The sequence below is a fragment of the Stenotrophomonas sp. TD3 genome (assembly GCF_001939825.1).
In the GTDB taxonomy this organism is placed as follows: Bacteria; Pseudomonadota; Gammaproteobacteria; order Xanthomonadales; family Xanthomonadaceae; genus Stenotrophomonas.
Genome location: NZ_MOYM01000001.1, coordinates 2452501 through 2510171 on the forward strand (window position 1 = coordinate 2452501; position 57671 = coordinate 2510171).

General features: G+C 67.2%; 41 protein-coding genes, 2 rRNA genes and 1 riboswitch (1 of these 44 running past the window's edge). Of the genes, 25 read left to right on the forward strand and 18 right to left on the reverse strand.

The window, feature by feature from the left end; all coding sequences use genetic code 11:
• A 23S ribosomal RNA gene (locus BKE09_RS11425) occupies positions 1-2413 on the forward strand (it extends 465 nt beyond the left edge of the window).
• Between the two features lie 125 nt (positions 2414-2538).
• Positions 2539-2653 (forward strand): 5S ribosomal RNA (gene rrf / locus BKE09_RS11430).
• A 468-nt stretch (positions 2654-3121) separates the two neighbouring features.
• On the opposite strand, the gene BKE09_RS11435 is transcribed toward rrf, so the two are convergent.
• From BKE09_RS11435 to hemH, 4 genes are all read right to left on the reverse strand, one after another.
• Positions 3122-5227 carry a methyl-accepting chemotaxis protein gene (locus BKE09_RS11435; protein ID WP_075675812.1) on the reverse strand — a complete coding sequence of 702 codons (2106 nt, stop codon included), beginning with the start codon at positions 5225-5227 and terminating at the stop codon, positions 3122-3124.
• Between the two features lie 14 nt (positions 5228-5241).
• Complete coding sequence (locus BKE09_RS23500) at positions 5242-5391, reverse strand: hypothetical protein (RefSeq protein ID WP_170871742.1); 150 nt, start codon at positions 5389-5391, stop codon at positions 5242-5244.
• A 126-nt stretch (positions 5392-5517) separates the two neighbouring features.
• Positions 5518-6372 (reverse strand): alpha/beta hydrolase, encoded by an 855-nt coding sequence (locus tag BKE09_RS11440; protein WP_075675813.1) that lies wholly within the window; start codon positions 6370-6372, stop codon positions 5518-5520.
• Positions 6369-7331: a ferrochelatase gene (gene hemH, locus BKE09_RS11445; protein WP_075676703.1), complete on the reverse strand. Its 963-nt coding sequence runs from the start codon at positions 7329-7331 to the stop codon at positions 6369-6371. The genes BKE09_RS11440 and hemH overlap by 4 nt, the downstream gene beginning before the upstream one ends.
• A 165-nt stretch (positions 7332-7496) precedes the next feature.
• On the opposite strand from hemH, the gene BKE09_RS11450 reads away from it, so the two are divergent.
• The 4 genes from BKE09_RS11450 (at position 7497) to tatC (ending at position 9919) form a co-directional block, all read left to right on the forward strand.
• Positions 7497-8396: a YSC84-related protein gene (locus BKE09_RS11450; RefSeq protein ID WP_075675814.1), complete on the forward strand. Its 900-nt coding sequence runs from the start codon at positions 7497-7499 to the stop codon at positions 8394-8396.
• A gap of 75 nt (positions 8397-8471) precedes the next feature.
• Complete coding sequence (gene tatA / locus BKE09_RS11455; RefSeq protein ID WP_014648907.1) at positions 8472-8699, forward strand: Sec-independent protein translocase subunit TatA; 228 nt, start codon at positions 8472-8474, stop codon at positions 8697-8699.
• A gap of 15 nt (positions 8700-8714) precedes the next feature.
• Entirely contained in the window at positions 8715-9173 is a 459-nt protein-coding gene (tatB, locus tag BKE09_RS11460; protein ID WP_075675815.1) for a Sec-independent protein translocase protein TatB, read from the forward strand.
• Positions 9170-9919, forward strand: coding sequence for a twin-arginine translocase subunit TatC (gene tatC / locus BKE09_RS11465; protein ID WP_014038991.1), 750 nt, complete (start codon positions 9170-9172; stop codon positions 9917-9919). Before tatB ends, tatC begins: the two co-directional genes overlap by 4 nt.
• A gap of 86 nt (positions 9920-10005) precedes the next feature.
• On the opposite strand, the gene BKE09_RS11470 is transcribed toward tatC, so the two are convergent.
• From BKE09_RS11470 to BKE09_RS11480, 3 genes are read right to left on the reverse strand one after another with little or no spacing between them, the layout of a single operon-like run.
• Entirely contained in the window at positions 10006-10917 is a 912-nt protein-coding gene (locus BKE09_RS11470) for a BPSS1780 family membrane protein (protein ID WP_075675816.1), read from the reverse strand.
• A 50-nt stretch (positions 10918-10967) separates the two neighbouring features.
• A complete protein-coding gene (locus tag BKE09_RS11475; RefSeq protein ID WP_014038989.1) occupies positions 10968-11714 on the reverse strand; it encodes a glutamine amidotransferase in 747 nt (248 codons plus the stop codon).
• Positions 11686-13521, reverse strand: a complete 1836-nt coding sequence (locus BKE09_RS11480; RefSeq protein ID WP_075675817.1) for a GspE/PulE family protein — start codon at positions 13519-13521, stop codon at positions 11686-11688. The genes BKE09_RS11475 and BKE09_RS11480 overlap by 29 nt, the downstream gene beginning before the upstream one ends.
• Positions 13522-13604: 83 nt before the next feature.
• Here BKE09_RS11480 and glyQ point away from each other — a divergent pair, with 83 nt between their 5' ends.
• The 4 genes from glyQ to BKE09_RS11500 all read left to right on the forward strand — a co-directional run bounded on the left by glyQ (position 13605) and on the right by BKE09_RS11500 (position 22586).
• A complete protein-coding gene (gene glyQ, locus BKE09_RS11485; RefSeq protein ID WP_075675818.1) occupies positions 13605-14516 on the forward strand; it encodes a glycine--tRNA ligase subunit alpha in 912 nt (303 codons plus the stop codon).
• A gap of 87 nt (positions 14517-14603) precedes the next feature.
• Positions 14604-16679 carry a glycine--tRNA ligase subunit beta gene (gene glyS / locus BKE09_RS11490; protein ID WP_075675819.1) on the forward strand — a complete coding sequence of 692 codons (2076 nt, stop codon included), beginning with the start codon at positions 14604-14606 and terminating at the stop codon, positions 16677-16679.
• Positions 16680-16935: 256 nt separating this feature from the next.
• On the forward strand, positions 16936-18732 hold the full coding sequence (locus BKE09_RS11495; protein WP_083663084.1) for an autotransporter assembly complex family protein: 1797 nt from the start codon (positions 16936-16938) through the stop codon (positions 18730-18732).
• Positions 18729-22586: a translocation/assembly module TamB domain-containing protein gene (locus BKE09_RS11500; protein WP_075675820.1), complete on the forward strand. Its 3858-nt coding sequence runs from the start codon at positions 18729-18731 to the stop codon at positions 22584-22586. Before BKE09_RS11495 ends, BKE09_RS11500 begins: the two co-directional genes overlap by 4 nt.
• Positions 22587-22597: 11 nt before the next feature.
• Here the strand turns inward: BKE09_RS11500 and BKE09_RS11505 are convergent, their stop codons facing one another.
• The 3 genes from BKE09_RS11505 to BKE09_RS11515 all read right to left on the reverse strand — a co-directional run bounded on the left by BKE09_RS11505 (position 22598) and on the right by BKE09_RS11515 (position 26984).
• Positions 22598-23845 carry a heat-shock protein gene (locus tag BKE09_RS11505; protein WP_075675821.1) on the reverse strand — a complete coding sequence of 416 codons (1248 nt, stop codon included), beginning with the start codon at positions 23843-23845 and terminating at the stop codon, positions 22598-22600.
• The gene (locus tag BKE09_RS11510; protein ID WP_240502901.1) at positions 23842-25215 is read right to left on the reverse strand and encodes a heat-shock protein; all 1374 of its coding nucleotides are present in this window, start codon (positions 25213-25215) and stop codon (positions 23842-23844) included. The genes BKE09_RS11505 and BKE09_RS11510 overlap by 4 nt, the downstream gene beginning before the upstream one ends.
• An 80-nt stretch (positions 25216-25295) precedes the next feature.
• Entirely contained in the window at positions 25296-26984 is a 1689-nt protein-coding gene (locus tag BKE09_RS11515; protein WP_075675823.1) for a molecular chaperone HscC, read from the reverse strand.
• 126 nt (positions 26985-27110) lie between these two features.
• Between BKE09_RS11515 and BKE09_RS11520 the strand changes: the two genes are divergently transcribed.
• Both BKE09_RS11520 and BKE09_RS11525 read left to right on the forward strand, forming a co-directional pair.
• The gene (locus BKE09_RS11520) at positions 27111-29258 is read left to right on the forward strand and encodes a S46 family peptidase (protein WP_014038981.1); all 2148 of its coding nucleotides are present in this window, start codon (positions 27111-27113) and stop codon (positions 29256-29258) included.
• 163 nt (positions 29259-29421) lie between these two features.
• On the forward strand, positions 29422-32868 hold the full coding sequence (locus BKE09_RS11525) for a PAS domain-containing hybrid sensor histidine kinase/response regulator (protein ID WP_075675824.1): 3447 nt from the start codon (positions 29422-29424) through the stop codon (positions 32866-32868).
• Positions 32869-32960: 92 nt separating this feature from the next.
• On the opposite strand, the gene BKE09_RS11530 is transcribed toward BKE09_RS11525, so the two are convergent.
• From BKE09_RS11530 to acs, 3 genes are all read right to left on the reverse strand, one after another.
• Positions 32961-33536, reverse strand: coding sequence for a manganese efflux pump MntP family protein (locus tag BKE09_RS11530; RefSeq protein ID WP_010482394.1), 576 nt, complete (start codon positions 33534-33536; stop codon positions 32961-32963).
• An 88-nt stretch (positions 33537-33624) separates the two neighbouring features.
• Positions 33625-33714, reverse strand: a riboswitch (yybP-ykoY riboswitch).
• Positions 33715-33947: 233 nt separating this feature from the next.
• Positions 33948-34613 (reverse strand): response regulator transcription factor, encoded by a 666-nt coding sequence (locus BKE09_RS11535; RefSeq protein WP_006477308.1) that lies wholly within the window; start codon positions 34611-34613, stop codon positions 33948-33950.
• A gap of 81 nt (positions 34614-34694) precedes the next feature.
• Positions 34695-36638: an acetate--CoA ligase gene (gene acs, locus BKE09_RS11540; protein ID WP_075675825.1), complete on the reverse strand. Its 1944-nt coding sequence runs from the start codon at positions 36636-36638 to the stop codon at positions 34695-34697.
• Positions 36639-36883: 245 nt separating this feature from the next.
• On the opposite strand from acs, the gene BKE09_RS11545 reads away from it, so the two are divergent.
• The 4 genes from BKE09_RS11545 (at position 36884) to xth (ending at position 42661) form a co-directional block, all read left to right on the forward strand.
• The gene (locus tag BKE09_RS11545) at positions 36884-38311 is read left to right on the forward strand and encodes a DcaP family trimeric outer membrane transporter (RefSeq protein WP_075675826.1); all 1428 of its coding nucleotides are present in this window, start codon (positions 36884-36886) and stop codon (positions 38309-38311) included.
• A 131-nt stretch (positions 38312-38442) separates the two neighbouring features.
• Positions 38443-40107, forward strand: a complete 1665-nt coding sequence (locus BKE09_RS11550; RefSeq protein WP_049446920.1) for an MFS transporter — start codon at positions 38443-38445, stop codon at positions 40105-40107.
• Between the two features lie 213 nt (positions 40108-40320).
• Positions 40321-41730 carry a coniferyl aldehyde dehydrogenase gene (locus tag BKE09_RS11555; RefSeq protein ID WP_075675827.1) on the forward strand — a complete coding sequence of 470 codons (1410 nt, stop codon included), beginning with the start codon at positions 40321-40323 and terminating at the stop codon, positions 41728-41730.
• A 163-nt stretch (positions 41731-41893) separates the two neighbouring features.
• Positions 41894-42661, forward strand: a complete 768-nt coding sequence (xth, locus tag BKE09_RS11560) for an exodeoxyribonuclease III (protein ID WP_014038975.1) — start codon at positions 41894-41896, stop codon at positions 42659-42661.
• A gap of 73 nt (positions 42662-42734) precedes the next feature.
• On the opposite strand, the gene BKE09_RS11565 is transcribed toward xth, so the two are convergent.
• Positions 42735-42986, reverse strand: coding sequence for a GlsB/YeaQ/YmgE family stress response membrane protein (locus BKE09_RS11565; protein WP_005411656.1), 252 nt, complete (start codon positions 42984-42986; stop codon positions 42735-42737).
• Positions 42987-43070: 84 nt separating this feature from the next.
• Between BKE09_RS11565 and BKE09_RS11570 the strand changes: the two genes are divergently transcribed.
• From BKE09_RS11570 to BKE09_RS11610, 9 genes are all read left to right on the forward strand, one after another.
• Positions 43071-43670 carry a 4'-phosphopantetheinyl transferase superfamily protein gene (locus tag BKE09_RS11570; RefSeq protein WP_014038974.1) on the forward strand — a complete coding sequence of 200 codons (600 nt, stop codon included), beginning with the start codon at positions 43071-43073 and terminating at the stop codon, positions 43668-43670.
• 39 nt (positions 43671-43709) lie between these two features.
• Positions 43710-44348, forward strand: coding sequence for a 16S rRNA (guanine(527)-N(7))-methyltransferase RsmG (rsmG, locus tag BKE09_RS11575; protein ID WP_049442096.1), 639 nt, complete (start codon positions 43710-43712; stop codon positions 44346-44348).
• A 112-nt stretch (positions 44349-44460) separates the two neighbouring features.
• Positions 44461-45258, forward strand: a complete 798-nt coding sequence (locus BKE09_RS11580) for a ParA family protein (RefSeq protein WP_005411653.1) — start codon at positions 44461-44463, stop codon at positions 45256-45258.
• Positions 45258-46181 (forward strand): ParB/RepB/Spo0J family partition protein, encoded by a 924-nt coding sequence (locus BKE09_RS11585; protein WP_008267278.1) that lies wholly within the window; start codon positions 45258-45260, stop codon positions 46179-46181. Before BKE09_RS11580 ends, BKE09_RS11585 begins: the two co-directional genes overlap by 1 nt.
• 126 nt (positions 46182-46307) lie before the next feature.
• Positions 46308-47039: a suppressor of fused domain protein gene (locus BKE09_RS11590; protein ID WP_075675828.1), complete on the forward strand. Its 732-nt coding sequence runs from the start codon at positions 46308-46310 to the stop codon at positions 47037-47039.
• A gap of 51 nt (positions 47040-47090) precedes the next feature.
• On the forward strand, positions 47091-48056 hold the full coding sequence (locus BKE09_RS11595) for an NAD-dependent epimerase/dehydratase family protein (RefSeq protein ID WP_075675829.1): 966 nt from the start codon (positions 47091-47093) through the stop codon (positions 48054-48056).
• 88 nt (positions 48057-48144) lie between these two features.
• Entirely contained in the window at positions 48145-48867 is a 723-nt protein-coding gene (locus tag BKE09_RS11600; RefSeq protein ID WP_075675830.1) for a glycosyltransferase family 2 protein, read from the forward strand.
• Positions 48867-49214 (forward strand): lipid-A-disaccharide synthase N-terminal domain-containing protein, encoded by a 348-nt coding sequence (locus BKE09_RS11605; RefSeq protein WP_014038968.1) that lies wholly within the window; start codon positions 48867-48869, stop codon positions 49212-49214. The genes BKE09_RS11600 and BKE09_RS11605 overlap by 1 nt, the downstream gene beginning before the upstream one ends.
• Before the next feature lie 337 nt (positions 49215-49551).
• Positions 49552-51327, forward strand: a complete 1776-nt coding sequence (locus BKE09_RS11610) for a DUF885 family protein (protein ID WP_075676707.1) — start codon at positions 49552-49554, stop codon at positions 51325-51327.
• Between the two features lie 133 nt (positions 51328-51460).
• Here the strand turns inward: BKE09_RS11610 and BKE09_RS11615 are convergent, their stop codons facing one another.
• Genes BKE09_RS11615 through BKE09_RS11630 form a run of 4 tightly spaced genes read right to left on the reverse strand, consistent with a single transcriptional unit; the run spans position 51461 to position 57525 of the window.
• Positions 51461-54670 (reverse strand): CusA/CzcA family heavy metal efflux RND transporter, encoded by a 3210-nt coding sequence (locus BKE09_RS11615; protein ID WP_075675831.1) that lies wholly within the window; start codon positions 54668-54670, stop codon positions 51461-51463.
• A gap of 10 nt (positions 54671-54680) precedes the next feature.
• Entirely contained in the window at positions 54681-55886 is a 1206-nt protein-coding gene (locus tag BKE09_RS11620) for an efflux RND transporter periplasmic adaptor subunit (RefSeq protein WP_075675832.1), read from the reverse strand.
• The gene (locus tag BKE09_RS11625; RefSeq protein WP_075675833.1) at positions 55883-57136 is read right to left on the reverse strand and encodes a TolC family protein; all 1254 of its coding nucleotides are present in this window, start codon (positions 57134-57136) and stop codon (positions 55883-55885) included. The genes BKE09_RS11620 and BKE09_RS11625 overlap by 4 nt, the downstream gene beginning before the upstream one ends.
• A gap of 56 nt (positions 57137-57192) precedes the next feature.
• The gene (locus BKE09_RS11630; RefSeq protein ID WP_049446947.1) at positions 57193-57525 is read right to left on the reverse strand and encodes a hypothetical protein; all 333 of its coding nucleotides are present in this window, start codon (positions 57523-57525) and stop codon (positions 57193-57195) included.
• Positions 57526-57671: the final 146 nt, after the last annotated feature.

Below are 57671 nucleotides of genomic sequence, written 5' to 3' on the forward strand. Positions count from 1 at the left end.
AGAACCCCGGAGAGGGGAGTGAAATAGAACCTGAAACCGTGTGCGTACAAGCAGTAGGAGCTCCGCAAGGAGTGACTGCGTACCTTTTGTATAATGGGTCAGCGACTTACTGTTCGTGGCAAGCTTAACCGTATAGGGGAGGCGAAGGGAAACCGAGTCTGATAAGGGCGCATAGTCGCGGGCAGTAGACCCGAAACCGGGTGATCTAGTCATGCCCAGGGTGAAGGTGCGGTAACACGCACTGGAGGCCCGAACCCACTCCCGTTGCAAAGGTAGGGGATGAGGTGTGATTAGGAGTGAAAAGCTAATCGAACCCGGAGATAGCTGGTTCTCCTCGAAAGCTATTTAGGTAGCGCCTCATATGTATCCTCTCGGGGGTAGAGCACTGTTATGGCTAGGGGGTCATCGCGACTTACCAAACCATTGCAAACTCCGAATACCGAGACGGACTGTATGGGAGACACACGGCGGGTGCTAACGTCCGTCGTGAAAAGGGAAACAACCCAGACCCACAGCTAAGGTCCCAAATTCACTGCTAAGTGGAAAACCATGTGGAAAGGCACAGACAGCCAGGAGGTTGGCTTAGAAGCAGCCACCCTTTAAAGAAAGCGTAATAGCTCACTGGTCGAGTCGGTCTGCGGGGAAGATTTAACGGGGCTAAGCAGTGAACCGAAGCTTGGGGTGCATACTTTGTATGCGCGGTAGAGGAGCGTTCCGTAAGCCGTTGAAGGTGGATTGAGAAGTCTGCTGGAGGTATCGGAAGTGCGAATGCTGACATGAGTAACGATAATGCGGGTGAAAAACCCGCACGCCGAAAGCCCAAGGTTTCCTTGCGCAACGTTAATCGGCGCAGGGTGAGTCGGCCCCTAAGGCGAGGACGAAAGTCGTAGTCGATGGGAAGCAGGTTAATATTCCTGCACCTCGCGTAAGTGCGATGGAGGGACGGAGAAGGTTAGGTGTACCAGGCGTTGGTTGTCCTGGGGAAAGGCGGTAGGTTTGGATCTTTGGCAAATCCGGGATCCTTTAAGACCGAGCACCGAGACGAGCCTTTATGGCGAAGTCACTGATACCACGCTTCCAGGAAAAGCTCCTAAGCTTCAGCTTACGCAGACCGTACCGTAAACCGACACAGGTGGGTAGGATGAGAATTCTCAGGCGCTTGAGAGAACTCGGGTGAAGGAACTAGGCAACATGGCACCGTAACTTCGGGAGAAGGTGCACCCTTTTTGGTGGCTCGTGCGAGCTATAGCTGAAGAGGGTCGCAGTAACCAGGCCGCTGCGACTGTTTATCAAAAACACAGCACTCTGCAAACACGAAAGTGGACGTATAGGGTGTGACGCCTGCCCGGTGCTGGAAGGTTAATTGATGGGGTCAGCCGCAAGGCGAAGCTCTTGATCGAAGCCCCAGTAAACGGCGGCCGTAACTATAACGGTCCTAAGGTAGCGAAATTCCTTGTCGGGTAAGTTCCGACCTGCACGAATGGCGTAACGACAGCGGCGCTGTCTCCACCCGAGACTCAGTGAAATTGAAATCGCTGTGAAGATGCAGCGTTCCCGTGGCAAGACGGAAAGACCCCGTGAACCTTTACTATAGCTTTACACTGAACGTTGAGTTCGTCTGTGTAGGATAGGTGGGAGGCTATGAAACTGTGGCGCTAGCTGCAGCGGAGCCATCCTTGAAATACCACCCTGTCGTGCTTGACGTTCTAACCTGGGCCCATTATCTGGGTCGGGGACCGTGTATGGTGGGTAGTTTGACTGGGGCGGTCTCCTCCTAAAGAGTAACGGAGGAGCTCGAAGGTACGCTCAGCGCGGTCGGACATCGCGCACTGTGTGCAAAGGCATAAGCGTGCTTGACTGCAAGATCGACGGATCAAGCAGGTAGGAAACTAGGACTTAGTGATCCGGTGGTTCTGTATGGAAGGGCCATCGCTCAACGGATAAAAGGTACTCCGGGGATAACAGGCTGATACCGCCCAAGAGTTCATATCGACGGCGGTGTTTGGCACCTCGATGTCGGCTCATCACATCCTGGGGCTGTAGTCGGTCCCAAGGGTATGGCTGTTCGCCATTTAAAGTGGTACGCGAGCTGGGTTCAGAACGTCGTGAGACAGTTCGGTCCCTATCTGCCATGGGCGTTGGAGATTTGAGAGGGGCTGCTCCTAGTACGAGAGGACCGGAGTGGACGAACCTCTGGTGTTCCGGTTGTCACGCCAGTGGCATTGCCGGGTAGCTATGTTCGGAAGCGATAACCGCTGAAAGCATCTAAGCGGGAAGCGCGCCTCAAGATGAGATCTCCCGGGGCACAAGCCCCCTGAAGGAACCATGTAGACTACGTGGTTGATAGGTCAGGTGTGTAAGTACAGCAATGTATTGAGCTAACTGATACTAATGATCCGTGCGGCTTGACCATATAACCTCAAGTTGCCTTGGCTTTACGACAACGTCGTAAGAGCATCCAAGTGCACGCTACGTCACAAGAACTATGCGAGGCTGGCGCCTTGTCCCCCGGGACGAGTGCGACTCTCCAAAAGCCTCTCTGGTGAAATTAGCGCTGTGGAACCACCCGATCCCATCCCGAACTCGGAAGTGAAACGCAGCTGCGCCGATGGTAGTGTGGCTCAAGCCATGCGAGAGTAGGTCATCGCCAGGGTTTACACCCAAAACCCCGCTGCTCACGCAGCGGGGTTTTTCTTTGTGCGCAGAAAATGCGGGTAGTGCCGGCCGCTGGCCGGCACCTCCGTGGCTGCACACCGGCCGGTAGATCCACGCCATGCGTGGATATTCTCCGCGGGCAGCCACAGCGCCAACCAAGGTTGGCGTCTACCGAGGGCATGCGGACCCACAGTAGATCCACGCTGTGCGTGGATGTGCTGTCCCTGCGAAGAGAGCGGTGCCAACCCCGGCAGCGGGTCAGACAGTGCGCGTCGCTGTGATTGCCGGCCAGCGTCCGGCACTACCGGTAGATCCACGCGGTGCGTGGATGTGGCGCCAACCAGGGTTGGCCGCTACTCATGGCAGGTCCGGAAGCGGCTTTTTCCTGACCCATCACGCAAAAGCAGGCAAAAAAAACGGCGCCCTGCGGGCGCCGTCATGATCACGATCGAATTGCAGGCCCGGATCAGGCAGCCCGCGAGACCTCGTGCGGTTCCTGCTGGCGGAACACCGACACCGCTTCGGTAAGCGTACCCGCCTGCGATTGCAGCTCGCGGGCGGCCGCGGTGGCTTCCTCCACCAGCGCGGCATTCTGCTGTGTCGCCTGGTCCATCTGCACCACGGTCTGGTTGATCTGCTCGATGCCGACCGACTGCTCCTGCGAGGCCGCCGAGATCTCGTGCATCAGGTGGCTGACATTCTCCACGCCCCCGACAATTCCCTGCATCCGCTGGCCCGCGTCGGCCACCAGCTGGGCGCCTTCACCTACCTGGCGTCCGGCTTCGTCGATCAGCTTCTTGATCTCCTGCGCGGCGGCGGCCGAACGCTGCGCCAGCACGCGCACCTCGCTGGCCACCACGGCGAAGCCACGGCCCTGCTCGCCGGCACGCGCGGCTTCCACCGCTGCGTTCAACGCCAGGATATTGGTCTGGAAGGCGATGCCGTCGATCACGCCGGTGATATCGCCGATGCGCTTCGAGGCCCCTTCGATCGCCTGCATGGTGTCGACCACGCGCTGCATGGCGATGTTGCCGTCACTGGCGGCGGTCTGCGTGGTGACCGCCAGCTGGCTGGCCTCGCGTGCATGGGCAGCGTTCTGGCGTACGGTGGCGGTCAGCTCTTCCATCGAGGCGGCGGTTTCCTGCAGGTGCGCCGCCTGGCGTTCGCTGCGCTCGGACAGCGCGCCATTGCCCGCAGCGATTTCGCTCGCAGCGGTGCTGATCGAGGATGCGCACTGCTGGATGCGGCCGACCATGCGCGCCAGCTGGCCGGCGGTGGCGTTGGCATCGCGCTGGATTGCAGCGAAGGCGCCGTGATACTCGCCGTGCATGCGTCGATCGAGATCGCCGCTGGCCAGCGCCGAGAGCATCTGCCGCACTTCGTCGACGGTACTGCCCAACGTATCCAGCAGCTGGTTGATGCCACCGGTCAGCCCATCAAGGAAGCTGGCGCCTTCGGTTGCCTGCAGGCGCTGGTCGAGGTCGCCGGCGGCGGCGGCCGCGACGATACCGGCGACGGCGTTCTCCAGCGCGAGCTCATGGGTTCGGTCATGCCACTCCACGGCGAAGCCCAGGCGCAGGCCCTGTGCGTCGAAGACCGGAGTAACCACCTGGGCGAAGTGCACCGGGCCGATCTGGACCTTGCCGTTGTGGGTAACCTGCAGGCCATTGAGGATGGCGCGGATGCGGTCCGGGTTGGCGTGGAAGCGATGGATGCTGCTGCCCACCAGGCGCTCGGCATCGAAATCGGGGAAGGCCTGGCGCAGCGTCGCCTGCTGGTTGCGCAGCAGGGCGACCACCGAGCGGTTCACGTAGCGGATCACGTGGTCGTTGTCGGCAATCATCATCGCGGTGCGCGAGGCATCGAGGGCCTGGCGGATCTGCGCGTTCTCGGCGTGTGCCTCCGCTTCGCGTCCACGCTGGGCCTGCACATGGCGTGCAGTGTCGGCCAGCGCATGGGCCAGCGAACCCGGTGCGTAGGCGCTGGTGTCGGCGTGTGCACCAAGATCGGCACCGGTGGCGATATCGCGCGCCAGTGCGGCCAGCCGGCGGGGGCCGTGGCCGAGTGCTTCGGTCTGCTGGCGGAGCCGCAGTGCGACCTGGCCAAGGAACAGGGTCAGGCCGGCGAGCATCGCGGCCGGCAACAGTGTCGGCCCCACCGCGGCACCCGCCTGCAGCGGCGCCAGCAGTGCGAGCGTGCCGATGCTGCCGGCCAGCCACACCGGCAGGCGATCGCGATGGCCCAGCAGCACGCCCAGCAGCAGGGCGATCGGCAACGCCGGCGACAGGCCGGCGATCGCGCACAACAGGGCCAGCTGCAGTGACAACAGGATCGCCAGGCCGTTGCGGGCGATGCCGCGGCCTGCCAGCGGACCAGCCAGCCACAAGGCGGGCAACACCGCGCCCGCGGCCAACGCGGCGGCCACACCGTGCGGACCGCGCAGGGCCAGCACCAGGCCAGTCACGGCCAGCGCAGCGCTGCCGATCAGCAGTCGGCGGTCGGCGGCGCGGGCGAGCTGCTGCAGGTGCGACAGGCGGGCGGTATCGGGGGGACGGGCGGATGCAATGGACATCGGAGGCTCCTGGATCAGCAGACGACAACGAGCACGCCGCAGCGCACGCAGCAGGGCGTGACCAGGGCGGGTGCCGGGAATTCGAGGGATGCGGCGCGATCAGCGACGCGGAGACGGAACACCGCGGCCACATCCTGTGGGTGACGGTGCAGCAGAGCGGGCATGCGGACTTCCTTGCAGAACCAGACACATGCCGCAGGACCGACCGGGCCCGCGTGCAGCGGGCGCAGGGGCCCGCAACTGATGTATCGGCCGCAAACGCGCGGAGTGAAGCGCGCGGGCGCCTGCGCTCAGCCGGCGTTGTCGTTGCTGAAGAAGTGCAGGATCACGCCTGCGATCTGTTCCGGGTCTTCCATGTGCAGGTGATGGTTGCCGGGAAACACGGCCAACCGTCCATCCCGCAGGTGCTGCAGGCGATCGCTGCGCATCGGCTCGGGATAATAGGACTGCGCCGGCGTGGCATAGATCACCTGCGTCGGGCAGGCGATGGCCTGCAGCAGGTTGTCGATCTGGCCCTCGCTGAGGCGGATCGCGGTGGGCAGCATCAGGCGCGGATCACTGCACCAGCGATAGCCGCCTTCGACCGGCTCCACGCCGCGCTCGACCAGCAGCCGTGCGCACGGTTCGCTGAGCTGGTTGGTCATCATCCGTGCGCGGATCGGCGCGGCGAGGTCGGGGAACACGCGCAGCTGCTTGCGCGCCAACGCACGGGTGGCGTTCACATGCTCGCGCAGGCGATGGGCGGTTTCTTCCTCGGGGCCGCGCAGGCCACCGAGGGCTTCGATCGCCACCAGGCGTTCGACGCGGTCGCTGACCGAGGCGGTGAGGCTGGCGATGCCGGCGCCCATCGAATGGCCGAGCAGGCTGAAGCGGTCCCAGCCCAGCGCGTCGGCCACGTCGAGTACGTGGCAGATCGCAGCCGCCGTGGTGTAGCTGGCACCGGCCGGCAGATGCGCGCTGTGGCCATGGCCGGGCAGGTCGATCGCCACCAGCTGCAGCGACGACAGGTGCGGGGCCAGCGGTACGAAGCTGGCGGCATTGTCGAGCCAGCCATGCAGGGCCAGCACGCGCGGGCCTTCGCTGCTGTTGCGCAGGCCGGCGACGCGGGTGCCGCCGACCTCGAGTTCAAAGGGCTGCAGATTCATGCCAGCGAGGCCACGGCCAGTCGCGCCAGTGCGCGCGCGTGTTCCGGTTCGGCATTGAGGCAGGGGATGTAGCGCATCGTCGCGCCACGTTCGGCCAGCGTTTCGGTGAAGCCCATCGCGACTTCTTCCAGCGTTTCCAGGCAATCGGTGGCGAAGCCGGGGCAGACCACGTCGATCTGCTTCACGCCGGATTCGGCCAGGGCCCACAGGCTCGGCTCAGCGTAAGGCTGCAGCCAGCGCTCGCGGCCGAAGCGCGACTGGTAACCCATCTGCCAGTCGTCCTTGCCCAGGCCCAGCGCGTTGGCGATGGCCTGCGCGCTGGCCTCGCAGCGCTGCGGATACGGATCAGCCGCGTCGGCCAGGCGCTGCGGGATGCCGTGGAAGGAGAACATCAGTGTCTGGCCGCGGCCATGCTGCTCCCAGTAGCGCCGGATCGAGCCGGCAACCGCTTCGACCCAGCCCGGATCGATCGAGTAGTCGCGCACCAGGCTGACGGTCACGCCTGGATTGCGGCGCTGCCAGGCGTCGACGCGGTCTTCGACCGAGGCGGTGGTGGTGGTCGAGTACTGCGGGTACAGCGGCAGCACCACGATGCGGCGCGCGCCTTCGGCGGCGAGGCGGTCGAGCTCGCTGGCCAGGGCCGGTTCGCCGTAGCGCATCGCGTGGCGCACCTTCAGGGTCGGCAGCAGGGCCTGCATGGCCTGCGCCAGCTGCCGGGTATGGACCATCAGCGGTGAGCCATCCGGCAGCCAGACCTGGGCGTACTTGGCCGCCGAACGGCCGCTGCGCAGCGGCAGGATCAGCCCGCGCAGCAGCGGCTGCCACAGCAGCGCCGGGATCGAGACCACGCGGGGGTCGGACAGGAATTCGGCCAGGTAACGGCGTACGGCGGGGGCCGTCGGCGTCTCGGGCGTGCCTAGGTTGACCGCCAGCACGGCGGTATCGGGTGCGTCGAGCATGGTGTGCATTGTCGCCGATCCGGTGCCCCGCCGGGATGCAGGGTTCGGATTGCGGGCATAGCGCGCATCAATGTGAGCAGGGAACGCTCATTGGCGATTCATGACAACACTACTAATTTCAGTCACTTGCTATATCTTCCTATGGACTGACTTCTGGAGCCTGCCATGCGTCGCCCGATCCAAGCCCTGCTGATCGCCGCCAGCCTGCTGTCCAGCCAGGCCATGGCCGGACCGCAGGAAGACCAGCGCGCCCGCAATGCCGTGCGCGTGCTGGCTGAAATCCAGGAAATCCCTGAACAGGGGATTCCGGACAAGTTGCTCGACGAAGGCCGCGCGGTCATCGTCATTCCCGACACGATCAAGGCCGGCCTGGTCATTGGCGGTCGTCGCGGCCACGGGCTGATGTCGGTGCGGATGCCCAATGGCGCCTGGTCCAGCCCGGTATTCGTCAAGCTGACCGGTGGCAGCATCGGCTTCCAGGCCGGCGTCCAGTCTTCGGACGTGGTGCTGGTGTTCCGCAACGACCGCAGCCTGGACAATCTGGTCAACGGCAAGTTCACACTGGGCGCCGATGCCGGCGTTGCCGCCGGTCCGGTCGGCCGCAATGCCGCCGCCGCCACCGACGGCCAGCTGAAGGCCGAGATCTGGTCCTGGTCGCGCGCCCGCGGCCTGTTCGCCGGTGTTGCGCTGGATGGCGCGGTGCTGCAGATCGACGATGCCGCCAACCTTGAAGCCTACGGCAGCAACACCACGCCGCGCATGATCTTCGAAGGTCGCGCCGTCGGGTCGCCGTCGATGGACGTGGTCGCCTTCCGTGATCGCCTGGAAGAGGCCACCTACGCCGCCCGCAACAACCGCAACGGCAACGGTGGCAACGCGCCGCGCCCGGCGCCGGCCCCGGCTGCCGCTCCTGTGCCTGCGCCTGTTCAGGCAGCGCCGGCGGCCCCGGCCGAAGCCACCACGGCGCCGCTGCAGAACGTCCCGCAGAACCCGCCGCCGCAGCAGCAGGGCTTCCAGCCGGTCAACGACGGCGAAATCCGCACGGAAACGCTGGGCGGAAACTGACTTTCGTCACGCGCGCCGGCTAACAGCCGGTGCGCTATGCTCGACAGCCTGATCACTAACGTAACGAGCGTCTTTATGGGCAGTTTCAGCATCTGGCATTGGTTGGTCGTGCTGGCCATCGTCCTGCTGGTGTTCGGCACCAAGCGCCTGACCAGTGGCGCCAAGGACCTCGGTTCGGCGGTCAAGGAATTCAAGAAGGGCATGCGCGACGACGACAAGCCGAACGCGCAGCTGGGCGACGAGTCGCGCAGCCAGGACGCCTCGCGCACCGCGCAGGACGAGCACGACCGCACCCCTCGCTGATCCGGAGCGGTCGCGGTGTTTGATATCGGCTTCAGCGAACTGCTGGTGATCGCCGTGGTCGCCTTGGTGGTGCTCGGTCCCGAGCGCCTGCCCAAGGCGGCCCGCTTTGCCGGCCTGTGGGTGCGTCGTGCCCGCAATCAATGGGATTCGGTGAAACAGGAACTGGAGCGCGAACTGCAGGCCGAGGAGATCAAGCGGCAGATGCAGGACGTGCGCCAGGGCATGCAGGACACCGAGAACCAGCTGCGCGCCAGCGGCGAAGCGATCCGTCGCGAAGCGCAGGAAGCGCAGCAGCAGGGCGATACGCTGGCGCAGGAGGTGCGCGCACCGGCCCCCGCGGATCTGCCGCCGCATATGAGCGGCCTGCCCCATGCCGATGCACCGGTACAGGAGCGCGCTGCTCCCGAGCCGACCCCGGCGACAACCCCTGAAGCCGGTGCGCCGCCGCCGCAGAGCACGGAGCGCCAGCCATGAGTGAACAGGATTTCGGCGAAAGCTCGCTGGTCGAACACCTGGTGGAACTGCGTGGCCGCCTGGTACGCGCATTGCTGGGCCTGGGCGTGGCGCTGCTGGCGCTGTTGCCGTTCACCCAGAAGCTGTACAACGCGCTGGCCGAGCCGCTGGTATCGCAGCTGCCGAACGGGCAGACGATGATCGCCACCAACCCGGCCGGTGCCTTCTTCGCACCGCTGAAGCTGACTTTCTTCGTTGCCCTGTTCGTGGCGGTGCCGTGGCTGCTGTACCAGCTGTGGGCCTTCGTCGCGCCCGGTCTGTATGCGCGCGAGAAGCGCCTGGCGGTGCCGCTGCTGGTGTCGTCGGTGCTGCTGTTCTACACCGGCTGTGCCTTCGCCTACTTCCTGGTGCTGCCGGCGGTGTTCCACTTCCTGACCACCTTCAGCCCGGACGTGATTGCGATCACCCCGGATGCGAATGCCTACCTGGATTTCGTGCTGGCGATCTTCTTTGCCTTCGGCGGCAGTTTCGAACTGCCGGTGGCGATGGTGATCCTGGTGCTGCTGGGCTGGGTGACGCCGCAGCAGTTCAAGGAAGGCCGCGGCTACGCGATCGTCGGCATCTTCGTGCTGGCAGCGGTGCTGACCCCGCCGGACGTGGTCTCGCAGCTGATGCTGGCGATCCCGATGTGCCTGCTCTACGAGCTGGGCATCCACGCCGCACGCTGGCTGGTGCCGTCGTCGGTAGTGAAGAAGCCCGCCGCCTGAAAAAACAAAAGGGGACGGAGGGGATTAAGTCGTTTATGCCCAGTGTGTGCAGCTAACGACTTAATCCCCTCCGTCCCCTTTTTCCGTCAGGCGTGGAAGACGTCGCTTGAGGTCGGGGTGGTCGGGATCGGCGGTGCGGCGCGGCTGCCGCGATGCACGAACATCTGCTTCCACGCGGCGTAGACCGCGCCGACATACAGCGGCATCAGCACCGTGGTCAGTACCAGCTGCGCGATGAAGGCGGCGGCCAGCGGGCCACCGATCAGCATCGCGATCTGGATCACGATCACGAACAGGATGTAGATGCAGAACGCGGCGATCAGGCCGAGCACGGCGAACACGATCATCGCGCCGATGTTCTCGATGCAGCCCTGCAGGCTCAGGCGCAGCGCGTGCATGCCGCTCTGCTTGTCGAACACCACCAGCGCCGGCTGGGTGAACATCGCCAGCGACAGCGCGACTGCGCTCAGGAACACCAGCAGCATCCACAGCGCGATGCGCTTGGCCGGCAGGTTGGCGACCAGCGCGGCTGCGTCGTCCGGCTTGATCTGCTGGCCACTGCGGCTGATCTCTTCCATCTTGGTCATGACCTCGCTGAAGGCGGTGAAGCCCTCGCGGCCGATCATCAGGAACAGCAGCGCGCCCAGCAGCAGTACCGCCAGCACCTGGATCGCCAGCGGCACCAGCAGGTGGCTGACGCGGTGGTCGCGGATCGGCTGCAGCAGGTGCGAGGCCAGGCCCGGGCGGCCTTCGTCGATCTCACCCACGGCGTACAGCATGCCGCCGAACATGATCGGCGAGATGGCCAGGGTCATCAGCTGTACGGCCATGCCGGCGGCACCGGGAATCAGCGTCGACAACAGGGTGACCACCCAGCTCACCAGCAGCCAGGTCAGACCGATCCGGGCCAGCTGCAGCGGCGCACGCCGATACAGCGAGAACGTATCCAGCAACCACTGGGCGCCCGCCGAGGCCGGCAGCTTGCGAATCTCTTTCATGGACATCCGGGAAGGACAGGAGGGGGCCGGGCGGTTGCCCGTGGCGCCGATTATCCCTGTTTTGCCGCCGGCTGGGCTGAAGACAGCCGCGCCTGGCGGACGAAGCGGCGCAACAGCTGGCGGGCCAGCGGTGCGGCGCTGACTGCGCGCTCGATGCTGCGGGCACAGCCGCCGTGGCGGCCGATGCAGTCGGCGCGGGCGCGCACGTAGCCGCGCATGTGGTGGGTGGCGAACTCGGGATGGAACTGCACGCCCCAGGCCTGGCGTCCCCAGCGGAAGGCGTGGCAGCCATCCAGCGGGGAGCGGGCCAGCACTTCAGCACCGTCGGGTGCGCGCAGCACGGTCTGCAGGTGGGTGGCGTGGGCAGCGAAGTGCTGCGGCAGGCCCTGGAACAGCGGGTCCTGCGCCGCCTGCGGCTGCAGCTCCAGTTCGATCGTGCCGGACTCGCGCCCGGCCGGGTTGTAGGCCACTTCCCCGCCCAGTGCGTGCGCCAGCAGCTGGTGCCCGTAGCAGATGCCGAACACCGGCAGGTCGGCATGGGCGGTCTGGCGCAGCCATGCGGCGCTGCGCTCGCTCCATTCGGCATGGTCGGTGACGAAGGCGGCCGAGCCGGTCACCAGCACGCCGGCGAAGGCATGCGGGTCGGGCAGGGCATCCCCGTGTTCGACATCGACCACCACCGTCTCGTGCTCTTCCAGCCCGGCGGCGACGCGGATCCAGTGCGGGAAGCGCCCGTAGCGGCGCAGTGACGGCACCGGTCGGCCGGTTTCAAGGATCAGGAACGGGGCTGGGTTCATCCGGGGGCGGCAGGACTGACAGGACTTCCTCGATTGTAGTCAGCCCCTGCGCCACCTTTTCAAGCCCGGCCTGGCGCAGGGTTCGCAGCCCTTCAGCCCGCGCGGCGCGGGTGAAACCGGCCAGATCCATGTCGGCGCGGATCTGGCCACGCAGCCGCGAGCCCAATGGCAGCAACTCATACAGGCCGATGCGGCCGAGGAATCCGGTGCGCCGGCACTCCAGGCAACCGACCGGCCGACAGGGCGTGGCGGCATCTGGATATGCGGCTTGGCTATCAGCCAGCACCGCCCAATCGGCGGCGCCGAGGCTGTGCGGCTGCTTGCAGTGCGGGCACAGCGTGCGCACCAGGCGCTGGGCAAGGATGCCGTTGAGGGTGCTGGCCAGCAGGTAGTGCGGCACGCCCAGGTCGAGCAGGCGGGTGACCGCCGATGGCGCGTCGTTGGTATGCAGGGTGGACAGCACCAGGTGGCCGGTCAGCGACGCCTGCACCGCCATCTGCGCGGTCTCCAGGTCGCGGATCTCACCGATCATGATGATGTCCGGGTCCTGCCGCAGCAGGGTGCGCACGCCGCTGGCGAAGTCCAGGTCGATGTTGGCCTGCACCTGCATCTGGTTGAATTCGGGCGCGATCATCTCGATCGGGTCTTCCACCGTGCAGACGTTCACGTCCGGCGTGGCCAGCCGCTTCAGCGTCGAATACAGGGTGGTGGTCTTGCCCGAGCCGGTCGGGCCGGTGACCAGCACGATGCCGTGCGGGCGCTCGACCAGCGCATTCCAGCCGGCGGCTTCCTGCGGGCTGAAGCCGAGCTGGTCGATGCTCTTGAAGGCGGCATCGGGGTCGAAGATGCGCATCACGCACTTCTCGCCGAAGGCGGTGGGCATGGTCGACAGGCGCATCTCGACTTCGCGGCCGCCCGGCGAGCGGGTCTTGATGCGGCCATCCTGCGGGCGCCGGCGTTCGGCCAGGTCCATGCGGCCGAGCACCTTGATGCGGCTGACCACGGCGGTCATCACCGCCGGTGGCACCTCGAACACCTTGTGCAGCACGCCGTCGATGCGGAAGCGCATGCGCCCCATCTCGCGGCGCGGCTCCAGGTGGATGTCCGAGGCGCGCTGTTCGTAGGCGTACTGCAGCAGCCAGTCGACGATGTGCACGATGTGCTGGTCGTCGGCGTTGACGTCGCCGGTGCGGCCCAGCTCGACCAGCTGCTCGAAGCTGGGCAGGGTGGTGCTGGCCTCGCCGCGGACGTCGCCGCGGGCGCCACGCACCGAGCGGGTCACCCCGTAGAACTCCATGGTGTAGCGGTGCAGGTCCAGCGGGTTGACCACCGCCAGCTCGATGCGGCGGCGGGTCAGGTGCTGCAGGTCGCGGCGCCATTCCTGTACCAGCGGCTCACTGGTGGCCACCAGCACGCGCTCGGCATCCACTGCCAGCGGCAGGAAACGGTGGCGGCGGGCATAGGCGTGGGAGACCAGCGCGGTGACGGCCGCGACGTCGACCCGGGTCGGATCGATGCGCAGGTAGCGGCTGCCGGTCCGCCGGGCCAGCCATTCGGTCAGGCGCTCCAGGGTCAGCTCGCCACCGTCGCGGGCGGCCAGCTTGAGGTTGGACAGCAGCACCAGCGGATGCACTTCACTGGCATTGCGCGCGCCCTGTGCGGAAAACCGCATGCGCTCGCCCTCGTGCTCGGCGACCAGGCCATCGGCCAGCAGCGCCGCACCGACCTGTTCGAAATGCAGGCGGCCCCACGGCAGCGGGACGCCGCCTAGCTGGCCGGGCGTGCCCACCGGCAGCCGATGTTCCATCTGCCTGCTCCTCCCGGGTACGGAATGCCCCGCAGGTCGGCCGTTATACTAGCGCACCCCCTTGCCGGCCAAGACTCGTACGCATGTCCGCGACCCCGACCGTTCCGATCACCTTCCAGGGCCTGATCCAGACCCTGAACCAGTTCTGGGCCCAGCAGGGCTGCGTGCTCATCCAGCCGCTCGACCTGGAGGTGGGCGCCGGTACCTTCCACCCGGCCACCTTCCTGCGTGCGATCGGTCCGGAAAGCTGGAACGCGGCCTACGTGCAGCCGTCACGCCGCCCGACCGATGGCCGCTACGGCGAGAACCCGAACCGCCTGCAGCGCTACTACCAGTACCAGGTGGCGATGAAGCCGGCGCCGGACAACATCCAGCAGCTGTACCTGGATTCGCTGAAGGCACTGGGCATCGATCCGCTGGTGCACGACCTGCGTTTCGTCGAGGACAACTGGGAATCGCCGACGCTGGGCGCCTGGGGCCTGGGCTGGGAAGTCTGGCTCAACGGCATGGAAGTGACCCAGTTCACCTACTTCCAGCAGGCCGGTGGCCTGGAGTGCCGCCCGGTGCTGGGCGAGATCACCTACGGTCTCGAGCGCCTGTGCATGTACCTGCAGAACTGCGACAACGTCTACGACCTGGTCTGGACCTACGGCCCGGACGGCCAGCCGGTGACCTACGGCGACGTCTACCACCAGAACGAGGTGGAGCAGAGCACCTACAACTTCGAATACGCCGACGTCCAAGAAATGTTCCACCGCTTCGACGCCTGCGAGCGTGAAGCGCAGAAGCTGGTGGAAGTGAACCTGCCGCTGCCGGCCTACGAGCAGGTGATGAAGGCCAGCCATACCTTCAACCTGCTCGATGCGCGCCGCGCGATCAGCGTGACCGAGCGCCAGCGCTACATCCTGCGCGTGCGCGCGCTGGCCCAGGCGGTGGCCAAGGCGTACTACGAGCAGCGCGAGAAGCTGGGCTTCCCGGGTGCGAAGAAGGCCTGACCGCCTTCCGGCACCGACCCGCTTTTCACCCACTACCCGGGGCGCCGGACGCGTTGCGCGCTGCGCCCCCACCACAGGATCGAACCGATGAGCCAATTGTCCCCCCTGCTGATCGAACTGGGCACCGAGGAGCTGCCGGTCAAGGCGCTGCCGGGCCTGGCCCAGGCGTTCTTCGACGGTGTCGTCGAAGGCCTGCGCAAGCGCGGCGTCGCGCTGGAACTGGGCGATGCGCGCCCGTTGTCGACCCCGCGCCGCCTGGCCGTGCTGCTGCCGGGCGTCGGCCTGGAGCAGCCGGAACAGCACAGCGAAGTGCTGGGCCCGTACCTGAACATCGCGCTGGACGCCGAAGGCCAGCCGACCAAGGCCCTGCAGGGCTTCGCCGCCAAGGCCGGGATCGACTGGACCGCGCTGGAGAAGACCACCGACAACAAGGGTGAGCGCTTCGTGCACCGCGCGGTGACCCCGGGTGCGAGTACTGCCAGCCTGCTGCCGGAAATCCTGCGCGAGGCGATCGCGGCGATGCCGATTCCCAAGCCGATGCGCTGGGGCGACCATGCCTGGGGCTTTGCGCGCCCGGCGCACTGGCTGGTGCTGCTGCACGGTGCCAACGTGGTCGAGGCCGAGCTGTTCGGCCTGCAGGCCGGCCGTGTCAGCCGCGGCCATCGTTTCCACCACGACCAGGCCGTGTCGCTGGCACAGCCGCAGGACTACGTTGAAGCCCTGCGCGCCGCGTTCGTGCTGGTCGACCCGAGCGAGCGCCGCGCGCGCATCGTCGCCGAGGTCGAGGCCGCTGCGGCCAAGGCCGGCGGCAGCGCCCGCATCACCGACGACAACCTGGAGCAGGTGGTGAACCTGGTCGAGTGGCCGTCTGCGGTGCTGTGCAGCTTCGAGCGCGCGTTCCTGGCGGTGCCGCAGGAAGCGCTGATCGAGACGATGGAGATCAACCAGAAGTTCTTCCCGGTGCTGGATGACAGCGGCACGCTGACCGAGAAGTTCATCGGTATCGCCAACATCGAATCGAAGGACGTGGCCGAAGTGGCCAAGGGCTACGAGCGTGTGATCCGCCCGCGCTTCGCCGATGCCAAGTTCTTCTTCGACGAGGACCTGAAGCAGGGCCTGGTGTCGATGGGCGAGGGCCTGAAGACGGTGACCTACCAGGCCAAGCTGGGCAGCGTGGCCGACAAGGTGGCGCGCGTGGCCGCCCTGGCCGAAGTGATCGCACCCCAGGTTGGTGCCGACGCTGCGCAGGCCAAACGTGCGGCCGAGCTGGCCAAGAACGACCTGCAGTCACGCATGGTCAACGAGTTCCCGGAGCTGCAGGGCATCGCCGGCCGCCACTACGCCGTGGCCGGTGGCGAATCGGCCGATGTGGCGCTGGCCATCGACGAGGCCTACCAGCCGCGCTTCGGCGGTGACGACATCGCGCTGTCGCCGCTGGGCAAGGTGCTGGCGATTGCTGAACGCGTCGACACGCTGGCCGGTGGTTTCGCCGCAGGCTTGAAGCCGACCGGCAACAAGGACCCGTTCGCCCTGCGCCGCAACGCGCTGGGCCTGGCCCGCACCATCATCGAAAGCGGCTTCGAGCTGGACCTGCGTGCGCTGCTGGCCAGCGCCAACGCCGGCCTGGCCGCGCGCAACGTGCAGGCCGACGTCGGCGAGCTGTACGACTTCATCCTCGACCGCCTGAAGGGCTACTACGCCGACAAGGGCGTGCCGGCCACGCACTTCAATGCGGTGGCCGAGCTGAAGCCGGCCTCGCTGTACGACTTCGACCGCCGCCTGGATGCGATCGGCACCTTTGCTGCGCTGCCGGAAGCCGAGGCGCTGGCCGCGGCCAACAAGCGCATCCGCAACATCCTGCGCAAGGCCGAGGGCGACATTCCGGCCCAGATCGATCCGGCGCTGCTGCAGGAAGATGCCGAGCGCGCGCTGGCCGAAGCGGTCACCGCGGCCATCGACGACACCGGCGCCAGCCTGCAGCACAAGGACTATGTGGCCGTGCTGGCACGCCTGGCGCGCCTGCGCCCGCAGGTCGACGCGTTCTTCGATGGCGTGATGGTCAATGCGGAAGATCCGGCGCTGCGTGGCAACCGCCTGGCGCTGCTGACGATGCTGGGCGAGCGCCTGGGCAAGGTCGCGGCGATCGAGCATCTGTCGAGCTGATGCCCGTATCGGAAGTGCCGGCCGCTGGCCGGCATTGCCACCGCGCATCGGATCGATCTGTGGGTTGCCGGCCAGCGGCCGGCACTACCGGATCACCGCTGGCGGATGTCCATCGGGGTCATCGCCGGCATCGCGCACGATGCCGGCATCCTCGCCTGCATTCACGATGATCGCCACAAAGGCGCGTATTTTGACCGCCACTTAACAACCGATCCCGAATGACGTGATGCATTTCGCATCGTCACCTTCGGTCGGTATGCTGTGCCGCATGCAGCCAAAGAAATACGCCCTGCCGCTGATGGTCCTGTCGCTGGCCGCCACCTCCGTGGTCCACGCGCGCGGCACCATCGACAAGGTGGACATCAAGGGATTGGACAAGGGCGACGACGCCGCAATCATCGAGAACATCCAGGAATCGCTGTCGCTGTACGACACGATCGGCAAGGAACAGGGCGAATCGCGCCTGGAATACCTGCTGTCCCAGGCCGAGCGGCAGACCCGCCAGGCACTGGAACCGTTCGGCTACTACAACCCGGTGATCAAGGTCGAGGCGCCGCGCGAGGACGAGCACGTCCGCGTGCTGATCCACGTCGACAAGGGCACCCCGGTGACCGTGCGCCGCGAGCACATCGACATCACCGGCCCGGCGATGTACGACCAGTACCTGCAGGATGACTTGGCCGCGTTCAAGCCGCGCAAGGGCCAGCGCTTCGAGCACACCCAGTACGAAGCCAGCAAGATCACCATCACCCGGCGCCTGGCCGAGCGTGGTTACTTCGATGCCGACTACACCCAGCGCCAGGTGCAGATCACCCGCGCCGACAATGCCGCCGACATCGACCTGACCTGGGACAGCGGCCGCCGCTACAACATGGGCCCGGTGCGCTTCGAGCAGGACTACTTCGTCGACAAGCTGTTCGATCCGCTGGTGTACTGGGACCAGGGCAGCTACTACCACGAGGGCAAGCTGGACCGCCTGCGGCAGTCGCTGACCAAGCTGGACTACTTCAGCGTGATCGACATCCAGCCGCGCCCGGACCAGGCCGACGAGAACGGCGATGTGCCGGTGGACGTGAAGCTGACCCGGGCCAAGCGCACGATCTACACCGCCGGCCTGAGCTACGGCAGCGAGAGCGGCCCGGGTGTGCGCGGTGGCATCGAGCGGCGGTTCCTGAACAACCGCGGCCACAAGATGAACACGCAGCTGGACTATGCGCAGAAGCGCAAGAGCCTGGTCACCAGCTACCGCATCCCGGCCTTCAACTGGCTCGATGGCTGGTACACCTTTGCCGCCAGCGCGTACGACGAGCAGACCGACTACATCGACCTGCGCAACTTCAAGCTGATCGCCAGCCGCAGCGGCGAGATCAACGAGCACTGGACCGCGATCGCCTCGGTCAACGCACTGCGCGAGCGCTGGCGCTATGCCTCCGGCACCGAATTCACCGACGCGGTCTACAACACCTCGACGCTGGTGTACCCGCAGATGGTTGCCGACTACGTCAACGTCGACGATGAGATGTTCCCACGCAAGGGCATCAGCGGTACCGCGACGATGCGTGCCGGCGTCGAAGGCGCCGGCTCGGACACCAGCTTCGTGCAGGCCAACGCCGTGTTGCGCTGGTACATCCCGGTGGGTGAAAGCAATCGCCTGATCCTGCGCGGCGAGGGTGGCACCACCTGGACCAGTGACCTGGTGGCGATGCCACCGAGCCTGCGCTACTTCGCTGGCGGTGACCGCAGCATCCGTGGCTATGCCTACCGCGAGGTGGGGCCGCGCACGCCGGCACCGGACAAGTACGCGCTGGGCGCCAAGAACCTGGTGATCGGCTCGGCCGAGTACGAGCACTATTTCAACGGCGGCCCCTGGGGCGCGGCGGTGTTCGTCGATACCGGCAGTGCCTTCGACAACACCATCGACCTGCACACCGGCGTTGGCTTCGGCGTGCGCTGGAAATCGCCGGTGGGCCCGGTGCGCATCGACGTGGCGCATGGCCTGAACAACCCGGATTCGCAGTTCCAGCTGTACCTGAACATCGGAGCGGACCTGTGAGCACGCCCGCACCGACCCCGAACACGCCGCCGCCGCGCGTGCGTTTCTACCGCCGCCGCCGCTTCTGGGCGTGGTCCGGCGCCGGCGTGATCGGCCTGGTACTGCTGGCCCTGCTGGCGGTGTACTGGCTGCTGCAGACCGTGGCCGGCCGCGATGTGCTGCTGGCACAGGTGGTGGCGCGGCTGCCGGTGGGCGCCAGCTTCACCTGGGACAAGGTGGACGGCCCGGTGGCCGGCCCGCTGACCCTGTACAACGTCGACTTCCGCTACGACGACATCCACTTCCACGCCGAGCGTGCACACCTGGAGCCGGACCTGCGCCCGCTGCTGGGCCGCAAGCTGCTGCTGGACAAGCTGGAGCTGACCAATGCGACGTTGAACCTGGCCAAGAGTGACGAGCCGTTCAAGCTGCCGTCGTGGCCTGATTCGCTGCCGCAGATCGAAATGCCGCTGGCGATCCAGGCCGATGCCATCGCCATCGACGGTTTCCGCATCAGCCAGGCCAACGAGCCGGTGATCGACATCAGCCGCGTACGTGGCGGCATCGAGATCGCCAACGGTGAGTTCCAGGCGCACAAACTGGTCGTGGACAGCGACATGGGCAATTTCACCGCCCAGGGCCGCTACATCCCGGCCAAGGACTACGACACCGACGTGACGGTGACGGCAGTGCTGCCGGCGCCGCGTGGCCGTACCGCAGCGACGCTTGGCCTGATCGCCCGTGGTGACCTGTCGCACATGGAAGTAGCGGTGGCCGGGCGTGCGCCGAAGCCGCTGCACGCGATGCTGGTGTTCGATGGCCGCACCGACCCGAGCTGGAGTGCCAGCATCCGCAGCGACGAGCTGGATCTGGCGCTGCTGTCGCCGGCATTGGCCAGCTCGGCGATCGCGCCGCTGGCATTGGACTTCACCGCCGCCGGCAAGGGCGGCAACGCCAACCTGCGCGGCAAGGTGAAGCAGGGCGACCAGGAACTGGAGCTGGCACCGTCGGTGGTATCGCTGCAGGACCAGGTGCTGAAGGTTTCACCGCTGCTGGTGAAGGGCCTCGGTGGCGAAGCCCGCCTGGAGGGCACCGCTGATTTCAGCCAGGAAGACCAGCAGAAGCTCAACTTCTCGGTGGTCGCGCGGGACCTGACCTATGTGCCGGCGCCCGATCCGAACACCGCCGGCAGCGCACCGGTGCCGGTGACCCTGAAGGAAGCACGCTTCGGCCTGGCCGGCACGTTGAAGGCCTGGGCCGCGATCGGCCGCGCCGAGGTGGAGCGTGATGCACAGAAGGCGCAGCTGCGCTTCGACGTGCGTGGCAACGACCAGGCCGCGTCGATCCACCAGCTGCAGGCGCAGACGCCGGGTGGGCAGCTGCAGGTGGAAGGCCAGGTGGCCTGGGCGCCGCAGCTGGACTGGGACGCCAAGGCCACGCTGAAGGACTTCGACCCCGGCTATTTCGTGCCGGGCTGGAACGGCCGCCTGTCCGGCAACCTGGCCTCCAAGGGCCGCCAGCTGCCACCGCCGGCCAATGCCGCACCGGGCACCGCCGGAACGCTGGAAGCCACGGTGGACCTGCCGTCGCTGAAGGGCATGCTGCGCCAGCGCAACCTCGACGCACAGGGCAAGTTCGCGCTGCAGGGCGCGCAGGGCCAGGGCGACCTGAAACTGTCGCTGGGCAGCAGCCGGGTGACCGCGTCGGGCAAGGTCGGTGACCGCCTCGACATTGATGCGCGTTTCGAGCCGCTGCAGCTGAGTGACCTGCTGCCGGGCGCCGACGGTGGCCTGCGCGGCCAGGTGCAGGTGAAGGGCCCGCGCGATGCGCCGGACATCACCGCCGACCTGGTCGGCAACAACCTCAACTGGGATGGCTACGGCGCCGAGAGCGTGAGCATCAAGGGCCACCTGCCGTGGCGCGGTGACAGCGGCACGCTGGCGGTGCAGGGCCAGCAGGTCAACGCCGGCATGCTGCTGGAACGCTTGAATGTGGATGCGCAGGGCAGTGTCTCCAACCTGCGCCTGGCGGCGCAGACCCGCAACGAGATGGGCGCGATCGAGCTGCAGGGCAGCGTGCGCCAGCAGGGTGCGCAGTGGCGTGGCGAGCTGGCATCGCTGCGCATCGCACCGGTGAAGGGCGACGCCTGGTCGCTGCGTGCACCAGCGGCGTTCGCGATCAACGGCGGCACCTACACGCTGTCCGAAGCCTGCCTGGCCGCCGCCAGCAGCGGTGCACTGTGTGCACAGGCCAACTGGCCGCGCGAGGGCCTGGTGGTGCGCAGTGATGCGTTGCCGCTGGCGCTCGTGCAGCCGTGGTTGCCGCCGCAGTCCGGCCGCCGCATCTACCTGCGTGGCGATGTCAGCCTGGACGCGCAGATCCGCCCGCGCGGCAACGCCTGGGAAGGCCATGTGGAAGTGCGCTCGAAGGAAGGCGGCGTGCGCCTGGGTGAGAACCGCAATGCCGTGGGGGACACCACCCGTGGCGAGCTGGTGCGCTACGACCAGTTCTCGCTGAAGCTGGACATGACCCCGGCCAGCATCAAGGGCTACCTGGGCATGGGCTTCCAGGGCAACGGCTTCGTCGACGCCAAGATGCAGACCGGCTGGGAAGCCAGTGCGCCGCTGAACGGTGAGCTTTACCTCAACATGTCGCGGCTGTACTGGCTGGAGCTGTTCTCGCCGGACATCGTGCGACCGACCGGCCTGATCGAAGGCCACGTCAGCCTGCGGGGTACGCGTGGCCAGCCGTCGCTGGGTGGTGACGCGCAGCTGAGCAACTTCAAGGGTGAATTCCCGGCACTGGGCCTGACCTTCGACCAGGGCAAGGGCAGCTTCGTGGCCCAGCCCGACGGTTCGGCCAAGATCACCGCGCAGGCCAACTCCGGCCAGGGCACGCTGTACGTGGATGGTGGCCTGTCGTGGTTCGGCGATGCACAGCCGCTGCAGCTGAAGATCCACGGCGAGAACGTGCTGCTGTCCAACACCAGCGAACTGCGCATCGTCGCCAATCCCAACCTCGACTTCACCCTGGCCAAGGCCGCGATGGAGCTGCGTGGCACCGTGCACGTGCCCGAGGCCGACATCGATCTGGAGCGCCTGGACCGCGGTACCTCGGTGTCCGAAGACGTGGTGGTGCTCGACCCGGCCGATCCGGAAGAGTCGCGCACCTCGCCGCTGGACATGGACCTGACGGTCAGCCTCGGTGACAAGGTGAAGATGACCGGCTTCGGCCTGAAGGGTGCACTGACCGGCAAGATGCAGGTCTGGGCCAAGCCCGGCCGCGAGATGACCGCCAATGGCGGGCTGGAAGTGAGTGGCCGCTACAAGGCGTATGGGCAGGACCTGACCATCACCCGCGGCAACCTCACCTGGAACTACAACGCGGTGTCCGACCCGCGCATCAATATCCGTGCCGAGCGCCGGATCGGTGATGTCACCGCCGGCATCGACGTGACCGGGCGTGCGCAGCAGCCGCGTGCTGACGTGTGGTCCGATCCGGCCATGTCGCAGTCCGAAGCGCTGGCCTACCTGGTGCTGGGACGCAGCCTGACCGGTGCCAGCAGCGACCAGACCCAGCAGGTCAATGCGGCCTCGGCGGCACTCTCTGCAGGCAGTGGCCTGCTGGCCTCGCAGCTGGGCGCCAAGCTGGGCCTGGACGATGCCGGCGTGAGCCAGTCGCGCGCGCTGGGTGGCTCGGTGATCGGCGTCGGCAAGTACATCTCGCCCAAGCTGTACGTCGGTTACGGCGTGTCGCTGGTCGGTGCCGGTTCGGTGATCACGCTGAAGTACCTGCTGCGTCGCGGCTTCGACGTGGAAGTGGAATCGAGCACGGTGGAAAACCGCGGTTCGATCAACTGGCGGCGGGAGAAGTAACCCGCCGCCACTCAACCGCCCTCTGTGCCGGGGTCCATCTGGCTGACGACGGCGAAGGAGGGGGCTGGCCTGCGCGGACGAGGCCCGTGCGTGAGCATGCCGAGTGCATCGGACGGCGACGATGGTTCGACGGGCGCTGGCGCGGACGCCGTTCGCGATGGAGTCCATCCCACGAAGGTCGCCAGCATGACGACGCCGGCCACGATGACCACCGAGGCATGGATCGCCACGCGTTTCATGCCGGACGTGCTGATCGCAAGCGGTCGCGCGGCATCACCCAGCAGTGCCAGAACTGCCAGAACCGCCAGCACGATCATTGCACCCAGCAGGCAGCGAACAATCGCCACCTGCATCTTCAGGAGACTGAAGGGCCTGGGCTGCGATATCGCCATCCAGAAGGCGATCTGATCTGCGTCCAGTGGCGCCAGCGTGTCGCGGACGGTGTGCACCCCCAGATGCTGCATCGTGCGCCGCATGGTGCCTGCGCGCCCGGGCACGCAGGCCGACAGCGTCGATTCCAGCCAGTGCCACGGTCGGGTCAAGCGTTCCATGCGGGCATGGGCTTCCTGTGCGGACACGCGGTCCTGCGGTCGATCCAGTGCTTCGGTGAGGGCCGCGTGGTTGCGCGGCTGCAGCAGCCAGTGGCGATGCAGCTGGCTGCGTCGTGCACGCACCCGGTAGGGATCGATATCACCCCGGATCTCATCCCAGCAGAAATACCGGCTGAGCAGATCGAAGTTGGACTCGCACAGGGGCCCGCCCTGGTGCAGCAGCTGCTGCAGTACCACGTCGCCGATGCGTGGCCTGTCAGCCAATGACCACAGCTCCGGACGATGGGCCAGCCAGCGCTCGAAGCTGGCCGGGTCGGCGTCGCCGGCGGTGTTGACCAGCAGGCGCGCAAACCGGGGCAGGTTCAATGACTGCTCCACCACATCGTCCGGCATGTCGGTGTCGAGCGTGCATGGATGATGCAGCACCGGCATGTGGTCCATCGGCGAATGGCTGTCGTACGGCGCCGGTGGCTCGGGTGGGCTGTTGTCTGCAGGCGTGGTCGTCAGCGCTTCTGCACTGCTTTCCTCCTGCCAGTGCGCGCGGTTGCGTACCCACCGCAGCGCTTCCTGGTAAGCCTCGTGCAGCGCCTGGAATGCCACCGGGTCTTCGTCCGGGCGCGCCGCGCGCAATTTCTGCGCGTAGGCGCGCTTGATCGCCCGTTCGTCGGCGCCGGCGTCGAGCCCGAGAGCGTCCAGCGCCCGGTTCACGCAGTGTTTCCAGAGGCCGGCGGGAGCCGGTCAATCGGCGCGTGACGACGCGCGCGATGCACGAACTCGGCGCCCCACTGCAGCAGGGTCAGAACGATGCCTGCTTCGGCGATCAGCATGGCAAGCACCATGAACACGGCGTGGCGGATTCCGAACCGCATCCGGGCACCGACGCGTCGCCACAGGCGCGCAGTCGCCAAGGGCAGTGCCATGAAGATCAAGAGCGTACCTTCCATGCGGTGGCCCAGGCCATGGACAAGAACCAGGCTGCCGATCGCCATCAACGGCGCCGGCAGGGCCAGCAGCAGGCCTGCACGCTGATGAGTGAGGTCAAGCGTAAGTTGGCGCAGCGCCCAGCGAACGGGCACCCACAGTACTCCCATCACCACCAGCAGCAGGCCCAGGAGCGCCCCCATCTGGACGAACATCGCGGCTTCGCCTGCCTTTCCCTGGACCAACGAGACACCTGCGATTCCACCAAAGAACAACAGGCTGCAGACGCCCAGCAGCACGCCACGCAGCGCGTTCACCTGCCAGCGCCACCGGTTGGGCCGGGAGACGTCGGCAAGACTTCGCCAGAACAGGATCTGCTGCGGATCCCATGCCTCGGGTACCTGCTCCCTTCCCCCCGACTCGATGGCATCCAGCAGTGCGTTGACTTCATTGATGTGTTCGGGCAACTGCGCCTGCCAGAGGGATCGTCGCGGGTGCCATGGCTGCGACAGGTAGCGCAGGCAACGGCTGACCGTGATCTTCCCCAGCCGCAGGCTGCCCTCCTGTTCAAGCTGCGCTGACAGCTCCGCCGCATTGCCGGTCTCGGCGGCCCAGCGTCGATGACCGCGCGATCGGATCGATATCAGCCTGTCCGCATCCAGGCCGTCGTGAACATCATCCCAGCCGAAACAACGTGCCAGCAGATCCATGTTGGCGGCGCTGATGCCACCGTGACTGCGTGCCAGTTCGTCCAGCAGTGCGTCGCCCACCAATGGCTTGTAGCGCAGCGACCATAGGACCGGCGTGGCCTCCAGCCATGGCCCGAAGTCTTCAGGGGAAGACAGATGGGCCATGCGCAGGATCGTCTGCGCATGGCCCGATACATGGACCACACCCTCCAGCTCCACCACGGGTGCTGTGCGCAGCAGCACCGGCGTGCCGCGGGGTGGCAATGGAGGCGAGTACGAACGTGTCCCGGGCGGCGTCGAGGCCGCGTCGGCGTCGTACGGCCAAGGTGTGATGTCGGCTGCATGCTCTGCCGGTTCGGCCTCGCTCGCGGTATCGGCCAGAGGATCCTGGCGGGCCCAGTCCAATGCCGCCTGATAGGCCTCATGCAGGTGCTGGAAGGCGATGGGATCCTCGTCGGGGCGGGTCACCCGCAGGCGCTTTGCGTAGGCGCGCTTGATCGCGCGCTCGTCAGCCGTCTCGTCCAGCTCCAGGACGTGCAGTGCCCAGCTCATGCATCGCGCTCGAGGGTGTCGAGTACCTCGTCCAGCTGATGGCGATGACGCTCGACGGCAACGGCATCCTGGCTTTCCAGTACATGGCGGAAGCTGCTCAGCCACGACTGCAACAGTTCGCGGTGATGGATGCGTTCCTCGTAGAGGCGCTCGGTGCGGGCAATCACGGCCAGGTTGGGCTGAGCGTCGCGCGGGTGGATCTTCAATGCTTCCAGCACCCGCAGGCGCTGCTGGATTTCTTCGGGTGACAGCAGCCCGGGGTTCTGTTCCAGGATGAGCTCGTGGCGCCTACCGGTAGCGTCCTCGGTGACTTCGACCTGCAGCAGCCCGTTCACGTCGTAGGTAAAGCGGGCGGTGACGCTGCGCTCCTGCATCGGAACGGAATGGGTCAGCGGCACGCTCAGCTCACCGAGCTTGATGTTGCGATCCACCGTCGGGCTCTCGCCCTGGAACACGTCGATGCGGATGGCACTTTGCCGCTCGTGCAGCGGGTAGAAGCGATCCTCGCGGCTGACCGGCACCACGCTGTTGCGCTGGATGATCGGGTGGAAATAGCCGCTGCGCTCGCCACCGGAAGCATCCTGGCGGGATACCTGGGTGCCCAGTGTGTAGGGGCAGACATCGGTCAGCACGACCTCGCGCAGCGATTCGTCGCGCGCCTTCAGTCCGGCGGCAACGGCGGCACCCAGCGCAATCGCCTGGTCGGGATGGACATGGCGCAGTGGCAGCCGGCCGAACATCCGGGTCGCCAGCCTGCTGACCATCGGCATGCGTACCGCACCGCCGACCAGGATGATGTCGTCCAGCGCCTCGGGCTTGAGCCGGGCGTCGCGGATCGCGCGCTCGATGGGCGTGCGCATGCGCAGCAGCAGCGGCTCACAGAGCTGCGCGTAGCGTGCCTCATCCAGCTGCCACTGGCGTTCGCGGCCGGCCAGGGGCAACTGCAGGCTGGCAGCCCCGCTCTGGCTGAGTTCGCGCTTGAACAGTTCCAGCCGACGCAGCAGCTGCGCCTGCTCGGCAGCGGACAGGTCGCTGGCGGACGTGCCCTGGTCGGCATGGAAGGCCTGCACGAGTACCTGCAGGAAGTCCTCGCCGCCCAGGAAATTGTCGCCGGCGCTGGCATGCACTTCGACCACGCCGTCGAACAGTTCCAGGATGGAGACGTCGAAGGTGCCACCGCCCAGGTCCAGCACCAGCACGCGGCCTTCGCCGTCACGCTCCTGCAGGCCATAGGCCAGCGCGGCGGCCGTGGGTTCATTGATCAGGCGCTCGACACGGATGCCGGCCAGCTCGCCGGCAGCCCGGGTGGCCTTGCGCTGGGCATCGGAGAAGTAGGCCGGCACGCTGATCACCGCTTCCTCCACCTTGTGGCCCAGGGCGGCTTCGGCGTCGGCCAGCAGCGAACGCAGCACCATCGCCGAGAGCTCCTCGGGACGGAAGCTGCGCTCACCCAGCCGGGTCTCACGGTCGCTGCCCATCCAGCGCTTGAAATGGGCCACGGTCTGCTGCGGATGGCTGACCAGGCGGTCACCGGCCGGCTGGCCGACCAGCACGGCGCCATCGACGAGGCTGACCACCGAAGGGGTCAACAGCTCGCCATGGGCATTGGGGAACAGCTGCGGTCCCGCTGCCGTGTGCATGCCGATGAGGGAATGGGTGGTGCCAAGATCGATGCCGACGATCATCTGCGGACGTCCGATGTGCAGAAAACGGCAATTCTAGGAGTGCGACGCAGGCCTGACTATCGGGCGTTGCCCGACAGCGCCCCACGGGCTATGGTCCCGGGCTGTTCTGTCGTACCGGATTGCCTCATGTCACCACGCAAAGCCCTTCCCACCGCCCTGGCCCTGGGCCTGACCCTCGCCGCCGGTGCCCACGCCGATGAAGGCATGTGGATGCCGACCCAGCTGCCGGAACTGGCCAAACCGCTCCAGGCTGCAGGCTTCAAGGGCAATCCGGCCGACCTGGCCAATGTCACTGCACCGCCGCTGAGCGCGGTGGTGCGTGCCGGTGGTGGCACCGGCTCGTTCGTGTCCAGCGATGGCCTGCTGCTGACCAACCACCACGTGGCGATGGGCGTGATCCAGTACAACAGCTCGCCCGAGCACGACCTGATCAACGGTGGCTTCATCGCCAGGGACCGCGCCGACGAGCGCCCGGCCAACCCGGACTTCCGCGTACTGGTCACCGTCGGCTTCGACAAGGTGACCGACCAGGTTCTGGCGCAGGCGCGTGGCAAGACCGGCCGTGCCTACTTCGATGCCGTGGATGCGGCCAGCAAGCAGATCGTGGCCGAGTGCGAGAAGGACGGCAGCGTGCGCTGCTCGGTGGCCAACATGTACTACGGCACCGATTTCTACCGCATCGCCCAGCTGGAGTTGAGCGACGTGCGCCTGGTGTACGCGCCGCCGCGTGCGATCGGCAATTACGGCGATGAGATTGACAACTTCATGTGGCCGCGCCACACCGGCGACTTCACCCTGCTGCGCGCTTACGTGGGCAAGGACGGCAAGCCGGCCGCCTACAGCAAGGACAACGTGCCCTACCAGGCGCCGGCGCACCTGCAGATGTCGGTGGAAGGGCCGAAGGAAGGCGACTACGCGATGCTGGCTGGTTACCCGGGCATCACCTACCGCCACCGCACCGCCGCCGAATTCGCTGGCCAGATCGATACCGTGCTGCCGCGCCGCGTGTCGGTGTTCCAGCAGATGATCGACACCATCGAGGCGGCCAGCGCCAAGGATGCGCAGGCGCGTACCCGCTACGCCTCGCAGCTGCAGTCGCTGAAGAACAACCGCAAGCGCGCCGCGGGTGAGCTGGAAGGCCTGCTGCGCAGCGACGCCAAGGCCCAGCGTGCGGCTGACGAGACGGCCATGCTGGCCGCCACCGACCGCAAGTACCAGGGCGACATCAAGGCGCTGCTGGCCAACCTGTCGCAGGGTGCGGCGGTGGGTGAGCGTGACCTGCTGCTGGAGCAGATGGCCGCGCAGAGCCAGCTGCTGCGCTCGGCGCTGCTGCTGGAACGCCTGCGCATCGAATCGACCAAGCCGGACGCACAGCGCGAGAGCGGCTACCAGCAGCGCGATCAGGCGATGATCGAAGGCGTGCTCAAGCAGGTCCAGCGCCGCTACGCGCCGGAGGTCGAGAAGGCCCTGCTGACCACCCTGCTGACCCGCTACCAGCAGCTGCCGGACGCGCAGCGCGTGGCCGAGTTCGACGCCGCCTTCGGCCGTACCCCGCAGCAGCTGGCAGCGGCGCTGGATTCCCTGTACGCCGGCACCCAGCTGGGTGAGGAGGCGCAGCGCCTGTCCCGTTTCGCTGCGGCCCGCGAAGGCAAGGCACTGGCCGCCGATCCGCTGATCGCCGTGGCCGGCCCGCTGGTGGCCGCGCAGCTGCGCATCGAGAACGAGAGCAAGACCCGCGAAGGCGAGCAGCTGCGCCTGCGCCCGGCCTACATGCAGGCGCTGTTCGCCTGGCGTGCCAAGCAGGGCCGCGCGGTGTACCCGGATGCCAACCGCACCCTGCGCATCAGCTACGGCAAGGTCGAAGCGCTGCATCCGCGCGACGGCGTGACCTACTCGCCGGTGACCACCGTGGCCGGCATCGTCGAGAAGAACACCAACGCCTATCCGTTCGATGCCCCCAAGCCGCTGCTGGCCGCGATCGCCAAGGGTGACTTCGGCAGCACCGCCGACCCGGCGCTGAAGACCCAGACGGTCAACTTCCTGACCAACCTGGATACCACCGGCGGCAACTCCGGCTCGCCGGTGCTCAACGCCAAGGGCGAACTGATCGGCCTGAACTTCGACAGCAACTGGGAGTCGGTCAGCGCCAGCTGGTGGTTCGACCCGCGCTACAAGCGCGCCGTGCACGTGGACATGCGTTACCTGCGCTGGCTGCTGGCCAAGGTCTACCCGGCACCGGAACTGCTGAAGGAAATGGGCGTGCCGGCCCAGTAACGCCGGCTCCTGGTGGGTGCCCACCGTTGGTGGGCACGGAGGCCTCCGTCACGACCAACGGTCGTGACCCACCGTCATGCCACCCTTGCGCCCCTCCGTCGTGACCTACCATCACGACCAACGGTCGTGATCTACTGGCCCCTGTCCTGACGGAAACGCACGCGTGGTCTCCAGCTGGATCCTGCTGCTGGTCTCGGTTGCCTATGCCGCGCTGCTGTTCGGCGTGGCGTGGTGGGGCGACCGTCGGCCGATGTACCCCGACCGGCCGTGGCTGCGGCCGGTGGTCTACAGCCTGGCGCTGGCCGTGTATTGCTCGTCGTGGACCTTCTACGGTGCGGTCGGTACCGCCGTGCGCAACGGCGTGGGCTACCTGCCCATCTACATCGGTCCGTTGCTGCTGCTGCTGTTCGGCTGGCGCATCATCGAGCGCCTGGCGCTGATCGCGCGCAGCCAGAACGTGGTCTCCATCGCCGACTTCATCTCTTCGCGCTTCGGCCGCTCGCGGCGGCTGGCGGCGCTGGTGGCGATCATCGCGCTGATCGGCATCATTCCGTACCTCGCCCTGCAGTACAAAGCGGTGGCGATGAGCCTGCAGGTGCTGACCGGCAACACCGGCCCGACCGGCTTCTTCACCGATCCCGCGCTGTACGTGGCGCTGCTGATGGCATTGTTCGCCACCCTGTTCGGTACCCGCCAGGTCGATGCCACCGAGCACCATCACGGCATGATGCTGGCGATCGCCTTCGAATCGGTGATCAAGCTGCTGGCGATGCTGGCCGTGGGCGTGTTCGCCTACCTGTGGCTGAGCAACCGCACCGACGCGGTGGTCGAGTCGGTGCATACGCTGTTCACCGGCCTGCCGCCGGTGGGTTTCATCTCGCAGACCCTGCTCAGTTTCCTCGCCATCATCTGCCTGCCGCGCCAGTTCCACGTGGCCGTGGTCGAGTGCGGCGATGTGCGCGACGTGCGCCGCGCGCGCTGGATGTTCGGCGGCTACCTGGTGCTGATCTCGGGCATGGTGCTGCCGATCGCCACCGCCGGCGTGACCCTGTTCGGCACCGGTGGCAGCGTCGCCGACGATTCGATGGTGCTGGCCCTGCCACTGGCCGAGGGCCGCAACGCGCTGGCGCTGATCGCCTATGTGGGCGGCTTCTCGGCGGCCACCGGCATGGTCATCGTGTCGTCGATCGCGCTGGCCACCATGGTCAGCAACGACCTGGTGATGCCGGTGCTGCTGCGCCGTAGCGGTGACCACCAGGAGGCCGCCGACGTGGCCTCGCGCGTGCTGTGGATCCGCCGCCTGGCGATCCTGCTGCTGGCGCTGATGGCGTACAGCTATTACCGCACCAGCAGCAACGACAGCACGCTGGCCTCGTATGGCCTGATGGCGTTCGCAGCGGTGGCGCAGTTCGCGCCCGGCCTGATCGGTGGCCTGTACTGGCGTGGCGCCAGTCGTCGTGGCGTCGAGACGGGCATGCTGCTTGGCTTCGCCACCTGGCTGTACACCTTGCTGCTGCCGGCGATGACCATGGCCGGCTGGGTCGATGCTGGCTGGGTGCAACACGGCCCGTTCGGCATCGAGTGGCTGCGGCCGCAGCAGTTGTTCGGCATGACCGGCTGGGATCCGCTGACCCACGGCACGTTCTGGTCGCTGCTGGTCAATGCGGCGACGATGATGCTGGTGTCCGCACGCTGGCGGCCCGGTGTCGACGAGCGGCTGCGTGCCGCACCGTTCCTCGACCCGTATGCCGAGCGCCCGTCGGTGGCCGGTGGCTGGCCGGGTCACGTGCACGTGGGTGACCTGCTGGCGCTGGCCTCGCGCGTGGTTGGTGAACGCCACGCACGGCGCTCGTTCTTCGAGCAGGCGCAGTCGCTGGGGCGTGAGCTTCAATCCTCGGCGCCTGCGGACCGGCCGTGGGTGCAGTTCACCGAGCGCCTGCTGGCCGCGTCGATCGGTGCGGCGTCGGCGCGCCTGCTGCTGACCAGCCTGCTGCGGGGCTCGGGCATGGACCTGGGCGAAGTGGTGGCGGTGCTGGACGAAGCCGGGCAGGAACTGCGCTTCAACCGCGAGATCCTGTCGACCACGCTGGAGAACATCAGCGCCGGGGTCAGCGTGGTCGACCCGGACATGCGCCTGACCGCATGGAACCGCCGCTACCAGGACATGTTCGGCTACCCCGACGGCATGCTCTACGTGGGCCGTCCGGTGGCCGACCTGATCCGCTACAACGCCGAGCGTGGCGAGCTGGGCGAGGGCGATATCGAAGTGCAGATCAACCGCCGCATCGGCTACATGCGCGCCGGTTCACCGCACGTGTTCGAGCGCACCCGCAGCGACGGCAAGGTGATCGAGATGCGCGGGCAGGCGCTGCCCGGTGGCGGCTACGTGACCAGCTACAACGACATCACCGATTACAAGCACGCGGAAAAAGCGCTGCTGGAAGCCAACGAGACGCTGGAACAGCGCGTGGCCGAGCGCTCGCATGAGGCTGAGGTCGCGCAGCAGTCGAAGACCCGCTTCCTGGCGGCGATCAGCCATGACGTGCTGCAGCCGCTGAACGCAGCGCGCCTGTTCGCCTCGGCACTGCGCGACAGTGATCACGTGAGTGACGAGCAGAAGCATCTGGCCGAGCGCGTGGATGCGTCGCTGCGCGCGGCCGAAGAACTGCTGGATGGCCTGCTGGATGTGTCGCGGCTGGATGCCGGCGGCCTGCACCCGGTGATCGGCGAGTTCGACGTGAGTGCGCTGATGCGCGAGCTGGCCGCGCAGTACACCCCGGTTGCTGCCGGCCGTGGCCTGCGCCTGGACCTGTTCGCACGCCCGGCATGGGTGCGCAGTGACCGCCGCCTGCTGCGCCGCATGCTGCAGAATTTCCTGGCCAATGCGCTGCGTTACACCCGCCAGGGCCGCATCGTGCTGGCCGTGCGCCAGCGCGGCGACGAAGTGGAACTGCAGGTATGGGATACCGGGCCCGGCATTCCCGAGCACCACATGCGGCAGATCTTCGACGAGTTCCACCGCTACCAGCAGCCGTTCGACTGGGGCGAGCAGGGCCTGGGCCTGGGCCTGTCGATCTGCCAGCGCATCTCGCGCCTGCTTGACCATCGATTGAACGCACGCAGCCGGGTCGGCAAGGGCTCGATGTTCTCGATCATCCTGCCGCGGGTGGCGCCGCTGCCGGGTTACACCGAGCTGGCCACGCCGGTACCGGCCGTGGCCGCACCGGTACGCAGCGATTCGCTGGCTGGCCTGCGCGTGCTGTGCGTGGACAACGACGAGGAGATCCTCGACGGCATGCGCGCACTGCTCGGCCGTTGGCAGGTGCAGGTGATCACCGCCGCCACCGTCGACCAGGCGCTGGAGAAGATCGCCGAGCGCCCGCAGGTGATGCTGGTGGATTACCACCTGCACGACCGCATGGATGGCCTGGACGCACTGGTAGCGCTGCGCGAGGCGGCCGGTTACCCGCTGCCGGGTGCACTGCTGACCGCCGATGGCCGCGATGAGCTGAAGCGGATGGCGCGCGAGCGTGGCTATCGCGTGCTGACCAAGCCGATCAAGCCGGCCTCGCTGCGCGCCTTCCTGGGCGCGCTGCGCGATGCGCAGTAGTGCCGGCCGCCCGGCAGTAGATCCACGCCATGCGTGGATATGACGTCTGGTAGTGCCGGCCGCTGGCCGGCAACCACGTAATCGCGGGTGCGTTACCCCACGCCGTGCAGGTGTTCGTACAGGATCGTCGCACCGATGATCACCAGGATCACGCCGCCGATGATCTCGGCACGCTTGCCGACCATGCTGCCCAGTACGCGGCCGAGCATGATGCCGACGGTGACCATGGTCAGCGTGCACAGGCCGATCACCGCAGCCATCACGCCGATATGCACGTCCATGAAAGCCAGGCCGATACCCACCGCCATCGCGTCGATGCTGGTGGCGAAACCGGTCAGCGCCAGCTTCCAGAACCCGTGGTGCTGCGAGGGATCCTCGTCTTCCTCGGCACTGTCCGGGCGCAGGCCGTTGTAGATCATGTGGATGCCCAGCGCGCCGAGCAGGCCGAAGGCGATCCAGTGGTCGAAGGCTTCGACGTACTGCAGGGCGGCACGGCCGAGCAGCCAGCCGATGATGGGCGTGATCGCTTCGATGACGCCGAAGATGATGCCTGCACGCAGTGCATCGCGGAACACCGGCTTGCGCATGGCCGCACCCTTGCCGATTGCAGCGGCGAAGGCATCGGTGGACATGGCAAAGCCGATCAGGAGGATCGAAATGGGGGACATGGGCGGCGGCTGAGGTCGGGCTAGGACGGACGCACGGCCTGCGCTCGCGCCCAACCTGACGTTGCGCGCGCGGGCCGCTGGTCTCGCCAACCATCATGGTTGTCCACGCCACGGCGCACTGGCCGAGTATGTTGACGTGGACGATTCCTGCGAAGGAATCCGGCTACTCCCCAAGGGGACGCGAAGCTTAGCATCGCGATCCGCGCGTGGCGCATTTCCAGCGAAACGCGCAGGCAGGGCTGGTTTGTATAGCGATGGCTATATCGAGAGCGCAGCGGTGCCTGGTAGTGCCGGCCGCTGGCCGGCAGGTGCAACGTCAAAAGCGTGCCAAGCAAGCTTGGCACCTACCAGTGCGGTTTCAGATGATGTCGCGCGTTTCAGGGGATTGCCGGCCAGCGGCCGGCACTACCTTCAGTCTTCTTCCGGCGGCAGCACGATGGCGTCGTCGTCGATGGCCAGCTTGCCGGCCATCAGCACGGCCTGGGTGCGGTTGGTCACGCCCAGCTTGCGCAGGATGGCGGTGACGTGGGCCTTGATCGTCGCTTCGGAGACGTTGAGGTCGTAGGCGATCTGCTTGTTCAAGCGCCCAGCGCCGAGCATCTGCAAGACGCGGAACTGCTGCGGGGTCAGCTCGCGCAGGCGCTGGCCGACTTCGCGTTCTTCGCTGCCGGTGGGCGGCACGTTGTGTGCTTCCGGCGGTGCCCAGGTCTCACCATCGAGGATGGTGCCCAGCGCGTGACCGATGGTGTCCGAGTCGGCCGACTTCGGAATGAAGCCCAGCGCGCCGTGGTCGAGCGCGCGGCGCATCACCGTGGCTTCTTCGCGTGCGGACACCACCACTACCGGCAGGTGCGGATGCAGCGAGCGCATGTGCACCAGGGCGTTGAAACCCTGCGCACCGGGCATGTTGAGATCCATCAGGACCAGGTCGGCGTCGTTGTGCTGGTCGGCCAGTGCGTACAGCGCTTCCACGCTGTCGGCCTCGAACAGCTGCACGCCGGGGATGACCCGCTGCACGGCCCCACGCAGGGCTTCGCGGAACAGCGGGTGGTCATCGGCAATCAGGAGGGTGGTCATGGTCGGGGGGAACCGTGGGGGGAAACTCCATGGGGTCAGAGCCCTTTCCTGGCGGAAAGGGCTCTGACCCCGGGTGATGCATCAGCGCACCTTGCGCTCGTCCACCAGCGACGCCACCACCGACGGGTCGGCCAGGGTCGAGGTGTCGCCGAGCTGGTCCGGCGCGTTCTCGGCGATCTTGCGCAGGATGCGGCGCATGATCTTGCCCGAGCGGGTCTTCGGCAGGCCTGGCGCCCACTGCAGGTGGTCCGGCGTGGCGATCGGGCCGATCTCCTTGCGCACCCAGGCGACCAGTTCCTTCTGCAGCTCATCGCTCGGTGCTTCTTCGGCCACCAGGGTGACGTAGGCGTAGATGCCCTGGCCCTTCACGTCGTGCGGGAAGCCGACCACGGCCGCTTCGGCCACCTTCGGGTGCGAGACCAGCGCGCTTTCCACTTCGGCGGTGCCGATGCGGTGGCCGGACACGTTGATCACATCGTCGACGCGGCCGGTGATCCAGTAGTAGCCGTCCTCGTCGCGGCGGCAACCGTCGCCGGTGAAGTAGCTGCCCGGGTAGGTGCGGAAATACGTATCGATGAAACGCTGGTGGTCGCCGTACACCGTGCGCATCTGGCCCGGCCAGGAATCGCGGATGATCAGGTTGCCCTCGGTCGGGCCGTCCTGGATCTCGCCATCGGCGTTGACCAGCGCCGGCTGCACGCCGAAGAAGGGCAGGGTGGCCGAACCCGGCTTCAGATCCATCGCGCCGGCCAGCGGCGAGATCAGGATGCCGCCGGTTTCGGTCTGCCACCAGGTATCGACGATCGGGCAACGGCTGTCGCCGACCACTTCGTAGTACCAGCGCCAGGCTTCCGGGTTGATCGGTTCGCCGACACTGCCGAGCAGGCGCAGCGATGCGCGCGAGGTCTTCTTCACCGGCTCCTCGCCTTCGCGCATCAGTGCACGGATGGCGGTCGGGGCGGTGTAGAAGATGCTCACCTTGTGCTTGTCGATGACGTTCCAGAAACGCGAGGTGTCCGGGTAGTTCGGCACGCCTTCGAACATCAGCGAGGTCGCGCCGTTGGCCAGCGGCCCGTACACGATGTAGCTGTGGCCGGTGACCCAGCCGACGTCGGCGGTGCACCAGTAGATGTCGTCCTCGCGCAGGTCGAACACCGCTTCATGGGTGTAGGCCGCGTACAGCAGGTAGCCGCCGGTGGTGTGCAGCACGCCCTTCGGCTTGCCGGTGGAACCGGAGGTGTAGAGGATGAACAGTGGATCTTCCGCGTTCATGCGTTCCGGCTCGCAGGTAGCCGGCTGGCTGTCCACCACATCGTGGAACCAGCGGTCGCGCGGCGCCTGCATGTCCACCGCGCCGCCGGTATGGCGCACCACCAGCACGGTTTCCACGGTGTTGGTGCCGGGCAGTTTCAGCGCGGCATCGACGTTGGCCTTCAGCGGAATCCTGCGGCCACCGCGCAGGCCTTCGTCGGCGGTGATGATCAGCTTGCTCTGGCAGTCGCTGACACGGTCGGCGATCGAGTTCGGCGCGAAGCCACCGAACACCACCGAGTGGATCGCGCCGATGCGCGCGCAGGCCAGCATGGCCACGGCGGCGTCGACGATCATCGGCAGGTAGATGGTAACGCGGTCGCCCTTCTTGACGCCGAGGTTGCGCAGCGCGTTGCCGAGGCGGCAGGTGCGCTCGTACAGCTCGCGATAGCTCACGTGCTGGGCCGGTGCATCCGGGCCATCCGGCTCGAACAGCAGGGCGGTCTTGTCGCCGCGCGTGTCCAGCTGGCGATCCAGGCAGTTCACGCTGGCATTGAGCTCGCCATCCTCGAACCACTTGATGTGGAAGTCGGACAGGTCATAGCTGACGTTCTTGATCTTCGTCGGCTTGCGCATCCATTGCAGGCGCTCGGCGGCCTTGCCCCAGAAACCATCCGGGTCGGTCACTGAAGCCTGGTACTGCTGTTCGTACGACGTCTTGTCGATGCGTGCCTTGGCGGCGAACTGCGGATCGACGGGGTAGATATCAGCCATGGCACCCTCACTTGCACGTTGACTTTGTGTGTGCGGTCGCAGCATTGCGGCGACCGATCCCCCTCAGTTTGCCCCATCCACCCCCGGCCGCGTCACCACCCTGGTTAGACCATGGTCGAAAGTGAGCGCCCAGCAGGGCCGGGTTCGACCAATGGCGAATAGCCGCTGTGCGTGAACGCCCCGCAGTCTCGGCTCGACCGTGCCCCACGCGCGGCATCACCTTGCCACTTGGGAGAGAGGGCAACATGAGCCACCGTACGTTGAAAGCCGTGCGCAAACCTTTGGCGGCCTGCCTGTTGGTCGCCCTGGTCGCACCGGGCATGGCGTTCGCAGAGACCGCCAAAGAGAAAGCACTGGAAGCACGCGTTGCCGAACTGGAACGCCAGGTCCAGCTGCTGCTGTCTTCGCAGCAACAACAACAGACCCAGATCAGCCAGACCCAGCAGGCGGTGACCGAAGTCCGCACGGTGCAGGCCGAGCAGAAGCCGGTCGCACAGGTGCCGGCCGGCAAGCAGCCGATCCAGGTCACCACCATCACCCCGGGCGCGGCGCCGGGCACCACGGTCAAGATCGGCGGCTTCATCAAGGCCGACTTCCTGGCCACCCAGACCAGCGATGGCCAGCTGGCCGACGACGCCACCGGCCGCTCGCTGTACTTGCCGGGCCAGACCCCGGTGGAGGGCGCCGGCGGCAGCGGCAAGCGTTCGGGCACCGACTTCAACGCCCACGCCAAGTTCTCGCGCTTCAACCTGGGCATCGACAATGTGAGAGAATCGGGCAACAAGGCCGGTGCGTTCTTCGAGATGGACTTCTTCGGCAACTCGCTGGGCAACCAGACCGCCACCAATACCTATGGCGTGACCCTGCGCCACGCCTACATGTACTGGAACAACTGGCTGGCCGGCCAGACCTGGTCCAACTTCATGGACGCGGCCGCGCTGCCCGAAGCGGTCGACTTCGTCGGCCCCACCGACGGCGTGATCTTCGTGCGCCAGGCCCAGGTGCGCTACACCCAGGGTGGCTTCAGCGTCGCGCTGGAAAACCCGGAAACCACCACGCTCACCGGTACCCGCAACCCGGTCACCGGCGCCTGGACCAACACCAGCGCCAACTCCGATCGTGGCAGCCTGCCTGATCTGACGATGCGTTACGGCTGGAAAGGCGACTGGGGCACCTTCGGTGTCGGCGGCATCGTCCGTCAGCTGAAGGTCGACAACCAGGCCACCGGCGCCAAGGCCGACAAGGTGGCTGGCGGCCTGACCCTGGGCGGCAAGTGGGTGATGGGTGACAGCGATTCGCTGCACTACCAGCTGACCGGCGGCGAAGGCATCGCCCGCTACATCGGCCTGGGCATCACCGCCGACAGCGCCTACGACGTGGCCCGCGACGAGCTCAACCCGACCGGCGTGCTTGCCGGCTACGTGGGCTGGCGGCATGCGTTCTCGCCGAAGCTGCGCACCAACCTGATCTACGCGCGCAGCGACTACGACAACGACAGCATCCTTGGCCCGCTGGTGACCAAGAGCGTGCAGAGCATCCGCGGCAACATCTTCTATTCGCCGCTGCCCAAGGTCGATATCGGTGCAGAGCTGATGTATGGCCGTCGCGAAGTGGAGAACGGCAACAAGGGTGACATCACCCGATTGCAGTTCACCACGAAGTACAGCTTCTAAGAGCGTGCCGGCCAGCGGCCGGCACCTACCGAGATTGAGTGCCGGTCACGGCCGGCACCTACCGAATTGTGTGCCGACCAACGGTCGGCACCCACCGATCCAGGTCGGCATCTACAGAGGGAAAACGTCCCATGTCCAGCACTGCATCAAGCCCGCACAATGCGGCGGGCACCCTGACCAAGGGCCACAAGAAAGTCATCTTTGCCTCGAGCCTCGGCACGGTGTTCGAGTGGTATGACTTCTTCCTGTACGGCTCGCTCGCCGCCATCATCGCCAAGCAGTTCTTCAGTGGCGTCAATGAAACCACGGGCATGATCTTCGCCCTGCTGGCGTTTGCCGCCGGCTTCTTCGTGCGTCCGTTCGGTGCGGCCTTCTTCGGCAGCCTCGGCGACCGCATCGGCCGCAAGTACACCTTCCTGGTCACCATCCTGATCATGGGCATCTCGACCTTCCTGGTCGGTGTGTTGCCCAACTACGCCTCGATCGGCTTCGCCGCACCGGTGATCCTGATCATCCTGCGCCTGGCCCAGGGCCTGGCGATGGGCGGCGAGTACGGTGGTGCCGCCACCTACGTGGCCGAGCATGCGCCGGACGACAAGCGCGGCCTGTACACCAGCTTCATCCAGTGCACCGCCACGCTCGGCCTGTTCATGTCGCTGCTGATCATCCTGGCCTGCCGCTACTTCCTCGGCAACGAAGCCTTCGAAGCCTGGGGCTGGCGCATTCCGTTCCTGGTCTCGATCCTGCTGCTGGGCGTGTCGGTGTGGATCCGTCTGCAGCTGAGCGAATCGCCGCTGTTCCAGCAGATGAAGTCCGAGGGCAAGGGTTCCAAGACCCCGTTCCGTGACAGCCTGAAGGGCGGCAACCTGAAGCTGATGCTGCTGGTCCTGCTGGGTGCCGCAGCCGGCCAGGCGGTGGTGTGGTACGGCGGCCAGTTCTACGCGCTGTTCTTCCTCAGCAGCATGCTGAAGGTCGATGCCACCACTTCCTACCTGCTGATCGCCGCCGCGCTGGCGCTGGGCGTGCCGTTCTTCATCTTCTTCGGCTGGCTGTCCGACCGCATTGGCCGCAAGAAGATCATCCTGGCCGGCTGCCTGCTGGCGGCTGTTACCTACATCCCGATCTTCAAGGGCCTGACCCACTTCGCCAACCCGGCCATCGAAGAAGCCCGCAGCAGCTCCCCGGCCCTGGTCGTGGCCGATCCGAACACCTGCTCGTTCCAGTTCGATCCGGTCGGCCTGCGCAAGTTCACCAGCTCCTGCGACGTGGCTACCGCCGCGCTGACCAAGGCCGGTGTGCCGTACGACGTGCAGCCCGCCGCCGCCGGTTCGCTGGCGATGGTGAACGTGGGCAGCGCCAGCGTCACCTCGTATGAGGCCGCCGGCCTGACCAAGGAAGACGGCAAGGCCAAGGCCGATGCGTTCGGTGCGGAACTGAAGACCGCCCTGACCACCGCCGGCTACCCGGCCAAGGCCGATGGCGCACGCATCAACATTGCCGGCACCATCTTCATGCTGTGGCTGCTGGTGCTGTACGTGACCATGGTCTACGGCCCGATCGCCGCCTACCTGGTCGAACTGTTCCCGACCCGTATCCGCTACACCTCGATGTCGCTGCCGTACCACATCGGCAACGGCTGGTTCGGTGGCTTCCTGCCGGCGATCTCGTTCGCGCTGGTGGCCGGTACCGGCAACCTGTACTACGGCCTGTGGTACCCCATCATCATCGCGCTGATGTCGGTGGTGATCGGCGGCCTGTTCCTGCGCGAGACCAAGGACGTGGATATCACCAAGTAATCGGTGTGCCGACCAACGGTCGGCACCCACCGGGTTTCAGGGGCCGCGGTACAGACCGCGGCCTTTCTGTTTGTGGGCCGTGCCCACTCGGCTCGCATTCCGGTAGTGCCGGCCGCTGGCCGGCAACCTCATGAATCTCCGCGGACATGAAGCCGTTGCCGGCCAGCGGCCGGCACTACCATTGCGTTGCACAGCACACCGTATAGTCGGGCAATGACCACCACCACGCCGGCCGACCTTCCCGCCCTCCTGCACACCCTGCGCAGCGCCTGGCAGTCGCAGCGCCCGTCGCTGGACCAGCGCGAGAATGACCTGCGCCGCCTGCGCGAGGCGCTGAGGCCACGCTTGGACGAGATGGCCCAGGCCATCGCCGAGGACTTCGGGCATCGCGCCCACGTTGAATCGAAGCTGGCCGATGGCATGAGCGTGCTGTCGGCCATCGACCACCTGCGCCGGCACCTGCGGCGCTGGTCGAAGCCGCAACGCGTGGGTGCCGGTTGGCGGCTGTGGCCGGCGCGCGCGCAGCTGCGGCCGACGCCGCTGGGCGTGGTCGGGGTGATCTCGCCCTGGAACTACCCGGTCACGCTGGCGCTGGTGCCGCTGGCCACCGCGATTGCTGCCGGCAACCATGTGCTGCTGAAGCCTTCGGAACACACGCCGCGCACCAGCGCGTTCCTGGCCGATCTGCTGGCCAGTGTGTTCCCGCCCGATCGCGTGACGGTGGTGCAGGGCGGGGCAGACGTGGCCTCCGCGGTGTCCTCGCTGCCGCTGGACCATCTGTTGTTCACCGGCTCGACGGCCGTTGGCCGCAAGGTGATGGCCGCCGCCGCCGAGCATCTGGTACCGGTCACGCTGGAGCTGGGCGGCAAGTCGCCGGCGATTGTCTGCCGCGATTTCCCGCTGGACAAAGCTGCCGCACGGCTCGCCACAGGCAAGTGGTTCAACGCCGGGCAGACCTGCATCGCGCCGGATTACGTGCTGATCGATACCGTGCGCCAGCGTGAGTTCGTGCAGGCGCTGCAGCAGCAGGTACGCGAGCGCTACGGCGACTTCAGCGATGCCGACGATTACACGCGCATCATCAACGAAGGCCAGTACCGGCGCCTGCAGGGCTATCTGGCGCAGGCGCGCGAACGTGGCGTGCCGGTGATTCCGTTGGCGCAGGTGGATGAGGCGCGCGCCGACCGCGAGCGCCTGCTGGTGCCGACCGTGGTGCTGGACCCGCCGGACGACCTGGACCTGATGCGCGAGGAGATCTTCGGGCCGATTCTGCCCGTGCGCGCCTACCCGGACCTGGACGGCGCGCTGGCCGATGTGCTGTCCCGCGACCGGCCGCTGGCGCTGTATCCCTTCAGCCATGACCGGGCCACGGTCGAGCGCATCCTCGGCCAGGTGGTGGCCGGCGGGGTGACGGTCAACGACACGCTGCTGCACTTCGCTGCCGACGGGCTGCCGTTCGGCGGCGTGGGCGCCAGCGGCATGGGCGCGTACCACGGCCGGGCCGGGTTCGATGCGATGAGCAAGCGGCTGCCGGTGCTGTGGCAGTCGCGCTGGGCCGCCAGCGACCGGCTGCGGCCGCCGTATTCGAAGATTGAGGGGTTGTTGAAGTTCCTCTTGCGGTAGTGCCGGCCGCTGGCCGGCAACTGCAGGGTCTTGCCGACGGTTCATGGGGTTGCCGGCCAGCGGCCGGCACTACCGGTGGGTGCCAACCTTGGTTGGCACGCGTGGGCCCGAAGCGCCGACCAGGGGCGGCCTCTACCCAGGCACACCCGGGTAGAATGCCCCCATGAAGATCGCCTCGTGGAACGTCAATTCGCTCAATGTCCGCCTGCCGCACCTGGAGCAGTGGCTCAAGGCGTTCGGCCCGGACATCGTCGGTATCCAGGAAACCAAGCTGGAGGACCACAAGTTCCCCGATTCGGCGCTGATCGGCGCGGGCTACCGCAGCGTGTTCGCCGGCCAGAAGACCTACAACGGCGTGGCGCTGCTGTCGCGTGAGCCGGCGCAGGACGTGCAGATCGGCATTCCCGGCTTCGAGGACGAGCAGAAGCGCGTCATCGCGGGCACCTTCGGCGACCTGCGGGTGATCAATCTGTACGTGGTCAACGGCCAGGACATCGGCACCGACAAGTACGAGTACAAGCTGCGCTGGCTGGAGGCGGTGCATGCCTGGATCGCCGAAGAACTGCAGCGGCACCCGAAGCTGATCGTGATGGGTGATTTCAACATCGCCCCGGACGCGCGCGATGTGCACGACCCGGAGGTGTGGAACGAGAACCACATCCTGACCTCCACCGCCGAGCGCGGCGCGCTCAACAAGCTGCTGCAGCTGGGCCTGCACGATGGCTTCCGCCTGCACAACGACGAGGCCGGTGTGTTCAGCTGGTGGGATTACCGTGCGGCCGGCTTCCGCCGCAACCTGGGCCTGCGCATCGACCTGACCCTGGTCTCCGATGCGCTGAAGGGCAGTGCGGTGGCCTCGGGCATCGACCGCGAGCCGCGTACCTGGGAACGGCCGAGCGATCACGCGCCGGCATGGGTGCAGTTGGGTTGAACGAACGGGGCCCGGCGATTGCCGGGCCCCGTTCTGAAACATCTGCCGGCCAGCGGCCGGCACTACCCTCAGATCACCGTATGCTCTTGCGGGTGAACAGGTTGACGATCGCCAGCAGGATCACCGCACCGATCAGCGAGAACAGGAAGGTGCGGATGGTGATCGCTTCGTTGATGCCGCCGCCGAACAGCCAGCCGGAAATCAGCGCGCCGACGATGCCGACCACGATGTTGAGGATGATGCCCTGCTGGGCATCGCGCTTCATGATGATGCTGGCCAGCCAGCCTACGATGCCGCCGACGATCAGCCAGATGATGATGCCCATGATCGAACCTCCGGTGGGGAACTGTGACCAGTTGACGCGCATGGCCGTGAACCCGTCGTGGAATTGCGTGACGGGCGCGTGCGGATGAGCCTGCCAGCCACCCTCGATGGCCCGTGGCGTTTCGGTCCGGTGACGGTCTGGCGGCGCCCGCACGTGCCGGGCCACCGCGGCGAACCGCAGGCGCGGCAGGTGCTGGCGCAGGCGCTGGGCGCCGACCCGGAGACGCTGCCACTGGTCCGTGATGACAAGGGTCGGCCAGAGCTGAGCGGTGCGTTGGCTCACTACGGCACCGGCTGGAGCCACAGCGGCGAGGTGCTGCTGGTGGCGCTGGGCGAGGGTGTGCGGCTGGGCGTGGACCTGGAGCTGCTGCGGCCGCGGGCCCGCCTGCTGGAGATCGTGCAGCGTTTCTTCCACCCCGAGGAGGTGGCCTGGCTGGAAAGCCTGGACGAGGCCGGGCGCGAGCACTGGTTCTTCCGCGTGTGGTGCGCCAAGGAAGCGATGCTGAAGGCGCACGGGCAGGGCATCTCGTTCGGCCTGCACCGCCTGCAGCTGGCGCCGGGGGCCGATGGCGCCCTGCACCTGCGCTGGTGCGACCCGGAACTGGGCGAAGCCGCGCGCTGGCACCTGCACGAATGGCAGGCCACCGGCCAGTTCCGTGCGGCATTGGCCTGGTATCCACACTGAAGCGGGGAATCAGCGCGCAAAACCGGCGATAATGTCGGCATGAGCGAACACCCACTTCCCGCCAGCGTGTCTGCCACGCTGGAACAGGGCCTGGCCAGCATGGGCCTGGACGCCGCGCTGGCGCCGCCGCTGCTGCGCTACCTGGCCCTGCTGCACCGCTGGAACGGCACCTACAACCTCACCGCCATCCGCGATCCGCAGGAGATGGTCACCCGCCACCTGCTCGATTCGCTGGCGATGCAGCCGTTCGTGGCCGATGGCAGCCTGGCCGACCTCGGCACCGGCCCCGGGTTGCCCGGCATCCCGCTGGCGATCGCCTGCCCGGGCCTGCAGGTCACCCTGGTCGAGAGCAACGGCAAGAAGGCGCGCTTCATGCGCGAGGCCGTGCGCCAGCTCGGCCTGGGCAACGCCCGCGTGGCCGAATCGCGCGCCGAGGCGCTGGACGAGGCCGGCCGCTACGACCAGCTGACCGCGCGCGCGATGGATACCCTGGCCGGCATCGTCCGCGTCGGTGGCCACCTGCTGCGCCCCGGTGGCGTGCTGCTGGCCATGAAGGGCGTCTACCCGCATGAAGAGATCGCGGAGCTGCCGGACGGCTGGCAGGTGCGCGAGGTGACCCCGCTGAGCGTGCCCGGCCTGGCCGGCGAACGCCACCTGGTCACTGTTACAGGCCCCTGATTCCCGCCGCCAGCCCCTTGTGGAACAACGGGTTGGCGATTCACGATTTCCGCAAGGGGCCGGTTGTACGCATAATGACCGGTCCCAGCACACGTCGACGAGGCACACCCGCATGGCCCGCATCATCGCCATCGCCAACCAGAAGGGTGGCGTCGGCAAGACCACGACCGCCGTCAACCTGGCCGCTTCCCTGGCCAACGCACCCAAGCGCGTGCTGTTGGTCGACCTGGATTCGCAGGGCAACGCGACCATGGGCAGTGGCGTGGACAAACGAGAGCTGGCCGCCTCCACCTGTGACCTGCTGCTCGGCGAGAACAGCGCCGCCGATGTGCGCGTGCAGACTGCCGAGGGCTACGACCTGCTGCCCGGCAACATCGACCTGACCGCCGCCGAGATCCAGCTGATGGGCCAGAGCGAGCGCGAGCAGCGCCTGAAGCGCGCGCTGGCGCCGATCCGCGACGAGTACGACTACATCCTGATCGACTGCCCGCCGGCGCTGTCGCTGCTGACGCTCAACGCGCTGGCCGCCGCCGACTCGGTGATCGTGCCGATGCAGTGCGAGTACTACGCGCTGGAAGGCCTGAGCGCGCTGGTGGAAACCATCGAGGCGCTGCGCACCAGCCTGAACCCGGCGCTGGAGATCGAAGGCGTGCTGCGCACCATGTTCGATGTGCGCAACAACCTGGCCAACGCGGTCTCGGCCGAGCTCACCGAGCACTTCGGCGACCGCGTGTTCCGCACCATCGTGCCGCGCAACGTGCGCCTGGCCGAGGCGCCCAGCCATGGCCAGAGCATCGTCGGCTACGACCGCGCCTCGCGCGGTGGCGTGGCCTACCTGGGCCTGGCCGGCGAGATCATCCGCCGCAACAACGAACGCAACAAGGCCGCCAAGGCCGTGGAGACCGTCTGATGACCAGCAGCAAGCCGGCAGCCAAGAAGCGAGGCCTCGGCCGTGGCCTGGATGCCCTGCTGGGTCCCAAGGGTGCGGTCAGCCAGGTGCAGGCCACCACCGCGGTGATCGAACCGCTGCCGGGTGAAGTGCTGCGCAAGCTGGCCGTGGGCCAGCTGCAGCCGGGCAAGTACCAGCCGCGTCGCGAGATGGACGAGGGCAAGCTGTCCGAGTTGGCCGACTCGATCAAGTCACAGGGCGTGATCCAGCCGATCCTGGTGCGCCAGCTGCCGGCGGGCAACTACGAAATCGTCGCCGGTGAACGCCGCTGGCGCGCATCGCAGCTGGCCGGCCTGGACGAAGTGCCGGTGGTGGTGCGCGAGCTGGAAGACCGCACCGTCATCGCGATGGCGCTGATCGAGAACATCCAGCGCGAAGACCTCAACCCGCTGGAAGAAGCCGAGGCGCTGCAGCGCCTGATCAGCGAATTCACGCTGACCCATGCCGAGGCCGCCGAGGCCGTTGGCCGCTCGCGCGCGGCGGTGTCCAACCTGCTGCGCCTGCTGGAGCTGCCGGTGGCGATCCGCCTGCTGCTGGAAACCCGCCGCCTGGAAATGGGCCACGCCCGCGCGCTGCTGACCCTGGCTCCCGAGCTGGCCGGCAAGCTGGCGCAGGAAGCGGCCGATGAAGGCTGGTCGGTGCGCGAGGTCGAGCGTCGTGCGCAGGCCTTTGCGGCCGGCAAGGTGCCGAGCAACCGCCCGGTGGCCACGCCGAAGGTGCAGCAGGCCGACATCGCCTCGCTGGAAACCGAGCTGTCCGAAGCCCTGGGGGCCAAGGTGGCGATCAACCATGGTCGCGGCGGCAAGGGCAAGCTGATCATCCACTACACCGACCTGGATACCCTGGACGGCGTGCTGGAAAAGCTGCGTACGCGCCAGGGCTGAGCCCGGCGCAATGACCGGGGGGGCGGCCCGTTCCTGCCGTGTCCCGCGAATGACAGGGAACGTACCGCCGCGCGCGCCGTGGGATGTACTGCCTTCCGGCCCGTGGCCTCATCCAGGGAGCAGGACATGAGCAACGCATTCGACGACGTCAGCCCGGGCGGCAGCCCGATCCTGGTGCACAGCCGCCAGAAGGACTTCACCCCGCCGCAGGGCGAAGAACACATCGAGGCGATCGGCGCGCACATCGAGCGCCACCTGGGCCCGGTGTCCGGCGTCTTCCACGAGATCATCTCCGACCTGGTGCACATCGACGTGCACGTGGTGCCGGCTACCGACCAGTTCCCGTATCTGCGGCTGGTGACTTCCGGCATGAGCGATCTGCCGATGACCGTGCCCGCCGAGGTGGATGCGGACGTGCCGCGCTACATGGAGCTGATGGTGACCCTGCCGGCCGATTGGCCGATCTCGCAGGACGCCTTCGAGGACGAGCGCAACTACTGGCCGGTGCGCCTGCTGAAGGGCATGGCCCGGCTGCCGCACGAGTACGACACCTGGCTGGGCTTCGGCCACACCATTCCCAATGGTCATCCCAGCGAGCCCTATGCGCCGGGCGTGGGCTTCGACGGCGCCATCGTGCTGCCGCCGGTAACCACCCCGGAAGAATTCGCCGAGCTGGTGCTGGAAGATGGCAGGACCATCGCCTTCATGGCCCTGATGCCGCTGTACCCGGAGGAGATGGACCTGAAGCTGAAGAAGGGCGCCGAGGCGCTGCTCGACCGCTTCGATGCGAAGAACATCCAGGACGTGATCGAGCCCGGCCGAACCAACGTGGCCAGGAAGCGTTTCGGGCTGTTCTGAGCCCGCAGCGTATCCTCTGCACCTGTACTCATTGATTTCCAGGCAACTGCAATGACCATCCTGCTCACCGGCGCTGCCGGCTTCATCGGTGCCTACACCGCCCGCGCGCTGCTGGAGGCGGGCCAGCCGGTGGTTGGCCTGGACAACTTCAACGACTACTACGACCCGCAGATCAAGCGCGACCGCGTGGCCGCGCTGTGCCCGGCGCTGGACCTGCGCACGCTGGACCTGACCGATCGCGAAGGCCTGGCCGCACTGTTCGATGAAGTGCAGCCGACCGCGGTGATCCACCTGGCCGCGCAGGCCGGCGTGCGCTATTCGCTGGAAAACCCGCACGCCTACGTCGACAGCAACCTGGTCGGCTTCGTCAACATGCTCGAACTGTGCCGCCATCGTGGCGTGCAGCACCTGGCGTATGCCTCCAGCAGCTCGGTCTACGGTGATTCGGCCACGCCGCCGTTCTCCGAGGACCAGCGCGTGGACCAGCCGCGCTCGCTGTACGCGGCGACCAAGGCCGCCAACGAGCTGATGGCCTACACCTACGCGCAGCTGTATGGCCTGCACGCCACCGGCCTGCGTTTCTTCACCGTGTATGGCCCGTGGGGCCGGCCGGACATGGCACCGCTGCTGTTCTCGCGTGCGGTGCTGGCCGGGCGGCCGATCGACGTGTTCAACGAAGGCCGCATGCAGCGCGACTTCACACATGTTTCCGACATCGTGTCGGGTATCCTCGGCGCCCTCGCGCATCCGGCCGACGGTCCGGTGCCGCACCGGGTGTTCAACCTCGGCAACCATACGCCGGTCGAGCTGGAGCGCTTCATCAGCGTGATCGAGCAGGCCGCTGGCCGTCCCGCGCAGAAGGTCTACAAGCCCATGCAGCCCGGCGACATGGTGCGCACGATGGCCGATACCCGGCGCGCGCACGACGCCTTCGGCTTCGATGCGGTGACCCCGATCGAAGAGGGGCTGCCCCCCGTCGTGGAATGGTGCCGCGAGTATTTTGGCGACCGCGCCTGAGTAGTGATCCTCACGCGGCCGGGTTCATCTTCGGATAACCTCGGCTGCGGAGAATGCGCGGTCTTTGTCCCCCTTGGCCGAGTCCCCCATGAGCCAACCCGAGCTTTCCGTTGTCGTCCCCGTATTCAACGAGCGCGACAACGTCGCCCCGCTGGTCGCCGAAATCACCGCTGCGCTGCGTGGCCGGTTGCCGTTCGAGATCGTTTACATCGACGATCACTCGCGCGATGACACCCTGGCCGTGCTGCAGGGGCTGAAGGCCACCACGCCGGAACTGCGCGTGCTGCACCATGTGAACCAGAGCGGGCAGAGCACCGCGGTGCGCACCGGCGTCAAGCATGCGCGGGCGCCGTGGATCGCCACCCTGGATGGCGATGGCCAGAACGATCCGGCCGATATCCCCAAGCTGCTGGCAGCGCGCGATGCTGCCGAGGCGCAGGTGAAGCTGTTCGCCGGCTGGCGCGTCAACCGCCAGGACAGCGGCAGCAAGCGCTGGGCCAGCCGCTGGGCCAACCGCATCCGCGCCCGCATGCTGCGCGACGATACGCCCGACACCGGCTGCGGCATCAAGCTGTTCGAGCGCAATGCATTCCTCGACCTGCCGTACTTCGACCACATGCACCGCTACCTGCCGGCGCTGATGCAGCGCGCCGGCTGGAAGACCACCAGCGTGCCGGTCAACCACCGTCACCGCACCGCCGGCGTGTCCAAGTACAACAACCTCGGGCGCGCGCTGGTCGGCATCCGTGACCTGCGCGGCGTGGCCTGGCTGATCACCCGCAGCAAGCGCACCGCGGTAGAAGAGCGGTGATGGGCCTGGAGCTGCACTGGCTCGACCAGCCGCTGACCTGGCTGTACTGGACCGGCCTGCATGTGACCGGCTGGAAGCTGATCGGCTACACCGGCGCACTGATGTTCGGCGGCCGCTGGCTGGTCCAGTTCATCGCCTCCAAGCGCGCCGGCAAGCCGGTCATCCCGCGCCTGTTCTGGTACATGAGCGTGATCGGCAGCCTGATGACGCTGAGCTACTTCCTGTTCTCGGCCAAGCAGGACTCGGTGGGCGTGCTGCAGAACCTGTTCCCGGCGTTCACCGCGCTGTACAGCCTGCACCTGGACATCAAGCACCGGGGCTGGAAGCGGGACAAGGCCAGCCACTGAGGCTGTGGGGTCGGATCCCTTTCCGCAGGAAAGGGCTCTGACCCCGTCCGGATCGCCGGCGCATCCACGCATGGCGTGGCTCTGTTGCATGTCCGGCGGCCGTGCCGGGTCCTGCCTGCTGTGGGTAGAGTCGACTTTCGCGCGAAGCGCGGGGTTTGCTACATCTGGCGGAAGAGCAGCCGACTGACAGTCGGCTCTACCACGCGCCTTCGGCGCTGGGGCCCCGGCCTGCGGCCGGTTCCCGGTCCTGCCTGCGTTGCATGCAGGACCTTCGTCCCATGCCACGGGCCGTGTGCAGTGCCATGATCGGGGTCTGCCTTCCCGGGAACCTGTGCTCGTGAAAACCCGTCTTGCCGTTGCCCTGTTGATCGCCCTGTCCGCCCCCGCCGTGGCTCTGGCCGCTGCGCCCGCCGCAACCGCCGCGCCGGCCAGCGTGGCCACTGAATCGCCCGCCGACGCCGCCTTCCGCGCGCTGTACGAGAAGGAATGGAAGTGGCGCCAGCAGGGTGGCGGTGAAGCCAGCGAGGACGAGGACGCCCCTGCCAACGCCACCCGCATGCCCGACATCGGCCCGGCCGCGCAGCAGGCACGCCTGAAGGTGTGGGACGAGACCCTGGCCGCGCTGAAGAAGATCGACCCGAAGACCCTGTCGCCCGACAACCAGGTCAACTACGCGATCTACCACGACCAGGTGTTCAACCTGGCCGAAGAGACGCGCCTGCGCGGCTACGAGATGCCGTTCAACGCCGACTCCTCGTTCTGGTCCAACCTGTCCTTCATGGCCCGGCGAGAGATGAAGACCGCGCAGGACTACCAGAACTACATCGCCCGCCTGAACGATGTGCCGCGCTACTTCGGCCAGCAGACCGAAAACATGCGTGCTGGCCTCAAACGCGGCTTCAGCGTGCCGCGTGCCGTGCTCGATGGTCGCGAAGTGTCCATCGCTACCGTTGCCGAACTGAAGGACCCGACCGAGTCGCCGCTGTACGCGCCGTTCAAGAAGCTGCCCAACAGCATCCCGGCGGCCGAACAGGCCAAGCTGCAGGCGCAGGCGCGCGCGGCGATCAGCGGCAAGGTGGTGCCGGCGTTCCAGCAGCTGCGAACCTTCTTCGTCAACGAGTACGTGCCGCAGGCGCGCACCACCCTGGCCGCCGAAGCGATGCCGGACGGCAAGGCGTACTACAAGCAGCAGATCCACGAATACACCACGCTGGACCTGTCGCCGGACGAGATCCACCGCATCGGCCTGGGTGAGGTCGAGCGCATCCAGAAGGAAATGAACGACATCATCAAGCAGGTGAAGTTCAAGGGCAGCTTCGCCGAGTTCCTGACCTTCCTGCGCACTGATCCGCAGTTCTATGCCAAGACGCCGGAAGAGCTGCTGTCGCGTGCCGCGTGGATCTCCAAGCGGGCCGACGGCCAGCTCGGCAAGTACATGACGCTGCCGCGCGCCCGCTTCACCATCGTGCCGGTGCCGCCGGACATCGCGCCGTTCTGGACCGCCGGCCGCGGTGGCATGGGCACCTACTGGCTCAACACCTACAACCTGCCGTCGCGCCCGCTGTACAACCTGCCGGCGCTGACCCTGCATGAATCCGATCCGGGCCACTCGCTGCAGGGGGCGATTGCCGCCGAGCAGAAGAACCTGCCCGAGTTCCGCCGCAACGCCTACATCTCCGCCTATGGCGAAGGCTGGGCGCTGTACTGCGAGAAGCTGGGCGTGGAGATGGGCATCTACGAAACCCCGTACGAGGATTTCGGCCGCCTGACCTACGAAATGTGGCGCGCGGCGCGCCTGGTGATCGACACCGGCGTGCACAGCAAGGGCTGGACCCGCGAACAGGCGTTGGCCTACCTGCGTGACCACACCGCGCTGAGCGAGCATGAAGTGACCACCGAAGTGGACCGCTACATTTCCTGGCCGGGCCAGGCGCTGAGCTACAAGCTGGGCGAGATCGCCATCGTGCGCCTGCGTGCGCAGGCCGAGAAGGAGCTGGGCGACAAGTTCGACATCAAGGGCTTCCACGACACCCTGCTCAAGCAGGGCTCGGTGCCGCTGCCGGTGCTGGAACAGCAGATCCAGGCCTACATCGCCGAACGCAAGAAGGCCTGACCGCTACCGGGTAGTGCCGGCCGCTGGCCGGCAACCTGCACGCACCGCGATCGTTCGACATTGCCGGCCAGCGGCCGGCACTACCTCGGACCGGGAAACGGGGTCGGATCACAGGATCTGACCCCGTGGTCTTTCAGCCCACCGCCCGCGGCTTGGCCACCCGCGCAGCGAAAGTCGGCAGCACCAGCAGGGTCAGCACGGTGGCGGTGATCAGGCCACCGATCACCACCGTCGCCAGCGGCTTCTGCACCTCGGCACCGGAACCGCTGGCGATCGCCATCGGAATGAAGCCGACGATCGCCACCAGCGCCGTGGTCAGCACCGCGCGGATGCGGCTCGATGCACCGTTGATCGCCGCCTGCAGCGGCAGGTCGCCGGCATCCAGGCGCTCGCGGATCGCCTGCATCAGCACCAGACCGTTCAAGGTCGCCACGCCGGAGACGGCGATGAAGCCGACCGCCGCCGACACCGAGAACGGCATGCCACGCAGCAGCAGCGCGAGGATGCCGCCGACCAGCGCCAACGGTACGCAGCTGAACACCAGAATGGCTTCCTTGCCGCTGCGCAGGGCCATGAACAGCAGGCTGCCGATCAGCAGGAACACCACCGGCACCACCGTTGCCAGCCGCTTCTCGGCGCGCTGCAGGTTCTCGAACTGGCCACCCCAGGTCAGGTAGGCGCCCGGCGGCAGTGCCACGTCGGCCACCGCCGCCTGCGCTTCGCCCACGAAACCGCCAAGGTCGCGGCCGCGCACGTTGGCCTGCACCACCACGCGGCGGCTGCCGTTGTTGCGGCTGATCTGGTTCGGCCCTTCGCTGACCGTGATGCGCGCGACCGACGACAGCGGAATCACCAGCCCCGACGGCGTGGCGATCGGCAGTGAAGCGAGCTGGTCCGGATCGTTGCGCGAGGCATCGTCCAGGCGCACCACCACGTTGAAGCGGCGGTCGCCTTCGAAGATCTTGCCGGCCGCGGTACCACCGATACCAGTGGACAGCGCATCGCTCACGTCCGCGGCGGTCAGCCCGTACTGTGCCGCTGCCACGTGGTCGATGGCCACGTTGAGTGTGGGCAGGCCGGAGATCTGTTCCACCCGCACGTCGGCCGCGCCGTTCACCGCACGCAGCTTCAGCGCCACCTGGTCGGCCACCTTCTGCAGCTGGCTGAAGTCATCGCCGAAGATCATCACCGCCAGGTCGGTACGCACGCCGGAAATCAGCTCGTTGAAGCGCAGCTCGATCGGCTGGCTGAACTCGAAGCTGTTGCCCAGCTGCTGCCCGGCCAGCTTTTCGAAGCGTGCCACCAGCGCGTCCTTGCCCAGCTTCGGATCCGGCCAGTCCTTGCGTGGCTTGAGCACGATCACGCTGTCGGAGATGTTGGTCGGCATCGGGTCGATCGCCGCCTCGGCGGTACCGGTGCGCGAGAACACGGTCTCCACTTCCGGCTGTTTGGCAATCGCCTTTTCCAGTGCCAGCTGCATCGCCAGCGACTGCTCCAGCGAGGTCGATGGCACGCGCAGGGCCTGCATCGCCACATTGCCTTCGTCCAGCGTCGGCATGAACTCGCGGCCCAGCAGCGAGAACGAGCCGATGCCCACCACCACCATCATCACCGCACCGGCCAGCACCGTGCGCGGATGGCCCACAGCCTTGCGCACCACCGGCTCGATACGCGCACGCAGCACGCGGATCAGCTTGGTCTCGTGCTCGCCATCATCGGCATGGGCGTCGCCGTCCTTGACCTTCGGCTCGCGCACCAGCAGTGCGGCCATCGCCGGCACGAAGGTGAAGGAGAAGATGAAGGCACCGACCAGGGCCAGCATGAAGGTGGCTGCCATCGGGTGGAACGTTTTGCCCTCCACGCCTTCCAGAGTAAGGATCGGCGCGAACACCAGCAGGATGATCAACTGGCCGAAGGCCGCAGGGCGCGCCATCTTCATGGCCGAATCGGCGGCCACGCGGAGGCGTTCCATCGCGGTCAATGCACGGCCGAGTTCGGCGCGGCGCTGGCCCAGCATCAGCAGCGTCGACTCGACCACGATCACCGCACCGTCCACCAGGATGCCGAAGTCCAGCGCACCCAGGCTCATCAGGTTGCCGCTGATGCCGAAGCGGTTCATGCCGATTACTGCGAACAGGAACGACAGCGGAATCACCAGCGCGGTGATCGTCGCTGCACGCAGGTTGCCCAGCAGCAGGAACAGCACCACCACCACCAGCAGCGCGCCCTCGGTGAGGTTCTTGGCCACGGTCTTGATGGTGGAATTGACCAGCACGCTGCGGTCCAGAACCGGTGCCGCCACGATGTCGGCCGGCAGCGACTTGTTCACCTGTTCCAGGCGCGCGGCCGCGGCCTGGGCCACGGTGCGGCTGTTGCCGCCGGCGATCATCAGCGCGGTACCCAGCACGGCTTCATGGCCGTTGCGGCTGGCCGCACCCAGGCGCGGCGCGCGGCTCAGCTCGACCTCGGCCACATCGGCCACGCGCACCACCACGCCATTGCGGGTGGCCACCGGGGCCTGTGCCAGATCCTCGGTGGTCAGTGCCAGGCCATCGGCACGCACCACCAGGCCTTCGCCGGCACGCTGCACGAAACCGGCACCAGCCTGCACGTTGGAACGCTGCAGGGCAGTGACCAGATCGGCCAGGCCGAGGCCGTGCGCGGCCAGCCGGGCGCTGTCCGGATGCACGCCATATTCCTTTACATAGCCGCCGACCGTATCGACGCCGGCCAGCCCCGGGCTGGAACGCATCTGCGGCGCGATGATCCAGTCCTGCACGGTGCGCAGGTAGGTGGCACGTTCTTCCGGCGTGCGCAGCAGGTTGCCTTCCGGCGTGCGGTAGACCTCACCGGCCTGCCAGCCGGCTTCACCGGGCTTGGCCAGCCTGGCCGGATCGAACGTGGTGAAGTCCACGGTCCACATCAGCACTTCGCCAAGGCCGGTGGTGACCGGCGACAGCATCGGCGACGCGCCATCGGGCAGGTCTTCGGATGCCTCGCGCATGCGTTCGGCCACCTGCTGGCGCGCGAAGTAGATGTCGGTCGCATCGGTGAAGATCGCGGTGACCTGCGAGAAGCCATTGCGCGACAGCGAACGCGTGGTGGTCAGGCCGGGAATGCCGGCCAGCGCGGTTTCCAGCGGGTAGGTCACCTGCCGCTCGATCTGTTCCGGCGTCAGCGCCGGTGCCACCGTGTTGATCTGCACCTGGCGGTTGGTGATGTCCGGCACCGCGTCGATCGGCAGCTTGCCCAGCTGGAACAGGCCCACGGCAGCGATCAACGCCGCCATGAACACCACCAGCCAGCGGTGGCGCACCGCTGTTTCAATGATCAGCTTGAACATGGTCGCCTCCTCAGTGGCCGTGCTCGGCTTCGCCCTTGGCCAGTTCGGCCTTGAGCAGGAAGGCGTTGGCACCGACGATGCGCTCGTTGCCGGTCAGTCCACCGAGGATCTCGATGCGGTCGCCGGCACGGCGCCCGGCCAGCACCGGCTGCGCCTTGAAGCCGCCGTCGACGGCGACGAACACCGCGCTGCTGCCATCAACGTTCTGCACCGCATCGGCGGGCACGCTGAGCGAACCGTCCTGGCCTTCGGTGACTACCACCGCCGAAACCGGCGAACCGGCCGGCGGCAGCGAAGCGTCCACCGGCGTGGCACGGATCACCGCGACGCCGCCCTGCTGGCGCACATCGGCGGCCGAACCGGTAACGGTGGCGGTGAAGCTGCCACCCGGCACGCTCACTTCCAGCTTCATGCCGGGCGTGACCTGTGCGGCCAGCGCGGGCGGCGCGGTGAACACCAGTTCGTTCATCGCCGGATCGGCGACATCGGCCACCGCGCTGCCGGCAGCGACCACGCCGCCCGGGGTGACCTGCACGTTGCCGACGATGCCGGCCACCGGACTGGTGATGCGCACGCGGCCACTGGCATCGGGCGCACCGTTGGCAGCGGCCTGGGCCTGCGCGGCAGCGGCCTGGGCCTGTGCCGCCAGCGAGCGGGCGCGCGAGGCCTCCAGTTCCTGGCGCGCGACCACGCCCTGGTCGACCAGCGCCTTGTCGCGGCCATAGGCCAGGCGCGCGGCCTCGGCTTCGGCCGATGCAGCCAGCGCATTGGCGCGGAACACCGCGGCCTCACCGCTGACCACGATCGCCAGCGCCTGGTTCTGCTTCACTGCGGTGCCCGGCGCGACCAGCACGCGTTCGACGCGACCGGTCACCGTGGAGGCCACCGAGGCACGTGCGCCTACCGACGGTTCGACCCGGCCGGACAGGCGCGTGGAGCCACCGCCACCGCGACCGATCGCGACCACTTCGATACCAGACGCCTTGATCTGTTCCGGGGTCAGCTGCACCACGCCTTCATCGGCGTCGGCGGGGGCCTTGGCGGTTTCCGCCTTGGCCTCCTTGCTGTCGGCGGCATGGCCGTGGCCATCGTCGGTGCCGGCCTTGGCCGCAGCCGGGTCTTCATTGGCAGGCGTCTGCGCATTGCCGGCGCAGCCGGCAAGCAGAACGGTCAGCAGCACGCCGCCGATCAGCGGGAAAGTACGGGAGAGAGTCATTTGGCCTCCACAAAAGGTGCGCGCCCTTCAAGGCGGGCAAGATCGATTTCGGCGCCGACGCGCGACAGGCGCGCATCCACGGCGGTGCCGCGGGCGGCGATGAGGGCGCTGCGCGTGCTGCGCAGTTCCAGCTGCGAGATGCGTCCGGCGTCGAAGCCGACGCGTGCGAGGCGATACGCCTCTTCGGCGGCGACCACGCTTTCATCGGCGGCGCGGGTACGGCTACCGGCCGCCTTCAGCCCGGCCACGGCAGACAGGCGTTCGGCCTCGCTGTCGCGGCGCTGCTGGTCCAGGCGTGCCTCGGCCGCGCGCTGGTCGGCATTGGCGGCGCGTATACCCCCGCGGTTGCGGTCGAACAGCGGAATGCTGAGGCTGACCCCGAGGTTGTAGGCGCGCTCGCCGCCTTCGCGGAAGCGGGTCTGCGCGGCGGTGACGCTCAGGTCGGGCAGGGCGCGCTTGCGCTCCACGTCGACCAGCTTGCCGGCCGCATCGGCTTCGGCTTCGGCGATGCGCACCGCCAGCGCCACGTCCGTGGCGCCACGCGGCAGCGGCGGGGCACGGTCGAGCAGGCTGTTGTCGATCGACTGCACTGGCGCATCCAGCAGCGCGGCACCGGCCAGGCGGGCCAGTGCGGCGTCGCGGAACGCCTGCGCCTCATCCAGCGCAGCGCTGGCATTGGCCACTTCGCTCTGCGCCTGCACCGCGCGCAGCTGCGGTTCGCGGCCCTGCTTGACCATCGCGTTGACTGCGTTGGCGTCATCGCGAGTGAGGGTCAGCGCCTCTTCGGCCAGGGCGTAGCGGCGCAGTGCACTTTCCGCCTGTGCGTAGACCACCGCCAGCTGGCTGGCCACGTCGCTGCGGCTCTGGGCACCACGCAGGTTGGCGGCCTGTGCCTCGGCACGGGCGGCACGGACACGCGCGCCACGCTGGCCCCAGACCTCCAGCGGCTGGGACAGGGTGAGCACGGTATCGGCCTTGCCCATGCCGCCATAGGAGCCGGTGCCCCAGGCGTTCTCTGCAGAGTAGGAGAGGGAAGGGTTGGGCAACGCACGGGCCTGGTCGGCGCGCGCGTCGGCGGCCTCGGCCAGCGCCATACCGACGCGGGTACCCGGCAGCTGGTCCAGGCGTTCAAGCAGGGTGTCGTAGGAAGGGGCGGCTTGCGCCATCACCGATGCCGCCGGGGCCAGGCCCAGCAGCACAGCGACGACCAGCCCGGCCGCGCGCAGCGGCCGACGTGTCAGGGTCGACATGAAGAATTTCCGGAGTTGAGGGGAACCGAAGCCCGCGAATGCGGGACGCGCTCAACTCACGCCCGGGGAGGACGCGTCAATTCATCCTGGGCGACCGCATAGGTCGCCGCGTCGCCGGCATTCATCCAGCGCGCCGGCAGTGGCGCACCGAAGGCAGCGAGGGTGCTGGCCGGCAGGCTCAGATTGGAGTGGTGGCAGTGGTTGTGGCCACAGGCACCGACGTGCTTGCCGTCGGCATCGCCATCGGAATCCGGTGCGGACTCCACGTGCACCGTGCTGGCGTGCGGTTCCACCGTGCAGGCCAGCGCGTCGGCCACCGGCACGACCACGAATGCCGCCATCAGCAGCATCAGCAGGTACGAGCGAAGGTGGCGGGAGATCCGGCGCATGGAGGGGAGGCTAGCAAGCGGTTTTCGCCGGATACAATATCAATGGCCACCTCGGGAATCCGTCGGAGCCTCCCGTTCAGGTGCGTCGGGCTGGGGTCGGATCCCTTTCCTCCGGAAAGGGCTCTGACCCCGACACCTTGCTGCCG

Excerpts from the sequence above, each read along its gene's own strand:
- tatA (WP_014648907.1), top strand. The coding sequence starts at position 8,472 with ATGGGCAGTTTCAGCATCTGGCATTGGTTGGTCGTGCTGGCCATCGTC.
- hemH (WP_075676703.1), bottom strand. The coding sequence starts at position 7,331 with ATGCTCGACGCACCCGATACCGCCGTGCTGGCGGTCAACCTAGGCACG.
- BKE09_RS11585 (WP_008267278.1), top strand. The coding sequence starts at position 45,258 with ATGACCAGCAGCAAGCCGGCAGCCAAGAAGCGAGGCCTCGGCCGTGGC.
- BKE09_RS11580 (WP_005411653.1), top strand. The coding sequence starts at position 44,461 with ATGGCCCGCATCATCGCCATCGCCAACCAGAAGGGTGGCGTCGGCAAG.
- BKE09_RS11615 (WP_075675831.1), bottom strand. The coding sequence starts at position 54,670 with ATGTTCAAGCTGATCATTGAAACAGCGGTGCGCCACCGCTGGCTGGTG.
- rsmG (WP_049442096.1), top strand. The coding sequence starts at position 43,710 with ATGAGCGAACACCCACTTCCCGCCAGCGTGTCTGCCACGCTGGAACAG.
- BKE09_RS11605 (WP_014038968.1), top strand. The coding sequence starts at position 48,867 with ATGGGCCTGGAGCTGCACTGGCTCGACCAGCCGCTGACCTGGCTGTAC.
- glyQ (WP_075675818.1), top strand. The coding sequence starts at position 13,605 with ATGTCCGCGACCCCGACCGTTCCGATCACCTTCCAGGGCCTGATCCAG.
- BKE09_RS11530 (WP_010482394.1), bottom strand. The coding sequence starts at position 33,536 with ATGTCCCCCATTTCGATCCTCCTGATCGGCTTTGCCATGTCCACCGAT.
- BKE09_RS11435 (WP_075675812.1), bottom strand. The coding sequence starts at position 5,227 with ATGTCCATTGCATCCGCCCGTCCCCCCGATACCGCCCGCCTGTCGCAC.
- BKE09_RS11590 (WP_075675828.1), top strand. The coding sequence starts at position 46,308 with ATGAGCAACGCATTCGACGACGTCAGCCCGGGCGGCAGCCCGATCCTG.
- BKE09_RS11545 (WP_075675826.1), top strand. The coding sequence starts at position 36,884 with ATGAGCCACCGTACGTTGAAAGCCGTGCGCAAACCTTTGGCGGCCTGC.
- BKE09_RS11450 (WP_075675814.1), top strand. The coding sequence starts at position 7,497 with ATGCGTCGCCCGATCCAAGCCCTGCTGATCGCCGCCAGCCTGCTGTCC.
- BKE09_RS11630 (WP_049446947.1), bottom strand. The coding sequence starts at position 57,525 with ATGCGCCGGATCTCCCGCCACCTTCGCTCGTACCTGCTGATGCTGCTG.
- BKE09_RS11555 (WP_075675827.1), top strand. The coding sequence starts at position 40,321 with ATGACCACCACCACGCCGGCCGACCTTCCCGCCCTCCTGCACACCCTG.
- BKE09_RS11470 (WP_075675816.1), bottom strand. The coding sequence starts at position 10,917 with ATGAAAGAGATTCGCAAGCTGCCGGCCTCGGCGGGCGCCCAGTGGTTG.
- BKE09_RS11625 (WP_075675833.1), bottom strand. The coding sequence starts at position 57,136 with ATGTCGACCCTGACACGTCGGCCGCTGCGCGCGGCCGGGCTGGTCGTC.
- BKE09_RS11515 (WP_075675823.1), bottom strand. The coding sequence starts at position 26,984 with ATGATCGTCGGCATCGATCTTGGCACCACCCATTCCCTCATCGGCATG.
- BKE09_RS11535 (WP_006477308.1), bottom strand. The coding sequence starts at position 34,613 with ATGACCACCCTCCTGATTGCCGATGACCACCCGCTGTTCCGCGAAGCC.
- BKE09_RS11565 (WP_005411656.1), bottom strand. The coding sequence starts at position 42,986 with ATGGGCATCATCATCTGGCTGATCGTCGGCGGCATCGTAGGCTGGCTG.
- glyS (WP_075675819.1), top strand. The coding sequence starts at position 14,604 with ATGAGCCAATTGTCCCCCCTGCTGATCGAACTGGGCACCGAGGAGCTG.
- BKE09_RS11520 (WP_014038981.1), top strand. The coding sequence starts at position 27,111 with ATGTCACCACGCAAAGCCCTTCCCACCGCCCTGGCCCTGGGCCTGACC.
- BKE09_RS11570 (WP_014038974.1), top strand. The coding sequence starts at position 43,071 with ATGAGCCTGCCAGCCACCCTCGATGGCCCGTGGCGTTTCGGTCCGGTG.
- xth (WP_014038975.1), top strand. The coding sequence starts at position 41,894 with ATGAAGATCGCCTCGTGGAACGTCAATTCGCTCAATGTCCGCCTGCCG.
- BKE09_RS11475 (WP_014038989.1), bottom strand. The coding sequence starts at position 11,714 with ATGAACCCAGCCCCGTTCCTGATCCTTGAAACCGGCCGACCGGTGCCG.
- BKE09_RS11495 (WP_083663084.1), top strand. The coding sequence starts at position 16,936 with ATGCTGTGCCGCATGCAGCCAAAGAAATACGCCCTGCCGCTGATGGTC.
- BKE09_RS11440 (WP_075675813.1), bottom strand. The coding sequence starts at position 6,372 with ATGAATCTGCAGCCCTTTGAACTCGAGGTCGGCGGCACCCGCGTCGCC.
- acs (WP_075675825.1), bottom strand. The coding sequence starts at position 36,638 with ATGGCTGATATCTACCCCGTCGATCCGCAGTTCGCCGCCAAGGCACGC.
- BKE09_RS11550 (WP_049446920.1), top strand. The coding sequence starts at position 38,443 with ATGTCCAGCACTGCATCAAGCCCGCACAATGCGGCGGGCACCCTGACC.
- BKE09_RS11600 (WP_075675830.1), top strand. The coding sequence starts at position 48,145 with ATGAGCCAACCCGAGCTTTCCGTTGTCGTCCCCGTATTCAACGAGCGC.
- BKE09_RS11480 (WP_075675817.1), bottom strand. The coding sequence starts at position 13,521 with ATGGAACATCGGCTGCCGGTGGGCACGCCCGGCCAGCTAGGCGGCGTC.
- tatC (WP_014038991.1), top strand. The coding sequence starts at position 9,170 with ATGAGTGAACAGGATTTCGGCGAAAGCTCGCTGGTCGAACACCTGGTG.
- BKE09_RS23500 (WP_170871742.1), bottom strand. The coding sequence starts at position 5,391 with ATGCCCGCTCTGCTGCACCGTCACCCACAGGATGTGGCCGCGGTGTTC.
- BKE09_RS11620 (WP_075675832.1), bottom strand. The coding sequence starts at position 55,886 with ATGACTCTCTCCCGTACTTTCCCGCTGATCGGCGGCGTGCTGCTGACC.
- BKE09_RS11595 (WP_075675829.1), top strand. The coding sequence starts at position 47,091 with ATGACCATCCTGCTCACCGGCGCTGCCGGCTTCATCGGTGCCTACACC.